The following is a 55,642-nucleotide window of genomic DNA, read 5'->3' on the forward strand; positions in this document are numbered from 1 at the left end:
GCGGTATCGGGCGTTTCGGTCGCGGCGGTCAGCTCTCCACGGTCCACACCCGCGCCGCCGCCTCCTGAGCCAGTTTGGCGATCAGGATGTCGCGCGGAATCGTCTGACCGGCAAAGTGATCGAGTGAGGGAACCACGACATGGTGCGCGTCCGCGCGCTTGAGTTCCGCCGTGAGCTCGGCGAAAGCCGTCCCGTCACCGCCGGTCGATTCATGGAACGTTGCGGCGAAGCACAGCCCTTCCTCCCGGGCGAGGCTGCTCATCGCGGCCTCGAGCTCCTTGCTGTGGCCGTCGGCCAGATCGTCACGCAAGTATCCATAGATCAACGCTTCCACCCGAACCTCCGTTGGATTGGGATCGCTGTTCTCTTATGTGGATCCACCCGTTTTACGGGGTATTTGCGCTTCGTGCAAGAGCAGATGTACTTGCAACTGCTCTTACAGGAGGGGCTGGCAAACTTCTGGCGCCAGTTCAAGCATGCACAACGCGGGCCGGCGAAAGTAGCTGGCAACACACGGACATCTGCCTGCCCTCTTCGGGCCACCGAACGTTAACTGGTGCGATACTACAGACGTGGCCGCTACCGACGATCGACCCGTCTGGGCAGTCCGAATGCGTTCCGAGCGTGACGCGAGGGGGTGGTCGCAAGCCGACGCTGTTCGCGTGATGCGTGGAAAGTCTTCGCACAACCTGCCGACCGACAGTACTCTCCTACGCAACTGGCGCCGTTGGGAATCGGGCGAATCACGCCCCGACGACTTCTACGCGCCCATCATCGCCGCCACCTTCGACACGGTGACCGCGGCGTTCTTTCCCAAGGCCAGGCCGAACCGGGACGACGAATTGCTCTCGGCGACCGGCATGGACACCCTCGAGTTCATCGGACGCCTCCGTATGTCGGATGTGTCCTCGGTGACCCTGGAGGCCATCCGCATCACCGCCGAACGCCTGTGCTGCGAATACTCCTACGCCGACCCGCACGACCTGCACACCGAGGGCACCGCCTGGCTGCGCAGGATCACCTCGTTGCTGGACGGTCGCCTGACCCTCGCGCAGCATCGCGAGATCCTCGTGCTCGCCGGATGGGTGGCGCTGCTGGTCGGCTGCGTCGACTACGACCTCGGCCGGCGCACCGCCGCGGAGGCGACCCGCCGCGCCGCCCAGTCGCTGGCACAGGAGGCGGAGAACATCGAGATCGCCGCATGGGCAGCGGAAATGACCGCATGGTTCGCGCTGACCCAGGGCAACTACCGCGGCGTCATCGAGACCGTTCTGCCGACGCTGGAAGTAAGCCAGCATCTGCGCGTCGGTGTGCAGCTCGCCGCCCAGCGCGCCAAAGCGTGGGCGCGGCTGGGCAATCCGCGCGAGGTGGAAGCGGCGCTGGACGAGGGCCGAGCTATCTTGCAGCGACTCGATCATCCGGCGAATCTGGACAACCATTTCGTCATCGACGCGAACAAGTTCGACTTCTACGCGATGGACTGCTGCCGGGTCGCGGGCGAGGATCGGCTCGCCGAAACCTACGCGCGGGAAGTGATCCGCAACGCCACCCGCCCGGACGGCAGCGTGCGCAATCCGATGCGGGTCTCCGAAGCGCATCTGACCCTGGCCGTGGTCGCGGTGCGCGACCGTGACCTGGAACTAGCGGTGACCGAGGGCATGCGCGCGTTCGCGGGCAGCAGGCGGTCGGTGCCCTCGCTGATGTGGATCGCGGGGGAAGTCGCGCGCGAGATCATCGAGCGGTTCCCCGGTGACCCGCGCACCCGCGCGTACCTGGATCAGTTGCGTTCGTTGTCCGTCGAGTGAGCCGACCTGCGCCGCGGTCGCGGCGAACGTTGACGAACCGGACGCGGCCACGCCGGACTCCGGAACGTCGTGCGGGTGGCGATCGGCCCGCTACTACCCTGTTCCCGGTGACCGACTCCGATGACGGCTGGGCCGACGCCCACTGGGACGACCGGCTGCGGCTGTTCTCCTTCGCCACCGCCGAGCGCCGCGCCGATTACCTCCGGGTGCTGCGCGCGTTCGACGGCGCGCGGGCGGCCTACGTGGTGCTGTTGCACGCCGACGACGTCGCGGAGTGGATCCAGCGCATCGGGAACACGCCGCACCCGGCCGAGCCGGTCGGCACAAACCAACCGGTCGCGAATACCGGGGTGGATTCGGCGCAGGCGCGTACCCGTCCACCCGAGGGCGAGCCGGAAACCGCTGCGCCGGACCCGTCCCCGGCGGCTGTCGGCCGGACCGCGGCGCCGCTGACCGCCGCGGAGATCGGCCCGCTGCTCGACCAGCTGCACCAGTGGGGCGTGCTGGAGCGCAGTTACGACGGAACCCGCGCCGCGACGCTGGCCGAATACCGCAATCGGCACTACGTGTACCAGTTCTCCCAGGCCGGTTTCCAGGCCTACCAGGCAGTCGCCGGGGTGCTCAGCGCCCGTCTCGACGAAGCATCGCTGTCGCGCTTGGTGCTGCCGGAGCTGCTGGCCGATCTGCACACTTTGGCCGAGGTCAACCGGGCGGGCGACGCCGAGCGCGTCTACCGCACGCTGCGCCGTCTCGACACCGCGCTGTCGGACCTGGCCGCGCGCGCCGCGCACTTCTATCTGGGACTCGGCGACCTGGTCCGCACCACGGAGATCACGCCGGAATCGTTTCTCGCGCACAAGGACGCGCTGCTGGCGCACATGCGGGAATTCAGCCTCGACCTGGCCCGGTTCACCCCCCGGCTGGCCGCGGCGATCGCCGAGATCGAGGAGACCGGCGTCGAGGACCTGATCGTCCGCGCGGCGCGCTGCGACGAGCGGGTGCTGCTGAGCGTCGAGGAACGCCGGTCGGATTGGCAGGCCAGGTGGGACGGACTGCGGACCTGGTTCGTGGCCTCCGGCGGCGGTGACCAGGCGGGGGCGACGGAAGCCGAACGGCTGCGCGAGGCCACCATGAGCGCCATCGCCGCGGTGCTGTCGTTGCTGCGGCGGGTCACCGAGACGCGCCGCGGCGGGGTCAGCCGGGAGTCGGCGCTGCGGCATCTGGCCGGCTGGTTCACCGCGGCGCCCACCGTGGACAGCGCCCACGCGCTGTTCGACGCGGTGTTCGGGCTCGGCAAACCGCGGCACCTGGCGATGGAGCACCCGGACGCCGACGTGATCCCGGCGATTCGATCCTGGTGGGACGCACCGCCGTTGGAGATCTCGCGCACGCTCGCCGAGACCGGGCGCCCGCCCTCGGCCGGGGCGCCCGCCCGTATCCACCGCAACGACGCGGGCATCCGGCGTCTGCGCGAGGCGCAGTTGGACGCGCAGCGGGCCCGCGCCGAGGCCGCCAGGTCGCTGGCCTCCGGCGACGTGCACGAACGTGTGCTCGACGACCGGGAGACCGAAGTGCTGCTGCGGCTGCTGGACGCCGCCTCGACCGCGTGGGTTCCGGTGCGGGGCCGGGTGGCGGGCACCACCGGTTCCGACAGCGGCGTCACCCTGACGGTGTCCGAGCACGACGGTCCGACCGTCGTGCGCACCACCCGCGGGCTGCTGCGATTGAACAACCGCTCGCTGAAGATCGAGCAGACGACCGGGGCACGGTCACGCCCGCACGGGGAGCGGCCCTGATGCACGCACGCACCATCGATGCGCTCACGCTGGACAATTATCAACGCGCCGCCCGGGTGATCCTGGCCAATCACCTGGTGACCCGCACCTATCCGGACCGGATCGCACTGCCGCTGATCCGCCGCTGGGCCACCGAGTTGCGCGAGGACCTGGCCGAATTGTTCGGCTACCGACTGGAAGTCACCGAGACCACCGCGCGGGTCTTCCCGGTCATCGACCGCTTGGACGCGGGCAGGCCCGCACGCACACCTGCCGAGCGAGTCTTCGACCGCCGCCGCTACGCCTACCTCGCCCTCGCGCTCGCCGCGCTGGGGCGCGCCGGGGATCAGATCACGCTGTCGGAGCTGGCCGATCAGGTCGCCGCCTACGCCAACCGGGTGGATGGACTGGAACTGGCCACCGACCGGGCCGCCGACCGCGACGCGTTCGTCGACGCGGTGGGCTGGCTGACCGTCCGCGGCGCGCTCAGCCTGGCCGACGGCGACGCGGGCGGCTGGGCCAGCGATCCGGAGGCGGGCGAGGCGCTCTACGACATCGACCGGCCGGTGGTCTTCGCGCTGTTCCGGCCGCCCCGCGCGCTGCAACATCTGCACGGTGTGCGCGGGTTGCTCACCGAAGAGCCCATGGTCGCCGGAGCTTCCGCGCACGCGACGACCACCGCCGAGATCGCGCGGCGGGTGCGCAGGGCGCTGGTCGAGCAGCCGGTGGTGTACGCCGACGATCTCGCGCCCGAGGAGCGTCCGGTGCTCGCTCAGGAGCGGGTAGTCGCGGAAGTCGAGCTGTTCACCGGGCTGCGCGCCGAACGCCGCGCGGAGGGCGTGGCGCTGATCGACACCTCGGGACGGCTGTCGGACGTCCGCTTTCCGGGGACCGGGACGCTCGCGCAGGTCGCCTTGCTGCTGGCCGGCGAGATCGCCGACCGCGTGCTCGACATCGATCACCCGGTGCCGCGCCGCCGCGCCGTCCCGGAGACGGATGCCGCGCTCGCCGGCCAGCTCGACGAAGCCATCCCCGAATCCACGCTGTTCGCGCCGCTCGCCGAGCCGGATTCGACCCGCTCCGAACCCGACCCGGCGACCGACGCCCCGGAGCAGCCGGATCCGGCTGTCGCATCCGGCTATCCCCTGATCGATCAGGCATGGCTGGACGAGACGGTGCGGGCGCTGGCCGATCGCTACGGCACGACCTTCGCCGCGCAATGGCAGGCCGACGTTGCGCGCCTCACCACCGAGGTGGTGGCGCTGCTGCAACGGCTGCGGCTGGTCCGGGTGGTCGAGGACGGACTGCTCGTGCTGCCCGCACTGGCCCGCTACCGTGGCGCGGTCGTCACCGTCCGCACCAAGCGGGCCGCGGAACTGTTCGTCACCGCGGCCGACACCTACGGGCCCGGCGGCGCCGGGACGGAAGGGAACTGACGAATGTCGCTCATTCACGGCGGAGTGCGGTTCACCCCGACCCGCGCCGGGATCGTCAACCTGTGGGACTACCGCGACCAGGAGTTCTGTTTCGCGGACGGCAGATTGGTGCTGCGCGGGCCGAACGGATCGGGCAAGACCAAGGCTCTGGAGGTGCTGTTCCCGTTCGTCCTGGACGGACGGATCGAGCCGCGCAGGCTGAACCCGTTCGCCGGCGAGGAACGCACGATGAAGTCGAACCTGCTCTACCGCAAGCAGGACTCGGCCTACTCCTATGTCTGGATGGAGTTCGCGCGCGGTCGCTGGGAGGATCCCGAGGCGGTCACCGTCGGCATCGGCATGCGCGCCACCCGATCCTCGGACAAGGTGACCCGCTGGTATTTCGTCGCCGACGGCCGGGTGGGGATCGACTTCTCCCTGATCGGCCCGGACGATCGCCCGTTCACCCGCAAGCAGTTGGCCGAGCAGATCGGCTCCGACTCGATCGTCGACCGGCCGGTGGACTATCGCAACGCGATCGACGCGCGCATGTTCGGCCTCGGAGCGCAACGCTACGACCAGCTGATCAATCTGATCCTCACGCTGCGCCGCCCGCAGCTGGCCAAGAACCTGGACCCGCGCGGCCTGTCGCAGGCGCTCACCGACGGCCTGCGCCCGCTCGACGAGCAATTGATCCTCGACGCCGCCCGCTCGTTCAGCGATATGGAGGAGGTCGGCCGCACCCTGGAGGGTCTCGTGCACGCCGACACGGCGACCAGGGCGTTCGTCGAGGTGTATCGCAAATACCTTGCGGTGCAAGCCAAGACGGACGTCGACCAGGTGCGGGCCCGGCTCGACGCGGTGACCCACGCGAGCACCGCGCTGTTCGCCGCCACAGCGCTGCGCGAGCGCAGGGAGACCGAGCGCGCCGCGGCGGAGGCGAGAGCCGAGGACGCCGACCGAGCCTACGAGCAGGCCATCGCCGATCGGGAGAACCTCCAACGTTCCAGCGCCTACGAGGGCAAACAGCAGCTCGAGGATCTCGCCGACGCGGTGCGACGGCTGGAGACCTCGGCCGGTGTGCACGCCGACAAGGCGCTCAAGTCCCGCCAGACCCTCGACCAGCGGACCCAGGAGGCCGAGCGCGCGCGCACCGCGCTGCGCACCGCCGCCGCCGCGCTCGCCCGCGGCGAGGACGACCTGCGCGCCGCCGCCGAGGAAGCGGGGATCGCGTGGACGCCGCTGCCGGAGTCGGCGCGGGCCGAGCAGCTCACCGCGGCGGTGCGCGGGCACGCCGAGGAGCGCGACGCCGACGTGCGCGCCGTGCGCAAGGCGGTGGGCGCGGTGGACACGGCCGCCGCCGAACGCACCAGGGCCGAGCGGCTGGCCGAGCGCGCGCGGGAACTGCGGGACGCCGCCGCGGCGGAGGTCGCCCACGCCGAAGCGGCGGTCGCCTTGGCCCGCTCCGAGGCGGCGGCCGCGTTGCGGGCTTGGTGGGACGAGCACCGCGCGATCTACACCCCCGTACGCACCGGACTGTTGGAAGCGCTGAATTCGGCGCTGGCCGAGGCCGGTTCGGATGCCCCCACGGTGGCCGAGGTGCTGGCCGAACGCACCGAACCCCTGCTCGAGGAGATCCGCACCCGCCGCCGAGAGGCTCGCGCGGCGGTGGCCGCGGCCACCGCGCGCATCGAGGAACTGACCGCCGAACTCGAGCGAGTCGCGGCCCGGCGGGACGACGCGCCGCCGGCCTTCGCGGGCCGCTGCGGCCGGACCGGTGACCGGCCCGGCGCGGCACTGTGGCGGCTGGTGCGCTTCGCCGAGGAGGTGCCACCCGAGACCGCGGCAGGCATCGAGGCCGCGTTGCAGGCCGCGAATCTGCTGGACGCCTGGGTCTGCCCGGAAGGCGAGCTGCCGCCGGACTACGAATCCGATCAGTTCCTGGTCCCGCTGCCCGAATCGGAACGCCCGACCGGTCGCACGCTCGCCGACGTACTGGTCGTGGAAGACGATTCGGACACGCTGGCGGTGCCACGGCAGGTCGTGGCCGGTGTGCTCGCTTCCATCGCTCTGCACGAGGGCGCGGGCGAGCCCAGCGGTGTGGTGGCGATCGGAGTGAACGGGGCGTTCCGGCAGGGCGTGCAGATCGGCCGCCACCGCAAGACCGACGCCGAGTTCATCGGCGCCACCGCGCGCGCCAGGCGCCGCGAGATCCGCTCGGCCGAGTTGACCGCGGCTGTGGCGGCCGCCGAGCAGGACCGCGCCGCCGCCGAACAGCAGGAGGCCGCCGCCGACGCCGAACTGGCCCGAATCTCCGCCGCCGCCAAGGCGCTCGCGCGCCCGACCGCGGTGACCGCCGCATTGCGCGCGGTGTCGGAGGCCGCGGGCGTGCTGCGATCGCGCGCGGAGGCCGCCACCCAGGCCGAGCGCGATCTCGACCAGGCGGTCGCGGAAGTGTCGGCCGCGGAGAAGAAACTGCGCGCGGCCGCCACCGCACACCGCACACCGCGCACCGCCAGGGAGATCGACGCGCTGGCCGCGGCCATCCGGCATTTCGAGAACACGGGCACGGGATTGCTGCGGCTGCGCGGCGACCACGAACGCGAACGGGAGCGCGAACGCGAGGCCGACGACCGCTTGACCGAGGCCGCCGACCTGGCCGAGGCGTTCGCGGAGGAGGCCGAGGCCGCGCGCACCGGATACGAGGAGCAGCTGCGCAAGCTCGAGACCCTGCGCGAGGCGCTCGGCGCGGGCGCCGCCGACATCGACCGGGAGTTGGAGCAGGCCCGGCAGCGGATCGAGGCGACCAAGGCCGAGCAGAAGGCCGCGCGCAAGGCCGCCAACCAGGCCATCGAGGCGGTCGGCGACGCCGAGGCCGCCTACCGCACCGCGCACGAGTCGCTGGCCACCGCGCTCACCGAGGTGCTGGCCGAGGTGCGAGCCCTCGCGCCGTACGCCCAGCCGGATCTGCTGACGCTGCTCGGCGCCCCCGCCGACGGACGCTGGCCGAGCAGCGACGCCGCGTGGTCGACGCCCGAGCAACTGCTGTACCGGATCGCGACGGCAGGGCCGGAGGCGACACCGGTGGTGCTGCCCGACGAAGTCGCCGCGCTGTTCGGCAACCTCAGCGCGGCCACCGCAGCGGTGCGCGCGAGCGAGGCGACCCGCAAGTCCACGCGCACAGCGGTGACGGCGGCGTTGCAGGAGTTCGACGCGGCGTTGGCCGGGTCGGGCCGCGACTACCGGCTGCAGTGGGACGCCGCCGACGGCTTGACCGTCGTCCAGGTGCACGACGAGCACGGGGTCTCCGCACTGGCCGACTTCGCCGCGCGCATCGACGCCGCGCGCCGCGATCAGGAACTGCTGCTCACCGACGCCGAGCGGCGCATCCTCGAAGACGCCCTGCTCACCGGCCTGGCCCAGCAGATCCACGAACGCACCAGCGACGCACGCGATCTCATCGCCAGGATGGGCGCGGAGATGAAGCAGCGGCGGATGTCGTCGGGCAACACCATCGGCGTGCACTGGGTGCTCGCCGACAGCCTGTCCGACGCGGCGCGGGCGATGTGCAAGCTGCTCGACCGGGATGCCTCGGCGCTGACGGCGGAGGATCTGGCGGCGATCCGTGCGCATTTCGCCGCCGAGATCAGGGCGGCACGGGCCGCGCACCCGGAGCGCTCCTACCCCGAGATCCTTGCCACGACCCTGGACTACCGCACCTGGCGGGTGTTCTCGTTCACCTTGATCTCCGCCGACGGCAGCGAGGACAAGCTCACCGTGGCCAGGCACAGCGCGCTGTCCGGCGGTGAGCAGTCGGTGTCGCTGCACCTGCCGCTGTTCGCCGCGGCGCACGTCATGCTCGATTCGGCCGATCCGCAGGCCCCGCGCCTGCTGGCGCTGGACGAGGCGTTCGCCGGTGTCGACGACAACGGCCGCAGCGAATTGCTCGGCCTGAGCGTGCAATTCGACCTCGACCTGTTCATGACCGGCTACGACCTGTGGATCACCTACCCGCATGTCCCGGCCTGCGCACACTACGACCTGGCGCACTCCGCGGCGGAGAACACCGTCAGCGCGACCCTGCTGGTGTGGGACAGCGGCGACCTGCTCGCCGAACACGACGGCACCGATCTGACCACCGCGCTCGGCTCCCCCGATCGCCGCAGGCTGCCCACCACGATCGAAGGCGCGCTGGAACTCACACCGGTGACCTAGCAGTTGTCTGGGGCGGGTAGCTCACCGGCACACTCCGGCACGTCGCGCCGGGCCGGGCCGTCATGGCGGCCTCATCGCCCCCACGGCTGGCCCAGCGGGAGCAGCGATCGGCGCGCTCGCATCCGCACCGGGCTGCCGATTGCGTTCTTACCGAACCGGCCCGGTCACCGCACGCTGGCGTCGGGCAGCATGGGCGGGCACGCTGTGCCAGGCACGGTTTGCAGTTCGAAGTGCCACCATTCGTTCTCGAACGATCGGCACAGCCCCCAGCGGTAGCCGTTCGCCTCGAGCCAGTTCGCGCCCTGCTGTGGACCGACGTCGATGGCGTCGCCGGACACGTGCGTGGACTCCTCCGGCGGCAGCACCCAGCGACGCGCGTTGTCCGGCCCGTAGGTCGCCACACCGTCCTCCCACAGCGCCTGCTGCTCGGCGGGCGTCCGGTATCCGGACGTGATGGACAGCGGCACTCCCTGCGCGTGCGCCTCGCGTTCGGCCAAGGTGTACGCCAGCGCCAGCGCGGGATCGAGCCCCTCCGTCCCGGTCGCCGAGCCGACCGACTCGCGCCGCTCGATGACGGTCGTATCGGCCCGCGCCTCCCCCGCCGAGATACCAGCCGTGATCAGCGCAGGAAGCGCCGCTACCGATAGTCCCACCGCGATCCGGCTCCGCCCAGCATTCCCAAGCACCATGCGCCGATGCTATCGCCTGCGATCACGTATGCCGGGTATGCCCCGATCCCACATGGGCGGCGGAGGTGTTCCTACGGTGTCGACGCATGACTTCACCGGTGACTCACACTGGTCGCACAAGTCGTCGCCGCACGTGTGCCCGGCTCGGCAACACGGACGCGCGGGACTGTCGAGTGAATGCGGCGATCGTGTCCTTCACGAGTCCGCGGCAGTGCGCGCCGAGGCCCTTCGGTTCGCCTTTGCTCCGATCACTCCCCCGCGTCCGGTGTCGAACGTCACCCCGTTGTCCACGCCCGAATCGGCGAACACCGATGGGCAGCGACGACAACGGGCCATGGCTTGCAGCGGGCGCGACGTCCACACGACAGCCGCTGCACCGATCGGCGCCATGTGGACAACCGCGAGCGAATTCCACAGAAAACTCCACAACTTGGGATAATGCCAATCTGATATGTCCGTTATGCCCTCAATTGCCCTTGGACAGCAAACATTTCGCTCTGCCTGGAACGAATGATGTCCACAATCTGTGCACGTGCTGTGGATCACAGCAACACACGGTCTGTCATCAATCCTGAATCAGCCGTCGATAAGCGGCTTTTGAGCGATTTGCGCCGGATCGAAGCTTGCCGACGCGATGAGATCGAATCGCCGCGAAGAGCTTTCGCGTAGCGATGCGTCCCTTTCGGTCTGTATGTCGTACCTTTCCGGGACTCGGCAAACGGACGCACTGCGCGAATCTCCCCCGCCCGCCGCACGGCGAACGATCCGAAGTCTCAGAACGCACTGCGGGCGGCCGGCGCTCGTGCCGCCAGCCGCCCGCAGGTGGGGTGGATCATCCACAGATGTCGGGAATTTCACATTCGCTCCCCAGTCATGTGAAGACCGGCCGCACCACACGGCACGGTCCTCCGATCACATCCCGGGCGGACCTCCCAGCGCGCTCGGACGCGGCCGAGGCGAGGTCATCGGTACGCCTGCTCGGCGAATCCACTCCGCCGCTTCCCTGTTCCGCGCGATTCGCTCCAGGATTTCCCCGTCGTGCGCCCGGGCGTACGCGAGCGCCACCCTGATCTTGCTCGCGTGCAGATCCGCCTTCGCGCTCAGCACGGCGATGCGGCGCTCCACCGGGCCGTCCAACTCCCGCAGGCGCGCAACGACTTCCCAGACCTCGGGACCGGCCGTCAGCGCGGCCCGCCGGTCGTGCAGCGGACCGCGGAAGACGATTCCGGGGTGGTCGAGCTGGTCGACGCCTTCCTGGATCAGGCGATCGAGCAACGCGGTACAGCTGGTTCCCTCGCGGGCAGCGCGATCGGCCAACCGGGAGGCGGCCGACTCGGTGATACACAACGCCGTCGGTACTGGTCTGGACGTGCTCATAGCTCTCCTCGACCTGCATCGGTGCCGGATCAACGATGTTCTCCGCTAAGCGTGCCCGCTGCGACGGCGCCGCCGCCCCGGTGATCGGGGTGACATCGTCATGTCCTGGCCTGCCGCGGCAGGCCAGGAGGCCGGCTCAGACGCGCTCTTTGGAGCGGGTGCGCACGCGCAGCGCGATCGGCTTCTGCGTTTCGGCAAAGAAGTCGTTGCCCTTGTCGTCGACGACGATGAACGCGGGGAAGTCCTCGACCTCGATCTTCCAGACGGCTTCCATGCCCAGTTCGGGGTACTCGAGCACCTCGACCGACTTGATGCAGTCCAGGGCCAGCCGGGCGGCGGGCCCGCCGATGGAACCGAGGTAGAAGCCGCCGTGCTCCTTGCACGCCTTGGTGACCTGCGCGGAGCGGTTGCCCTTGGCGAGCATGACGAACGAACCGCCCGCCGCCTGGAACTGGTCGACGTAGGAGTCCATCCGGCCCGCGGTGGTCGGCCCGAAGGAACCGGACGCGTAACCCTCCGGCGTCTTGGCCGGGCCCGCGTAGTAGACTGCCATGTCGCGCAGATAGTCCGGCATCGGCTCGCCCGCGTCCAGCCGCTCCTTGATCTTGGCGTGCGCGATGTCACGGGCGACGACCAGCGGACCGGTCAGCGAAAGCCTGGTCTTCACCGGGTATTTGGACAATTCGGCACGGATCTCGTCCATCGGCCGGTTCAGGTCGATGCGCACCACGTCGCCGCCGAGGATGGCGTCGGTCTGCTCGGGCAGGTACTGCGCGGGCTCGCGCTCGAGCTGCTCGAGGAACACGCCTTCGGCGGTGATCTTGGCCAGCGCCTGCCGGTCCGCCGAGCAGGACACGGCGATGGCCACCGGGCAGCTGGCGCCGTGCCGGGGCAGGCGCACGACCCGCACGTCGTGGCAGAAGTACTTGCCGCCGAACTGCGCGCCGATGCCGAAGGACTGGGTCAGCTTGAAGACCTCCTCCTCCAGTTCCAGATCGCGGAAGGCGTGCGCCGACAACGAGCCCTCGGTGGGCAGATTGTCCAGGTAGTGCGCGGAAGCGTATTTCGCCGTCTTCAAGGCGAACTCGGCGCTGGTGCCGCCGATGACGACCGCGAGGTGGTACGGCGGGCAGGCCGCGGTGCCGAGCGAGCGGATCTTCTCGTCCAAGAACTCCAGCATCCGCGTGGGATTCAAGATGGCCTTGGTCTCCTGGTACAGAAACGACTTGTTCGCCGAGCCGCCGCCCTTGGCCATGAACAGGAACTTGTAGGCGGGGTTGGCCGGATCGCCCGCGGTGGAGTACAGCTCGACCTGCGCGGGGAGGTTGGAGCCGGTGTTCTTCTCCTCCCACATGGTGATCGGCGCGAGCTGCGAGTACCGCAGATTCAGCTTGGTGTAGGCGTCGAACACGCCCCTGCTGATCCATTCCGCGTCGTCGGCGCCGGTCAGCACGCCCTCGGACTTCTTGCCCATCACGATCGCGGTGCCGGTGTCCTGGCACATCGGCAGGATGCCGCCCGCGGAGATGTTGACGTTCTTGAGCAGGTCGAGCGCGACGAAGCGGTCGTTGCCGCTGGACTCGGGATCGTCGATGATCTTGCGCAACTGGCCGAGATGCGCAGGACGCAGGAAGTGACTGATGTCGTGCATCGCCGTTTCGGTGAGCAGCCGCAGCGCCTCCGGTTCGACCTGCAGGAAGGTGCGCCCGTTGTGCTCGAACGCGCTGACGCCCTCGGTCGTGAGCAAACGGTAGGGGGTGTCGTCCGCGCCGATGGGCAGCAGGTCTGAATAACGGAACTCCGGCGCGGTCACCAGTCGCACTCCTTCGAACGGGCCCGAACACCGCGAACGGCCGGGCTGGTCACGAGCACAGCGAGCCTAGCCACCGGCGCGAACGCCCTACTGGTTAGGCAACCCTATCTCGGACAGTTGGCCAGCAAAGGTTGCACGTTCAACCCCGGTGATGCTACCTCTCGTCTGGTGAGAAAGCGCCCGGACGTCCGAGTCCGGCCGCGCGCGGACCGTTCCCGCGCCGCACCTCGCGGCGCGTGACGTTCCGGTACAAGTCGGAGTTTGGAGCGCTGTCGTGACCGATCCCCATTGGCTCGACGACGTCGAGATGCGCGCCTGGCTGGGCTTCGTGCGCACCCGCGACCTCATCGCCGCGGCGGTCGGGCGGGATTCCACCAGGGAGTCCAACCTCACCTACGTCGAATACTCGGTGCTGGCCTATCTGGCCGAGTCGCCGGACCACCGGCTGACCTTCGCCGACCTCGCGGCGAAGCTCGAGTGGTCGCAGAGCAGGCTGTCGCACCAGATCACCCGGATGGAGAAACGCGAACTGGTCGTGCGCGAACCCATCCCCGACGACGCCCGCCGCACCGCCGCCAAACTCACCCCGCGCGGCGCCGACGTGCTCACCGACGCCGCGCCCGCGCACGTGCAGAGCGTGCGCAGGCACATGATCGACATCCTCGATCGCCAGCAGCTGGCCGCCTTGGCCGACATCTACGACACCTTGCTGGCGCACCACCGGCGCGCGGCGGCCGAGCACTGAACTCAGGCGTGCGTGGCCGTGTGATCGACGGGATCGCTTGCCGCGGCGGCGTTTTCGGGCAACCCGAGCGCTCGCTCGAAGCCCGGTGGCACCACCACGTCCGAACGGTCCAGGTCGGTGACGCGCGTCTTACGCAGGCCGAGCAGCGCAGAATCTATGCCGCCGCGCAGGATGTCGAGCACGTTCTCCACACCCGCCTGCCCGTTCGCGGCCAGGCCCCACAGATAGGCGCGCCCGATCAGCACCGCGCGCGCACCCAGCGCCACGGCTTTCACCACGTCGCTGCCGCGCCGGATGCCGCCGTCGAGCAACACCTCGACCTGCGAGCCCACCGCGTCCGCCAGCACCGGCAACGCCCGGATCGCGGCCGGCGTGCCGTCGAGATTGTTGCCGCCATGGTTGGACACCGAGATCGCCGCCACGCCCGCGTCCACCGCCCGCAGCGCGTCGTCGACCCGCATCACGCCCTTGAGCAGCACCGGCCCTTCCCACTGCTCGCAGATCCAGCGCACGTCCGCCCAATCCGGCGCCGGCGTGCCCATCCATTCGCCGTAGGCGCCGAAGAAGCCGGGTGCGGGTGCGTCGCCGATGGCCATGTTGGGCGCGGTCAGATCCGGGATGCTGCCCGACCGCACATAGGTCGCCAGCCAGCGGGGACGCGCCAGGGTCTGCGGGGCGAACTTCAGCATCGTGCGCAGATCCAGCTTCTCCGGGATGACCGGGCTGCCCCAGTCCCGCCCGTGCGAGAAGGACCAGTCCAGCGTCAGGATCAGCCCGACCGCGCCCGCCCGCTTCGCCCGGTCCATTCGCCGCAGGATCTCGTCCTTGCCGCCGCACCAGTACAACTGGAAGAACGTCGCCGGGTTGGCCGCGATCACCTCTTCGATCGGCTTGCTGGCGAACGAGCTCAGGCCCATCGCGATGCCCCGCGCCGCGGCCGCGCGGGCGACGGCGACCTCGCCGTCGGGATGCACCGCCTGCACACCCGTCGGCGAGATCAGCACCGGCATCGAAAGCTGCTGTCCCAGTACCGTCGTGGACTGGTCGCGCTCTCCGATCGGACCCGCCACGTGCGGCGCGAAACCCAGTTCGGTGAAGGCCCGCTGATTGTCCTCGATGGTCTGGCCGCGCTCGGAGCCCGCGATCAGCGCGCCGTACACCGACTTCGGCAGGCGCTTCTTCGCCCGCCGCTGCGCTTCGGCGACGGTCTCGAACCACGGATTCATGTTCCGGTCCTTTCCGGGGAGTTCTCCGGCCACCACAGCCGGGTTCGGTCGAGCAGGTCGGCGCTCAGGTGATCGAGCAGGGCGGCGCCCTCGGCGGCGGTCGCGCCGGCCGGGTCGCCGAGCACGCCGTTGGCGCTGACCGCGCGCACCCCGCCGCTGCGCAACAGCGGCAGCAGTTCGGCCAGCGGACGGGTGTCCCCGGCCGCGGCGCGGTCACCGCGCACGCGCTCCGGCGCGAGGGCCAGTTGCAGCGCCGTCTCCGACCGGCCCGCGTGCGGGTCGCCGTCGAAGCGCGGCAGGTACAGGCGCACGTCGCGGGATTCGGCGCGCAGCAGATCCGTCGCCCGCCGCAGCGGTTCGATGTTGCCGCCGTGCCAGTTGACCAGCAGGATCCGTTCGAAGGTCTCGGTCGCCGAGCGGCACAGCTCGACCACCAGCAGTTCCAGCGCCGCCTGCCCGATCGACAGCGTGCCGGGAAAACCCGCGTGCTCGCCGCTGGCGCCGTACGGGATCGCCGGTGCGACGAGCACGTCCGCGCGCGCCGCGGCCAGCCGGGCGCACAACGCCGCGGCCACGTCGGTGTCGGTGGACAGCGGCAGATGCGGGCCGTGCTGCTCGGTCGCGCCGACCGCGACGGCCAGGATCGCACCCGCTTCGGCGCGCGCGCCCGCGTCGGGCCAGGTGAGATCCGTCAACATGCGGCGACATTATCGTCAGTCACTGACAAAATCAAGAGTCGCGGCGGCCGAGCACAATCGAACAATGCTGGAGAACCGGGCCACGCGCGGCCGCCCACGCGGCACGACCAAACGCGAACTCGAACTGATCGCCATGCGACTGTTCAGCGAGCAGGGCTTCGACGAGACCACCGTCGAGCAGATCGCCGCCGCGGCGGGCATCAGCGGACGCACCTTCTTCCGGTACTTCCCCACCAAGGCGGAGGTGCTGTGGGCGCAGTTCGACGACGAGGTCGCCGCGCTGCGCGCCGCGTTCGCGACCGTCCCCGACGACGTTCCGATGATGACCGCGGTGCGCCGAGTCGTGGTGGAGGCCAACAAGTATCGCGCCGAGGACGTGCCGGAATTGCGCACCCGCATGCAGCTGGTGGCGACCGTTCCCGCGCTGGCCGCCACCGCGGGCGCGCACTACGACGCCTGGGAGCGCGCCGTGAGCGCGTTCGCGGCGGGCCGGCTCGGCGAACCGGAGGACGGGCTCATCCCGCTCGCGGTCGGCCGGACCACGCTTGCGGCGGCGCGCGCCGCGTTCGACGCCTGGCTGGCCCGCGCGGACGCGGACCTCACGGTGTATTTGGAGGAGGCGCTCGCAGCGCTGGAACGCGGGTTCGCTACGGTGCCGTGAGGTATTCCCGCACTCGAACTTCAGGCGAACAACCGGCAGGTTTCGGCGGCGAGTCGGGTGGGGTATGACTAGGCTCGGAATCGGCACGCGCCGAACGCACAGATCCCGACTGAACCGTCGAAAGGGGCAGGAGTCCATGTCCGAGGTGTCCATGAGCCTTTCGGCGGATTCCCTGACCGCGGGACCGATCGACCAATTGCTTCCGCAACTCGTCGAGCATCTGCGCCAGAACCGCACCGCGCTGCGTGAGGAGTGGGCGCGCCGCATCGCCGACGCCCAGCTGCTCACCGCGATGACCCCGGAGGAGATCTTCTCCGAGGCCACCTCGATCTACGACGGCTACGTCGACGTGCTCGAGACCGGTAGCGTCGAAGCGCTGCAGGCCTACGCCCGCGACCTGTCCGAACGCATCATCCCGAGAGGCGTCGAGACCGACGAGGTCATCGGCATCGTGCTGTTGCTGCGCGACGTGCTCGCCCGCAGCCTCTTCGAGAAGTATCAGTCGGACTTCGAGCTGCTCAACAAGGTGCTCGACGCCTACGAACCGGCGGCCAACCGCATCGCCAACACCGTGACCGTGTCGTTCGTGCAGGAGCGCGAGCGCGTCATCCGCCAGCAGCAGGAAGCCATCCGCGAGCTGTCCACGCCGGTGCTGCAGGTGCGTGAGCAGCTGTTGATCCTGCCCATCATCGGCGTGCTCGACAGCCAGCGCGCCCGCCAGCTCACCGAGCAGCTGCTGCGCGCCATCCGGGCCAACCGCGCGAAGGTCGTCGTCATCGACATCACCGGTGTGCCGCAGATCGACTCCACCGTGGCCAACCACCTGGTGCAGACCGTCGACGCGTCGGGTCTGATGGGCGCGAACGTGATCATCACCGGTTTGTCCTCGGAGATCGCCCTCACCCTGGTCACCATCGGCTTGGATCTGTCGAAGATGAACGCGGTCGGCGATCTGCAGGGCGGTATCGAGGAAGCGGAACGACTGTTGGGCTACGAGGTTTCCCGCGTCACCGAACGGGTTACCGAACGCGACGGCCGCTGATCAGGCGCGCCCATGCCGGTTCCGATTCTCAAACAAGGGACGTATCTCATCGCCTCGGTGCAGTCCGCGCTGACCGATGCCGACACCGAGCGTCTGCAGGACGACCTGATGAAACAGGTCAGCAAATACCGGGCGCACGGCATCATCGTCGATGTCACCGCGATCGACGTGATGGATTCGTTCGCCGCGAGATCGTTGCGTACCATCGCGCACATGACGCAGCTGCGCGGCGCCGAAACGGTGATCGTCGGTCTGCAACCGGAAGTCGCGTTCGCCATGGTGCAGCTCGGTCTCACCTTCGAGGACATGCACACCGCCCTCGATCTGGAAGAGGGGCTCGCCTGGTTGGACCGCAAGATCCCAGCCCGTCGCCAGCGAGACGGTCGTGACAGTGGCCGCTGAGAACGTGGTGATCGCGGTCAGGGTGTCCGGGGACATCGTGACCGCACGTCAAGCCGGACGCGAACTGGCAGCGAAACTCGGATTCACCCTGACCGACCGCACGATGATCTCCACGGCGATCTCCGAGATCGCCCGCAACATCACCAGTTACGCGGGCAGCGGCGAGATCCGTCTGCTCGTCGACGACCGGGAGGGTCGTCAAGCCCTGGTGGTGCAGGCCGAGGATCAGGGGCCCGGCATCATCGATATCGCCAGGGCACTGGAGGACGGCTACTCCACCGGACGCGGGCTCGGGCTGGGTCTGCCCGGCGCCCGGCGGTTGATGGACCGGCTGACCGTGGATTCTGCGCCGGGTCGCGGCACGCTGGTGGAGATGTGGAAGTGGGTACCGAACGGTGCATGAGGACGGGTTCATCGGCCGGATCGAGTGGGCGGTGGCCGGACGCGCACTGCCCGGTCAACAGGTCTCCGGTGACCGCGGCGTCGTCCTCGACGCCGGTGGCGGCACCGTCCTGTTCGCGGTCCTCGACGGGCTCGGGCACGGCGCCGCCGCGGCGGACGCGGCCGATCGCGCCGCGCGGGTGCTGTCGGAGAACCGCGCCGAACCGCTGGACGTGCTGATGGTGCTGTGCCATCGGGCGATGGCCGACACCCGGGGGGCGGCGATCTCGCTGGCGCTGTTCGACGAAGGCGACACGGTGCGCTGGCTCGGCGTCGGCAATGTCGAATCCCAGGTGCTGACCGCGGGTCCGGCGGGCAGCCTGCGGGTGCACGCCACCGTCCTGCTGACCGCTGGCATCGTCGGTTACCGCCTTCCGGCCAACCTGCAGCCGCAGTCGGTCGCGGTCCGTCCCGGTGATCTGCTGCTGATGTCCACCGACGGCATCGTCACCGAATCGGCTTCCGCCATTGACCTTTCCAAGTCCACCGCCGACATCACCGCCGATATGCTGGCCCGGCACGCCAAGGACACCGACGACGCGCTCGTGCTCGCCGCGCGGCACCGTGGCGCGGGAGGGGCGGCCAGATGAGCGCCCTGCTGGCCGACTTCCTGGACGACTACGCCGATGCGCTACGGCGGCACATGGATTCGCCCACCCAGGCCGGTCTGGCCGAGGGATACGAGCTGGGCAGGCGCGCCCTGGTCGAAGGCATCAGCCTGCTCGACCTCACGGAGAACCACTTCCGCGTGGTCCAGGACGCGGAGGAACGGCAGCAGAAGGAGGCGGCAGCCGAGGGCGGCGAACCCGCGGCACGCCTGCCGGAGACGGCGCTGGAATTCCTGTTGCAGACGCTCGTCCCGCTGGACATCGCCACCCGAGGCTATCTCGACGGCACCCGCCGCTACGAGCAGCAGCGTTCCCGCGCCGACGATCTCGCCGGACGCGACGCGTTCCGCACCGCGCTGGTGGAGTCGCTGCAGGACGGCTTCTTCGTCGCCGACGCGCAGGGCACCATCATCGAGGTCAACACCGCTTTCGGCGCCTTGACCGGCTACGGAGCGGCGGGTGTCCCCTATCCGCTGCCGCATCCGTGGTCGAGTCCGGAGGGTCCGCGCTATCCCGATCTCGGTACCGAGGCACAGCGCTTCGTCATCCCGATCCGCCACCGCGACGGGCGCAACGTGTGGCTCGCGGTGAGCACCAGCGCCCTGATCAAGCCCGAGGGAAACGAGCGGATCTTCGTCGGAACCCTCCGCGACATCACCGCCGAACACGACGCGCAGGCGCGCGACCAGGCGGCCTCCCGGCTCGCCACCGCCGTCGGGGCGGCCACCAGCGTGGTCGAAGTGCTCGCCGTCGGTCTCGACGAGCTGCGCCGCACGGTGGGCGCGGAAACCGCGGTGGTTGCCGTGTGGCCCAGCCGCAACGCGGTGCCGGAGGTGTACGTCTCGGGCACCGGCGCCGACCGCACTTCGCACAACGGCGCCGCGTCGCTGGACGACGCCTCGCGCGCCCTGCTGGAGCGCGCCAGACGCAGGCCGCCGCGCAGCCTGCTGGCGCTTCCCGACGGAGCCGAGAGTTCCGAGGGCATCGTCGCTCCGCTCGGCGAGACCGGCGACGCGGCGGTGTGGTTGCGGTTCGCGGCGCCACGGGCGATCAGCGCCGCGGACTGGACGCTGTTCTCCTTGCTGATCGGTCACCTCAGCCTCGCCGTGCAACGGGCGCGCAACTTCGACCAGGCTCGCGCCACCTCGCTGACCCTGCAGCGCGCCATGCTCGGCCCGATCGATCTGCCGCCGCGTTTCTCGGTGCACTACGAGCCCGCGCTGCCGCCGCTGGAGATCGGCGGCGACTGGTACGACGTGGTGCCGCTGCGCGACGGCACCATCGGCGTGGTGGTCGGCGACTGCGTCGGCCGTGGGTTGTCGGCCGCGGTCGTGATGGGCCAGTTGCGGACCGCGGCCCGTGCGCTGCTGCTGCGCGGCGCGGGCCCGGCGCAGCTGCTCGCCGAACTCGACACCGTCGCCGCGCGCATCCCCGGCGCCATGTGCACCACCGTCTGCGCCGCCGTGCTCGACCCGGTGCGCGGTCTGGTGCGCTACAGCAGCGCCGGGCACATGCCGCCGATCCTGGCCGACGTCGCCAGGACCGGCCGGCTACTGGAAGGCGGGCGCTCGGTGCCGCTGGCGACCTTCGATACGCCGCGCCGACCGGAGGCCACCACGGCGCTGACACCGGGCTCGACCTTGGTGCTGTTCACCGACGGTCTGGTCGAGCAGCGCGGCGTCGACATCGACGACGGGTTCGCCAAGATCGCCGCGGTGCTCGCCGACACCTCGGGGCGGCTGCCGCGCGAAGTGGCCGACGCGGTGCTGTCGCGCCTGCGGCCGTCCGCCGGCTACGACGACGACGTCGCCATGGTGGTCTACCGCCAGCCGCCCGCGCCGCTGCGGCTGGACGTGCCCGCGCGCGCGGACGAACTCGCGGTGCTGCGCCGCACGCTCAAGGGCTGGCTGGCCGCCGCGGCGGTGCCGCACGACCTGGCCGCCGATCTGGTCGCCGCGGCCAACGAGGCGTGCAGCAACAGCATCGAGCACGCCTACCGCAACGACGACAACGGGCGGGTGCGGATGTCCGCCACCTGCGATATCGACACCGTCGTCATCGTGGTCACCGACACCGGCGACTGGAAGCCGCGGGCCTCCGATCCCGGGTATCGCGGCCGCGGTATCGACATGATGCGCGCGCTGACCGAGGAACTCGACATCGACCACTCGGAATCGGGCACGACCGTGCGGATGTCGGTGACCCTGCCCGCGATCACCTTCCCCGTCGCCAATCCGTTGCGCGGAACGAACCGCCGCGTCTGACCACTCGCCCTGCGGTGATCGCAGCGGCGGGCCGGACTCCGTAGATCCGGTACTGCATGCCCCGATAGGGATTCCCCGATTCCGCCCATTCGCTGACGATCATGCAGAACGCGCCGTCGAACCTGCTGTCGGGGTGGACATAACACCCGTACAGGCGCGGCACGATATCCGGACCACCCGGCGCCCAGAACGACCCTTTCACCGGCCGATAGGTCCAGGCTGTGCGCCAGTTGTCGGTGATTCTCGCGGCGACCTTCACGAAAGCTCCGTAGGCCCCGGCATCGAACCCCGACATCACCCAATTGCCCTGGATGCGGCGCAATCCGATCTCGCCGAGCTTCGTGCCGTCGGCCAGGATGCCGAAGCGCGGATCGCCGCCGGGATCGCGGCCCCAGCCCCAGTCCTGCCCGTTCCAGCCCCATCCTTGCCAGGCCGCCGGGTCGACGAGCGCGGCATGGCTCTCGCGTACCCGCCACAGCAGCATGTTCTTGTTCCTGGCCAGCCCGCCGGTGGAGATGACGTAGACGTAGCCGTCGCCACCGCGTTCCCAGGAGATCATCGTGCGTTTTCCGCCGTAGGCGCTGGTCGACCACCGGACGCCGGTGTCGGTCCAGCTGTCGCCGTTGTCGTCGGAATAGCGGATCTCGCACCATCGCTCGTTCGCCAAGCCTTGGGTGACCATCACCCACAGATAGATCCGGCCGCCGATCGTGAGGGCGTCGCAGGGCAGCACCGTGGAGTACTCCGGATTGTCGTGCACGTAGTCCCATAGTTGCCGGGCGTTCCGCGCCGCCGACCGGAATTCGATCGGTGCGGACATGTCGTGGGTGCCGCTGCGCAACAGCATCGGCGCACGCCAGTTGGGCCCGCCCACCGCGGGTTCGGTGCCGGAGAAGGTATCGCCGAGCAGGTATCCGATCTCACCGCTCGGCATGCGGAAGGGAATGAACAGATCCGAGCCGCCGATGTCGGCCATCGGAAGGGGGTTCAGGTTCTTGATCTTGGGCATCGCCGGATCCCGTCGATTCTGGAGCGTCGCTGATAGATCGGCTCGTGAGGATCACCGCGAGGTGTGCACGGGCTACTTCACCAGTATCGGCCGAAGATGGCTGCGACGTTGCTGAATCCGAAGGACGAGGAGATCCGAGAATGCGGAAACCGACTGCGCAGCTTGTGTTTCGGCAGCTCGATTCCGTCCCTGGCCGCAAGACACCGGCATCCGGCGCGGATTTCGCGGGTCGCTTCGGATGTGCAGGGTGTTCGCCGGTGTTGGGAACGCGTGGATCAGCCTTACCGATCGAGCGAGTCGATAGCACCGGGACGCGGCCTCCGACGACGTGCGCACGCACCGACGCCGCCGTCCGAGTCCGCGTCCGAAGCGGCATCTCGGCTCGGCGGCAGGGTAGCCCGCCCCTGGTCCGGGTTTGGGCGGCCGAGCAGCGGGTAAGCCGCGCACTGCCATACCGGACCAGCTCACCCACCGATCGGACCGAACGCATGTCCGAAAGAGACACCGCCGGCGCGCGACAGCCCGCCCGTGATGCCGCGGACGCCGGACACAGCGGCGACATCGCCCAACCCCATGGCACCGACGAAGCCGGTCCGATCATCTCCGCCGAGGCCGAAGCCGCCCGTGCGCGCAGTGCGGAATTCCCCTTGGGCCGACCGGGACGCCCCTTCGATCGGCGCTCGCCGTTCATGGTCGGGATGACCGGAGCCGCCGGCGTCGCGGTGACCTACGCCGCCATTCGCACCGTGCTCGCCGCAGGCCAGACACTGATCCTGATCGTGGTGGCGTTGTTCCTGGCCATCGGCATGGAGCCGCTGGTGTCCCGGCTGGTGCGGCCCCGGTTCCCGCGCTGGGCCGCGGTGACGACCGTCTACCTGGTCGGGCTCGGCCTGTTCGCCGGATTCCTCGCCGCGGCGATACCACCGTTGCTCACGCAGGGTGAAGCGCTCGCGCACAACGCCCCCGACTACGTCACGCATCTCGCCGACCGCTATCCCTACATCGGCAGCCTCGACCAGCGCTTCCACCTGCAAGACCGGCTGCGGCACACGCTCGAATCGGATTCATCCGGGTTGACCACCGGGGTACTGGACGCCGGGCGCGCGGTGTTCTCCATCGTCAGCAGCACGGTCATCGTCGCGGTGCTGACCGCCTACTTCATGGCGAACTTCACCCGGGTGCGCGCTTCGGTCTACCGGCTCTTCCCCCGCTCCCGGCGCCCGCGCGCGATCCTGATCGGCGACGAGATCTTCGCCAAGGTCGGCGGCTACATTCTGGGCAACCTGGTCATCTCGCTGATCACCGCCGTGCTGACCGGCATCTGGCTGCTCTTCTTCGACGTGCCCTACCCGCTGCTGCTGGCCGTGCTGGTGGCCGTCCTCGACCTGATCCCGATCGTCGGTTCGACGCTGGCCGGGGTGATCGTCGCGCTGGTCGCGTTGACCGTCTCCCTGCCGGTCGCGATCGCGACCGTCGTGTTCTTCATCGCGTTGCGCTTGGTCGAGGACTACGTGCTGGTGCCGCGCATCATCGGCCGCGCGGTGCACGTGCCCGCGCTGGTGACCGTGGTGGCGGTGCTGCTCGGTGGCGCGCTGCTGGGAATCATCGGGGCTTTGCTGGCCATTCCCGTCGCCGCGGCCGTTCTGCTGATCCTGCGCGAGACCGTGCTGCCCTCGCTCGACGAGCGGTGATGAGGACCGGTTCGTACCCCGACGCGCAGGTATCACCTTGTCCGGCGAAGCATGCGGATGACCGCGCTGTCGATAACCGCCCGCTCCGCGTCCGGGGATCCGGCCCGGCGCGCGCGGCGCAGCGCCGCGGCGACCGTCGTGCCGTTCTCGAAGGCGGTGACCACCCGCGGATCGACGTAGGACGCCTGGGCCACGGCAGGGGTGTTGCCGAGCGCGGCGGCGACCTCGTCCATGACCTCCCGCACCGCACGCCTGCGCGCCCGGTGGTTCGACGGCCGTTCGATCGCCGCGAACGTGGCCGCGGCGAGGACGGTCGCCTGCCAGGTACGCAGGTCTTTGACGCTGCACTCGCAGGCGGCCAACTCCTGGAAGCGGGCGTTGATGTCGTCGGCGCGCAGTTCGCCGTAGCGGTCGCCGTCCCGGTACACCAAGAGCCGGTCGGAGTCCGCCCTGCTGCGCAGCAGGGATCGAACGGCCTTGGCAAGCAGTGGGTCTCGCACGCTCACTCGTCGCCGGATGCCGCCCTTGGCGACGTAGTCGAAACGCATCTGCTCCCCTGACACCCGGACCTGCTCGCGCAGCAGCGTCGCGACTCCACGGGTGCCGTTCTCCTCCGCGTACTCCTCGCCCCCGACCCGGAACACCCCGCGATCCACCAGATCGATGGCCACCGCCTCCACTCGCCGCCGCGTCAGCCCGCGCAGGGTGAGGTCCTCCCCGACCTGCGCGCGGACCTGCGGCAGACGCGCGGCCAGCGCCAGGACCCGGTCGAACTTCTCCTCGTCGCGCTCCTTGCGCCACTGCTCGTGATAGAGGTACTGGCGCCGACCCGCGGCATCGATGCCGACGGCTTGGATGTGACCGTTCACGTGCGGGCAGATCCACACCTTCCGCCAAGCCGGCGGAATCGCCAACCCGCGAACGCGTTCCAGCGTCGCGTCGTCCACGGGTTCGCCGTCCACCGTGCGATACCCGAATCCGCGTCCGCGCCGGACGCGTTGCAGTCCGCCGTCGTACGGTCGGCTACGGCGCAATCGCATGCTCACATCAGATAGCTGCCCTGTCCTGGGCGGACGAAACAGTGCCAGGCGCCAGGTCCCGGCAGGACGACCTGGCGCGGCACGTGTCGGGTGCCGATCCGTCCGGCCGGAGCCTACGGGGCCGGCGGGACGAAAGGCTGATTGACCGTGGTGAAGTACTGCACCAGGGCGGCGACGGCGATCGGCGCGGTGACGAAGAGCTGACCGGCGAGTGTGCCCAGAGCGCCGACGGCCAGGATGCCGCCCAGACAGCCGACGGCGGCGGCCGGGATGAACGGGCCGAACATGCCGACGATCGTCGCGGCCGCGACGGTCGCGCCCGCGATGCCGCCGAGCACGCAGCCGACCAGGCCGCCGCCGAGACCACCCGCCACGGTGCCGATCGCGGCGCCCGTGGCGATGGTGTCCTTCAGCCGGGTGAACGCCGCGACCTCACGCTCGTACGGGGTCCGCCAGCGCGCCGAGTCCTCGAAGGGAAGGGCGACCGGGCGGTACTGCGCGTGCTCGACGTCGAACAACGGTGTCAGCGTGGCGGTCCGGTCGCCGATGTCGGCCGCGATCGGGAAAACGAAGTCGTCGACGCGGAATTCCAGCGGCGTGCCCGCGAGGACGGTGCCGTCGTCGGCCGCGACCACGAACACCCCGTTCTCGGCCCGCAACGAGCCCGAGTCGATTCGGACGACCACGCTCTCGGCCGAGGTGGTGGCGGTGTAGTTGACCACCTGCCCACCGGCTTCCCCCGGTACGGCGACGGCGTTTCCGGCCGAGCCGCAGGCAAGGGCGACGGTGAGGGTGGATATCGTGGCGATCTTGCGCAGAACCATGTCCGTCAGTCCTGCTTCACCGTGCCCAGTACGGCCCCGCTGTTCGCGTCGACCGTCACCTCGTGCTCGATGCCGTCGGGCGTCCTGAGTTCGACCTCCCACACCGCCGTCGCCCCCTCCGCGTCGAGTTCCGCGGAGACCACGGTGCCGCCGGGCAGGGCTTCGCGCGCCTTGTTCACGGCTTGCTCCCTGCTGATCGTGGGCGCCGCGGTGAGCGCCCACTCGTGGTCGGAGAGGTACGCGGCGACGGCGTGCCGGTCGGGCGAGTGCGAACCGGTGGCGGCGTACAGCGCCACGGGCCCGCCGACGAGCAGCCCGGCGACCACGGCCGCCGTGAGCAGCGCGCGCCGACCGCGGAATGCACGGCCAACAGTGGACTTCATGGTGAAACCTCCTGCCAGAGTGGTGATCTCGAAGACGAAGATCACCTTCGCAGGAGCCGGCTTAAGGCAGCCTGAAGTGACCTGAAAATCATTTCAGGAACGCGTTTCCCTGTCATCGCCGGGCCTGCGGCGTTAAGGTCGGTCACGGGTCGGGGTTTCCGGGGGTTTTCGCATTCGTCTCCGTCGGTGAGTCCCGACGCTGCCCGCGCCGGCTGTGCCCGCTGCTCAGCCGTCGCCGAGGCGCGAGGGTGGGTGCGCTCGATCCCCTCCGAAAGCACCCACCTTCCCGAACCGCCGCGCCGACCGGCCCGGTGCGCTCATTCGGCGACGAATTCCGCCTCGCGTTCCACCGCCTCGGCTCGGTATTGCGCGGTTTCTGCTGGGTGCCCGCGCCAATGCGGTGTCGAATCGGCCGTGGTGCGGCCGACCGAGCCGCCGAAGTCCTCGTAGCCGCGGGCATGGGGTGGAACAGGCATTGGTGCGGTCAAGGCGACGTCGCCCGGGTCACCATTCTTTCGCGCACCGTGCGCCCAACGGATGACCCGGCTCATCTGTTGTTGCTACCTTCGCTGTCGGCTCTGGGCCGCGCCGACCGGCGCACGCGCCTCGGCTGTGCTCCCATGCAACGCGGCGACCAAGTCGGCGACGTCCGCCGCATCCGGTGTGTACCCGGGGAAGTAACAGCACACCTCATCGATTCCCGCGCCGAAGCGGGTCCGGATCTGCGCGGCGCATTCTTCCGGCGTGCCCGCCACCCCGATCGTGCGCACCATCTCGTCGGTGACCGATGCGGGCATCTCGCCGAAACCGCCGGTCTTGGACAGCGCGTTGAGCTTCGGGTGCAGCGCCGCCCATCCCTCGACTTCGAGGACGGGACGATACGCGGGCGTGGACCCGTAGAAGGCGATCAACGAGCCCACCCCGCCCATCGCGGCGGCCAGCCTTTGCTCGGTGCGCCCCATCGCGACCATGACCTGGGCGATCACCGGGAACTCCGCCGCGCTCCGCCCGGCCCGGCGCAGGCCCTCGGCGACGGCGGGCAGCGTGCGCTCGGTGAAGTGACGCTCGCTGTTGAACGGCATCACCAGCAGTCCGTCGGCGACCTGCGCGGCCTTGCGGGTCATCACCGGTCCGAGCGCGCCCATCAGCACCGGCGGCGGCCCGAACGGGTTCGGTCCCGGATCGAAGGTGGGCGGCATCAGGGTGTGCGTGTAGTACTTGCCGCGAAAGTTCAACGGCCCCTGACCCTCCCACGCGGCAAGGATCGCCTTCACCGCCGCCACGCTCTCCGCGGTGCGCTCCGCGGGCTCGCCCCAACTGCTGCCGTAGCGCTTCTCGATATGGGCGCGGATCTGCGAGCCCAGCCCGAGCCGGAAGCGCCCCTCGCTGTAGACCCGCAGATCGTAGGCCGCGTGCGCCAGATGCATCGGGCTGCGCGGCCCGGCGATCGCCACATTCGTCATCAGTTCCATGGACGTCGCACCGGCCGCGACGACGAGCGGGAAGAACACGTCGTGCGGCCCCTCGAAGGTGAACAGGCCGTCGGCCCCCGTCTCCGCCGACGCGCGCGCCTCGGCCGCGACCTGTCGTGGCGCTCCCGTGACCTGCAAATGGACCTTCACTTCGACCTCCGTCGGTCATCGGTGCGCCACGTCCTCCGCGACACGACGACCCCATGGTATGGACAGCACTCCGTGCATGTGTCCAGTCCGCCGGAATCGCCCTCGGCAGCGATGCGCCGCAGGGTGATCGACGGCAGCACCGATGGGCGGCGGAAATCGTCACGGATGACGTCAGGCGCCCGAGCGGGATCTCTCACGCACGGTGACGACGACCACGAGGTCGCCATAGGGAGCCGCGCCCATGGCCAGCCGGTGGCTTAGGTGCGCCAAGCCGAGCCATCGTCCGTATTTGGTCAGCATGCCGGTTCGCACATGGTCCATCAGCGGCCCCGTGCGAACCAGTTCGGCCGTGCCCTGATGCTGCCGAGACCCCAGGGCCGGCTCCCCTCGCCAGTCTCCGGCCTGCACGATGACCCGGTGCTCGCGGGCCAAGTGCCGAGCCTCGCGCGAGTGCGACGAGATCCGAATGGCCAGACGCCCGCGGTCGAGCGGTAACACCAAGTGCGGGACGGTATTCCAGCGCCCCGTCGCCTCCGGCCGCGGGTAGGTCACCCGCACCGTTTTCGCATCCCACCACAGCATCCCCGGATGCCATTCGCTGGGCCGATCCGGCACGTCGAGGACGCGATGCGCCGCCTGGGGTCGGCTGTGCCGCCGCGGGGTGTAGCCGTGGAGTCTTCGACCGAGCGAGGAGCCGCCGTGCACGGGATATGCCATCGCGTGGAACCTCCGGGAAAGGGGTGGATTGCGGGATGTCGATCCGATCTGGCGTACTGCGATCGGCGCCGGGACGCTGTCGCAGATTCCGTGTACCACCAGGCTCGACCCGGTGCAACGACATCGTCGTGTCGTCGCGCGATGGAAAGCGAATCGTCACGCGCCGCGCCGGGCCGCGAAGGCGCCGCGACCGGCGGCGGCGGACCGGCGGGCACGGATCGCGTTCACGACGGCGAACAGCACTCCGATGCCGACGAGGAGGCAACCCCGCAACCACACCTCCCCGTCGATCCGGGTGAACAGGAACAGGCAGGAAATCAGACCGAGCAACGGCACGACGAGCGGCACGCGAAAATGCTCGGCCCCGTCGGGATCGCGCCGCAGGAGCAACACCGAGATGTTGACCGCCGTGAAAACGACCAGCAGCAACAACACCAACGTCTCGGCGAGAGAGGCCACCTCCCCGGTCAGCGCGAGCGCCAGCGACGCCGCCGCTGTCACCGCGATCGCCACCCACGGCGTCCTGCGGCCCGGCAGGATCCGGCCCAGCGCCCGCGGCAGCAGCCCCTCGCGCGCCATGCCATAGGCCAGCCGCGAGGACATGATGCCGGTCAGCAGCGCCCCGTTCGCGACGGCCACCAGGGCGACCACGGCGAACAGCTCGTCCGGAACGCCACCGGCCACGCGCACCACCTCCAGCAGCGGACCGCTGGAATTCGCCAGCCGGTCGGTGGGGACCACCGCACCGGCCGCGAACCCGATCAGCAGGTACACGCCACCGGCGGTGAGCAGCGCCCCGAAGAGCGCACGCGGATAGGACCGGCGCGGGTCGGCGACCTCCTCCGCCAGATTCACCGAGGTCTCGAACCCGACGAAGGAGTAGAAGGCCAGCACCGCGCCCGCGAGGGTCGCGCCGACCACGCCGTGCTCCGCGGTCCCCACCTCGGCGAGCCGGGCCGGTTCGGCGTCGCCCCGGACGACCACCCACGCACCAAGCCCGATCACCAGGACCAGCCCGCCGAGTTCGACCAGGGTCGCGGCCACGTTGGCGCCGAGCGACTCCTTGATGCCGTACACGTTGAGCAACGCCAACGCGCCGAGGAACACCACCACGACCAGCGCGGTCGGCAGCGTCACCAGGGCGCGCAGGTAGTCCGGGGCGAACGCCCTGCTCAGCGCGGCCACCGACACGACGCCGGCCGCCAGCATGCAGAAGCCCACGAGCGATCCAGCGGCCGGCCCGAGCGCGCGGCCCGCGTAGTGCGCCGACCCGCCCGCTCTGGGGTACTTCGTCGCCAGCTCGGCGTAGGAGCCCGCGGTGAGGCAGGCCAGGGTCAGCGCCACCAGCAGCGGCAACCAGATCGCACCGCCGGATTCCCGCGCGATGTTCCCGACCAGCACGTAGACGCCCGCGCCCAGGATGTCACCGAGGATGAAGAAGTACAGCAGGGGCGTGCTGACCGCCCGTCGCAAAGTATCCGCCACAGGGCGGCGGATACCCGCGTCATCGAGGCTGAAGCCCGCGCCGGACACGACCGCGTCACACCCTTGCGAACTCGTCGCCGAGCGAGAGTTCCCGCGGCTGCGACCGCCTCCCTCGCGCGTCGCGCCAGTCTTCGTGAGGCGGTTCACGCCAGGTGGGGGCGCATACCGGCGACACGGCGGGGAATGCAGAACCGAGTGATAGACAACGCTCCATCCGGGGCCGCGCCCACGGTCCCGGTCTCCAAAAGAACGGGAAGTTTCCAGTTCTGGTTCGCCGATCAACGCTGGGAATGGTCGGACGAGGTCGCGGCTTTGCACGGGTACGCGCCGGGCGATGTGACGCCGACTACGGAATTGCTCCTGGCACACAAACATCCGGACGACCGGGCCGAGGTCGCCGACACCTTGGCGATGGCGGTGCGGACCGGCCTGCCGTTCAGCGGCCGCCACCGCATCGTCGATGCCGCGGGCGTCATGCACCATGTGCTGGTCGTCGGCGATCAGATGCGCGACGCCACCGGCGCGGTGGTCGGCACGACGGGGTACTACATCGACGTCACCGACACCGTCGACGAGCAGCGCCAGGAGATCATCGACGCCACGCTGCCGGAAATGGTCGCCGCCCGCGAAGTGATCGAGCAGGCGAAGGGCGCCTTGATGCTGGTGTACGGGATTTCGGCCGATCAGGCGTTCCGAGTGCTCATCTGGCGGTCGCAGGAGACGAACCGGAAACTGCGCGTGCTGGCCGAGGAGCTGGTGGCCGCGCTGCTCGATTTCGGCGGTGCGGATGTGCAGACCCGCACCCGCTTCGACCACTTGCTGCTCACCGCGCACGAGCGCCCCGCCTCGGGCCCCCGATGACCCGAACGCGTCCGATCCGGACGGCTCGGCCGGATCTCGCCGGAAACGAGGCGGCGTATATCGACTGGTTCCTCACCGCGGGAACCTCGAGGCGCGGTGCGCCGGGTGCGGGCACTGCGTCCCACTGGACGCGCCGAAAGAACCGGTGTCGTTGCTCGGCGACTTTCTCGCCGACGACCGCACGGCCGCGTTCCAGCCGGAGTGACGGAAATGGGCACACGAACCAACCGAGCCCCGGACCGGTCTGCATCGGTTCGGGGCTCGCTCGGGGGTATTCGCGCCTATTCACCGATCGCTCGGTAGTTTGACCAGACAAATGTACCGGCTCACCCGCGGTATCACCAAACCCGGGTTCTCATATGAGGTTCTTCTGCTTGCGGATTCGCCGGCGCAGATCGGACATCAGCGCATGCGACCCGCCGTGCCGGACGAAGCGCGGAATGAACCGGTTGACGAAGGAAACGAAAACGAACAGGTTCTCGAAACGCCGCTGGTCGGCGGCGGTCCACTCCACCCGGAGCTGTTCTCGGAAAATCGGCGCCAAGAATCCGATGGTGAGGAATCGCAGCAGGTTCCGGAAAGGCAGCCGCAGATACCAGTGGATCATCCGCAGATTCAGCAGGCTCTCGAGGTAACCGCGGACGTAGTCGTCCAGCACGACCTGCTCGCACGCGGTGTTCCAATACTCGTCGAATTCCGCGCGGGTGGCGGGCCACATATCCTCGGTGACCTGCAAGGTGGTGCCGAGGGTCGAGGACGAGGCGTAGAAGGCTTCGGCCTGCTCGTCGTTCATTCTCCCGTGCAGCAGCTGGTAGGTGTCCTCGAAGCCGATGTAAAGGCAAGCGGCGACCCACAGTTGGAGGTTGCGGTCGAAGGCGTTGTACTTCACGGCGGCTCCTGGCGCCGAATGCACCTGCCGATGGGCCACATTCACCGCTTCGCGATATGCCGCGCGCTCTTCGTCGGTGCCGAGGATGGCGACCGCGAGATATTGCGTCGTCGTGCGCGCCCGTTTCCACGGGTGCTTCATCAGCGATCCGGATTCCACCTTGCTTTCGGCCACGCCGTAGCCGACGCCGGGCCGGGCCATCTGCATGACGACGTTCGCCGCGGCGCCGGCGAAGGACCAGAAATCCAGCGCGTCGGTGAGTTTGATCGGCCGCTTGGTGTACGGCCGATGCGTGACGCTGATACCGATGCGGGTGCGATCCTTCGTCAGCGGCCCACTGTGATCGCGCTCGGAGTGAGGAGCGACTGCGGTCATCGGGATGTCCTTCCATCTGCGTTCACACGTCGCGTGACCAGGCGAGACGGCCGCGCCGACGTCGACACGACGCCGCCGGACACCAGCCAGGCTCGGCGCGTTCCCCTGTCGGCCGTTGCTCCGCGAGAACATCGGCGCGCATCGGACTCTCCGTGTCCGATGCCCTGGAGCGGCCGATCTCCAGTATGTTACTGATCATTCTAGACTCAAATCTAGGAGCGACGCAATGTAAAAGGACTTTACGTGTATGTTTAGCGTCTTATGCACTGATATGTGTCTCCCGATTCCTTACGGACGTCGATCATCGTGCCGGAGCGTTATTTCCGCACACCGGGTGGCTGTATCGCCGTATCGAACAGGGTGACCTGCATCAGTCGCGCCACGGCGTCCTCCGGACAGCCGCGGCTGCCGTCCCCCAGCGCCCTGCCGAGGTCGACGACCAGACCGAAGGCGGCGTGCACGAGAATGCGCGCTTGCGCTTCGGACAGCTCGGGACGGACGGCGACCAGCAATCTGCCCCATTCCGCCACCGACAGACGCTGGATGTTGCGCAACACGACCCGGTCCTCGGCCGGGACATGCGAGAACTCCGTGTAGTAGACGAACGTCAGCTCCCGCTCGGCGAAGGAGCCCGCGACGTAGAGCGTGATCAATTCGGTCAGCGCCTCGAAGGGAGTGGCCGAGGACGCGATGGCTGGGCCGATGGCGTCGGCCACCCGGTCGGCGGCGCGCCGGAAAGCGGCGGTCAACAGGTCGCTCTTGCTGCGGTAGTAGCGGTAGACCGCGGACGCGGCGGTCAGGTCCGCCGCGGCGGCGATGTCCTCGACGCTGACGTTCGGATATCCGCGCTCATGGAACAGTTGCACGGCTTTCACCAGCAACAATTGATGCTTGAAAGGCGTCGGCGGGTCCGTCGGCCGCGGCTCGGTGGAGACCTCGGCGAAGGCGGGCAGCGCGGCATGCACTGCCGTCCAGCAAGCGGAGGCCAGCAGGGCCGAGAGGGATTTCGTGGGAAGGGCGGCGTGGTGATCACCGATGCTGCTGACGATGCTGAGTATCGCCACCGCGCGGACGAATTCGTCACGCTTGCTCAGCCCCGGGCGCACCGCACCGATCAGCCGGCGCAGCGCGGCGATCGAGGTCGCGAACTGATCGGTGAGGGTCTTGCCGTCCTCGTCGTCCAGATAGCGGCCTTCCCAGCGCGCCAGGGTCACCGTGGGACGATTGGTGACGGCCTGGGCGATCAGGGCATCGATGACGTATCGCAATCGAGCCTCGGCACTCCAGCTCTCGGCCTGCGCGGGAAGTATCACCGCGTCCACGGTCACCTGGCCCAAGCGCAACAGCTCCGCGCGGAACAGCGAATACTTGCTGGGATAGTGGCGATACAGCGCCGCGGAGCTGATCCCGACCTTCGCCGCGATCTCCTCCATGCTCACGCCGTGATAGCCGAGGGCGCCGAACGCGGCCGCGGACGTGGCCGCGATCTGCGCCCGCCGGTTGCGCGGGCGCCGGCGCACCACCCGTTCCGGACCGGGCTCGGCCGATCCGGATCTGGCGCTCTTCACGACACCCGCGTCAGGGTTGGGTGGGTAACGCCAACGGCGAGTTGACCTTGTTCACCAGCCACCGGTCCCCCACCTTCTCCAAGCGCATCACCATCGACAACTGACCCGGCGCAGGCTTGCCCTTGGTGCCCAGACTGGTGATGGTCTGGCCGATGACCACGATCGCTTCGGCGGAGTGCTCGTCACCGGCGCGAATCGCGCACTGCACATCGCGGGTGGCCGAGGTGACCTGGCCTTCGCCGAGTACCGTACGCAGTTCCGTGCTGGTGGATTCGAACTGCTTCTTCCAGTCACCGGTGGCGCCGTCGCTGACCGCGGCGAAGTAGGGGTCGAGATTCTTCGAGTCGTAGTTGGCCAGGATGGGCGCGTAGCGGCAGGCCGCTGCGCGGGCGTCCTCCTGCGCGGCCAGCAGATTCTCGCTGTTGCGGCTCTGGACGTACCAGTAACCGGCCGAGGCCACCGACACACCCACGAGGACGGCCGCCGCCGAGCGCACCACGATCGGACCGGGACGCCGGATGGGCAGACGGCGCAACCTGCGCCACCGGCCACCGGAGTCCGCCGCGCCCCGCTCGGCGGGATCCGTGCCGCCGTCCGCGGCCTGCGTCGTGGCACCGACGCCGGCTTTTTCCGGCGCGACGACCTTCTCGTCCAGTTGCGCTGCGGGCGACTCGGTTTCGGCGACGTGGTCGACGTCTTCACTCTTCATCGGAATCTCCTAGTTGCCGGGCACCGGGCGGGACAGTTCGTCGCCACGGACGCCCGGGGGCATGGTGGCCCCGTTGTCCGGAACGGCGGGTCGTGGCGCGTTCGCCGAACCACGCACCTGCAAGGCCGGATCGTTGGTGACGCAGTAGTTGTAGAGCCGGACCCTGGTGTCGGTCATCTTGTCGGTGGGCACCACGGGGATGGTGTCGTATTCGCAGGTGGGGCGCGGCCAGATGTCGACAAGGGTGTAGAAGGCGTTGTCGTGGGCGGGTATGCCCAGCGCCTCCGAACCGACCCGCAACGCGGGGAACAGCGCCGCGATCGCCGGAGCGCGCAGCTTGGCCGCCTTGGTGATCGCGACGAAGTTCGTCACCAGATTCGTGATGGGGTCCTGGGTGCGCGACACGAAGCCGCCGAGGGTGCCGAGCTGGGCGGGCCCCTCGTCCAAGAGGTGGCGCACTTCCAGGTCCGCCGCGGTCAGCTGCTCGAACAGCACGCCGCCCGTGCGCGTGAGTGTCGCGAGGTCCGGCTGCGCATGCGAGGTGGTCTCGGCGATCACCTCGAGGTTCTCGATCAGCTGCCGGGTCTGCGGCAGCAGATCCGACAGCCCCGCCATCGCGCGGCTGATGCCGGACACCATGTTGCGCAACTGGTCGGGGCCACCGGCCAGCGCCTTGTCGAGTTCGTCGATGATGACGTTCAACCGGTCCGGGTTGAGCCCGCCGATGAAACCGCTGAGATTGGTCAGCACCGACTGCACGGTCACCGGGACCGTCGTCTGGGAGCGTTCCACCAGCGCCCCGTCGGTGAGGTACGGGCCGGTGTCGGAATCCGGGCGGAAGTCCAGGTACTGCTCGCCCGCCGCCGACAGCCGGCCGACGGCGACAGTGCCGCCCACCGGAATCTTCGCTGCTGCGTCGATCTCGGCCACGGCCGCGACGCCGCTGCCCGCCACCTTCACCTCGCGGACCTTGCCGACCCTGGTGCCGCGAAAGGTGACGTCGTTGCCCGCCGCCAAGCCTCCGGACGACTGCAACTCCACGGTCACCGTGTAGTCGTCGCGCAGCGGATCCAACCGCAGGACTTCGGCGCCGAGATAGGCCGCGCCGAGAACGAGCACCACGATCAATCCGAAGTTCGCGACCGCGACGCGACGGCGCACCAGCCATCGCCACAAGGGGGGATTCATCGCTCTCCTCCCTGCTGCTGAGGTTGCTGCGGCGGACTGGTGACCCGGCCGATCACCTTCTCGATCACCTGCGCCAAGCTGCCGATGAACGCGGGCACGTCGCCGATCTCGGGCAGCCTGCTGCCGCTGGGATCGGTCAGGGCGCCGACGCTGAGGTAGGACACCGTCGCCGCGACGGCGAGAGCTGGTCCGTCCAGGCTGGCCATCAGCGAGGGATAGATGGTGTGCAGCCCGTCCAGCGTTCCGCCAAGGTCGTCGCCCATCTGGGTGAACCCGGCCATCAACCGCTGGATGCTGTCGAACAGGCTCACCGCCTGCGGACCGGTCGTCTCGGTGAAATCGCCGAGCGCGGTCATCGTGGTCGAGACCTTGTCCAGCAGGTCGACGATGGACTGGTTGTTCTCGGCGAGCATTGCCAGCAGCCCGGGGAAGGTGTCCGCGGCGTCGCCCAACTCGGCCTTGCGCCTGGCCAATTCACCGGTGAGCACGTTGAGCCCGGTCAGGACGCTGTCGATGTCGCCGGTGCGCTGGTTCAGCGCGGCGATGACATTGGTCAGTTCGCTGAGCAGGTGCGCCAGCTGCGGTGCGCGGCCTGCGAACATCGAGTCCATCTCGGAGGTGATCCTGGCGGCCTGATTGATGCCGCCGCCGTTGATGAGCATCGAGACCGACATCATCAGCTGCTCGACGGACGCGGCGGCCGACGTGTGATCGGTGCCGATGACGTCGCCTGCGCGCAGGTTCTCGCCGCCGGAGGTGGTCGCGGGCAAGGTCATCGCCACGAAGATGTCGCCGAGCGGGGTCGCCTGGCGCAGCTCCGCGGTGGTGCCCCTCGGCAACTGGATGTCCTCCCTGATCAGCATTTCCACCTCCGCGATGAAGTTGGTCGTGCTGATCGCGGTGACGACGCCGATATCGGTTCCGCCGATCTTCACGTGCGCGTGATCGGGCAGATTGAGCGCGTCGCGGAAGGCCGCGCGAATGGTGTATCCGGGGGCGCCGATGCCGGGTTTGGGCATCGGCAGGTTCGCCACCGTCACGCCGCAGCCGGTGGCGGTGGCCATCGCCGCGACCAGCGCGGCCGCCACCGCGGTGCGTCGAAGCGGGTTCGTTCCGATCATTTCGAAATCCCCAGTAGTGCCGCGGTGAGGCCGAAGTCGGGTCCGAAGTCCTGGACCTTCCCGGTGCGGCAGCCATCGAGACGCATTTGGATGCGCTCACAGAACTGCGACACCACCTCGTTGTCGAGCAGGACCTTGTCGGTCAGCGCGTGCAGGCGCAGCGCTTGGTGTTCCCGGCTGACCGCGTTGGACAGGTTCTCGAACAGCAACGGCCCGACGTCGACGATCTCGGTGAGGCCGCGGGCGTTGGCCCGCATCTGTTCGGTGATGGTCGTGAACCGCTCCAGCGCACCCGCGAGCTGATCGGAGTTCTCACCCACCAGCGTGGAGGTGTTGGTGACGAACTGGTCCAGTTGCCGCAGCACCGCCTGCAGGCCGGGCGCCTGGTCACCCATCAGCTGCACCAGTTCGGTGAGGCGGCCGCTGAAATCACGCACGGTCTGGTCGTTCTGGGCGATGATCTGCGTGATCTCGTTGAGTTTGATGATCGTGTTCGAGATCTGGTCCTTGTTGGCGAAGGTGACCTCGAACGCCGAGGACAGCGCGTCCAAGGTCGCGCGCAGTCTGTCGCCGTTGCCGTCCAGGAGCGGGAACAGGACGCGGCTTGCCATCGGCCCGTCGCGGTCGTCGCCTTTGAGCGCGGCTCCGAGCTGGTCGAAGTTCTGCAGGATGCGGTCGAGTTCGACCGGTGTCCGCGTCCTGGCCAGCGGGATGTGCGTCCCGTCGGTGAGCAGCGGCCCGTCTCCGCTGTAGGCGGGCGCGAGTTCGACGTGGCGGTTGGTGATCAGCTGCGGCGACACCAGGGCGGCGATGGCGTCGGCCGGAACCTCGGTGCCCTTCTCCAAGCTCATGGTGACCTGGACGTAGCTGCCCTTGGCCGTCACGGTGTCGACCCGGCCGACCGGCACGCCCAGCACCGCGACCTCGTTGCCCGCGTACAGTCCGGCGACGTTCTCGAAATCGGCGCTGATGCGGATGCGCTCGCCGAGATACTCCCTCGGCAGCGAGGTCAGGCTGTCCGGTACGAGCCCGCAGCTCGCGGTCAGCAGCGCGGCCACGATCAGCACGCCGAGCTGTGCGAATCGTCGTGTTCTCATCAATTGCACCCCTGTACGGCTCGAGCGAAGCACAGCCAGTTGTCCGGGAAGAACCACGGCGCCCAGACGTCGCCGTAGGGTCCGTTGCCGACGGCGTTGTTGAACTGCCGCAAGGCGATCGGCATGTTCTCGTAGAGCCGGTCCAGATTCTCGCGGTTCTTGACCAATCCCTCCGACATGGTGTTCAGGTCGTGGATCAGCGGCGCGAGCTGACCGTTGTTCTCCAGACCCATTTCCTGCAGCAACCGCGACAGAGCCGCGACGTTGTCGAGCAACTGTTTCAGCAACTGCTGGCGTTTCTGGACGGCGTTGCCGATCGCCTCGCCGCGGGTCAGCAACAACAGCACGCTGTTCTGGTTGTCGGAGACGAGCTGGGACACCTGATCCATGCTCTTGAGCAGCGCGTCCACTTCGTCGCGGCGGTCGGTGACGACCTTGGCGAGCGCGCCGATGCTGTCGAGCGCCTGCACCGCCAGCTGCGGGGAATCCCCCATCTGCTGATCGACCAGGTCCAGCGCCTGACGGAGTTTCTGCGGATCGAGACGTTCGATGCGTTCGAAGGAGTTCTTGTACTTCGGGTCCTGGATGACCTTGCTCAGGTTGTACGGCACCGACGTGTTCTCGATGCGGATGCGGTTGCCCGGCAGGCCCTTTCCGTCTCCGGGCACCAGATCCACGTGCAGTCGGCCGAGGATCGTCGACATCTTGATGGCCGCACGCGCGTCGGGGCCCAGACGCAGATCGCGGCGCACCTTCAGATCCACCACGACCTTCGCGCCTTCGAGCCGCACCGCGCGCACCGCGCCCACTTCGATGCCGGACACGTCCACTGTCGCGCCGGGACGCAAACCCGCGGCTTGGGCGAATTCGGCGTGGATCGTCTTGTCGCCCAGCCGGGCCTGGGTCAGGACACTCGATCCGATCAGCAGAGCGGCCACCGTCGCGGCGGCGATGAGGCCGAGCCGCAGATACCTGTTGCGCAGGAAGCCCGGCCACGGAACGCGCTTGATCATCGGCACACCTCCGAATGCGAGTTGCCGCCCACCTGCGAGAACAGGCCCGGCGGCAACACCACGCCCCACAGGGACACGTCGAGGCCGCACAGGTAGGCGTTTCCGTAGGCGCCGTTGCTGGTGAAGCGCGCGACGCCGTTGAGCACGGCGGGCAGTTCGACTGCCGCCCGGTCCAGGGACGCGCCGTTGAGCAGCAGCAACGCGACACCGGTGGTGGCGTCGTTCTGCGCCTTCGCCAAGCCCGGCTTGACCTGCATGATGAGCTGGGTCAGCGAGTCGGTCGTGTGCGCGACGGTGTCCACCGAATGCTTGAGGCTCTCGCCTTGGGAGTAGAGCGCCTCGACCAGAGCCCTCGCCTGGGTGAGCAGGGTCTCCAGTTCGCCGCTGCGATTGGCCAGGCCGCTGATCACCGAGCTGAGATTGGTCAGGACCTCCCCGAGGATCTTGTCCCGCTGCCCGAAAGTGCCGGCCAGATCGGCCGCCTGGGTGATGAGGCTGCTGAGCGACACCTGATTGCCCTGCAGGGCCTGGATCAACGTCTCGGACAGGGAATTGACCTGATCGGGTTGCAGCACGCTGAACAGCGGCTCGAACCCGGACAACAGCGCGGACACGTCGAACGACGGCTCGGTGCGCTCCAGCGGGATCCGCGCGCCCGCCGCGACGACGGCGCCCGCTTCCTTGCCCGGCGCCAGGGCGATATACCGCTGTCCGATGAGGTTCTGGTACCGCACCAGCGCCTTCGTCGTGGTGGTGAGATGCTGGCGCGCATCGATGCGGAATTCGACCTCGGCGCGGTAGCCGTCGGTGAAATCGATCTTGTCCACGCGGCCGACCCGCACGCCCGCCATGCGCACGTCGTCGCCGACGCGCAGACCGAGCACATCGGAGAAGACCGCCGAATAGCGCTCGGTGTCCCCCGAGACCGACCGCTGCAACGTGGACCAGATGGTCACGGTGAGCGCGATCGCCACCACCGCGAACAGGCTGAATCCCGCCAGCGCCTTGCCTGACCTCATCAGCGGGGCCCTCCTCGGCCTGCCTCGTGCACGGTGATCGATCCGCCCGCGAGCACCGGGCTCAGCAGCAGATACTGCGCCACGGTCGGGCGCGCTCCGACGATCGCCGCGACGGCGTCGGGTCCGCGCAACGCGATCGGCTGCGCCGTGGCGCCCGGACTCTCGGGTGCCGGCTCGGCGGGCGCCGCGGGGGCGGGCGCCGGCGAAAGACCCGGGATGGACGGCAGACCGGGGATGAACGGGAGACCCGGTATCGCCGGGAGGCCCGGCAGCACCAGCCCCATGGCGCCCAGCGGCGCGGGCGCGACCGGCACGGGTGCGGGTCCCGCGGCGTCGAGCCACTTCGGCATCAGCTGCGGCGGGTAGTTCTGCTCCGGCGCCACCTCCGGCACCGTGGCCCCGCCGCAGCGGGGGCCGTACTGGTCGCCGTAGTGCGGGCAGTCCTTCGCGGTGTACTGCTGGAACGGCGTGAACGAGACATCCATCTTCCACACCATCTGTTTGGAAGGGCCGAAGTGGAACGTGGTCGCCAGCCGTTGCAGCGCCACGTTGAGGTTCGCGGCGGTGTACGGAATGGCCTCGGGATCCTTGGCCAAGCCGCCGAACAGATCGTCCAGGCCGGAGACCAGGAACTTGCCCGCGTCGGGGTTGCGGGCGAACAGCGCGTTGACCGAGTCGACCGTCGCGTTGCCGGTGGCCAGCAGGTCGATGAGCTTCGACCGTCGTTCGGCCAGCGTTCGCGCGGTGGTCACCGACTCCGAGAGCACCCCGACCAGCTCGGGAGCCGACTGGCTCAACGCGATGGATGCCCGTCCGAGATCGCCGAGCAGCGCGTCGATGCCCGGCGTCGCCCGTATCTCGGTCAACCAGTTGTCCAGGCGCTCCACCGTCGAGCCGGGCACGCGCGCCGAGGGATCCAGCGCCGCCGCGAGCGTGGCCAGCACCCGGCCCAGTTTCTCGGGCTGGATCTTCTCGAGCACGTTGCGCAGCACGTTCAACGTCGTCTGCAACGCCACCGTCTCGCTGCTGGTGTCCTCCTGGATGGTGGCACCGGCGCGCAACGTCCTCGTTTCCGGGCCGTTGTCGACGAATTCGATCGCCGTGACGCCGAACAGGTTGTTCGGGATGACCCGGGCGGTCACGTTCACCGGGATCGTCTCGGCGACACCGGGTTTGAGATCCACCCGCGCCTGCTGGCTGGCGCCTCTCGCCACCACGTCCACCGCGGCGACCCGGCCGACGACCATGCCGCGGAATTTGACGTCGGCCCGGCCGGGCAAGCCGTCGCCGGTGCTGGTGAGCACCACGGTCACCGGGACTTTGTCCTCGAAGTAGCCGGTGTAGCGCAGCGCGAGCAGATACAGCAGGACCGCGACCGTCGTCAGCACCGCCAACCCGGCGAGGGTCAACTGCTTCGCGGTCGGTCCGCGACCACTGGGGTCGAGAATCATCGTCGGCCTTACCCCGAGATCCGGAATCCGGGATCGATGCCCCAGATCGTCAACGTGAGAAAGAGATTGGCGAACACCATCACGACGATCACCATCTTGATGGCGCGCCCGGCCGCCACCCCGACGCCTTCCGGGCCACCGGTGGCGACGTAGCCGTAGTAGCACTGGATGAACGTCGACAGCAGCACGAACACCACTACCTTGAGCAGTGAGAAGAAGACGTCCGGGCCGATCAGGAACTGGAAGAAGTAGTGATCGTAGGTGCCTGCCGCCGTGCCGCCCAGGAAGAGCACCGTGATCTTGGTGGCCAGGTACGCGGTGGCCAGACCGATGCTGTAGAGCGGGATGATGGTCAGGGTCGAGGCGATCATGCGGGTGCTGATCAGATACGGCAGCGGGCGGATGGCGATGGATTCCAGCGCGTCGATCTCCTCGGAGATCCGCATGGAGCCCAGCTGCGCGGTGAATCGGCAGCCCGCCTGGATGGCGAACGCCAAGGTCGCCAGGATCGGCGCGAGTTCGCGGGTGGTGGCGAAGCCGGAGATCGCTCCGGTGAGCGGGGACATCGTCAGCAGATTCAGAGCCGTGAACGACTCCATGCCGACGATGATGCCGCCGAACGCGCACAGGATGACGACCACGCCGATCGTGCCGCCGCCCACGATGAGCGAGCCGTTGCCCCAGCCGACGTCGGCCGTCAGCCGCGCGACCTCACGGCGATAGTGCTTCAGCACGAACGGGATGGCGATGAGCGCTTGGAAGAACGTGATGGCCTGGTGGCCCACCCGCTGATTGGCGTGCACGGGCGCCAGCGCGGCTTTCCCGACGGTGTGCAGCGGCCGCAGCGCCGGAGGTGTGTAACTGCTCGCCATGCTCACACCACTTTCGCCGGGAACAGCGTGTTGTACAGCTGAGTGAGGATGATGTTGGTGGCGAACAACATCAGCGCCGAGCTGACCACGGCCGAGTTCACCGCGTTCGCGACGCCGCCCGGGCCGCCGTGCGCGTGCAGGCCGATGTCGCAGGCGATGACCGCGGTGAGCACCCCGAAGATCGCGGCCTTGACCAGGGCGATGATCAGATCGTCGGCCACCGCGAAGGACGCGAACGAGCTGATGAACGAGCCCGGCGTCCCGGATTGGGCGTACACGTTGAACATGTAGGCGGTCGCGAATCCGACGAACACCACGAATCCGCACAGCAGGACGCTCACCAGCACTGCGGCCGCGAGCCGTGGCGCGACCAGGCGGCGCACCGGGTCGACGCCCATCACCATCATCGCGTCGATCTCCTCGCGGATGGTTCGCGAGCCCAGATCGGCACAGATCGCCGAACCCACCGCACCGGCGACCATCAAGGCCGACACCAGCGGCGCGCCCTGGCGGATGATGCCCAATCCCGCGACCGCGCCGATGAACGTCGTGGCGCCGACTTGATTCACGAGCGCGCCGACCTGGATGGAGACCACGACGGCGATCGGGATGGCGACGAACACGGTCGGCGCCGCCGACACGTTGGCCATGAAGGCGCACTGTTTGATGAATTCCCGGTACGGGAACCGCCCCCGCACCAGCGAAACGAACAGCTGGACAACGGCTTCCCTGCCCAGAGTGACCTGCCTGCCCAGGGTCTCCAGCGACCGCTGGGGGTGGCGCCGCCACAAGCCCGAGGCGCTGTCGATCATCTTCCCGAGCTCGCCCGGAGGTCGCTTATCGGCTGGCGTTCGCAGCGAGGCAGTCACCGGTCGCCGTTCCTTTCCGATTTCTCGTCCACCGCGCCCGGCGGCCGCCCCTTCGATGGCGCGGAGCGTGTGAAGTGTTGCACACCTCACAGCGGGCAGACAAGTTACAAGTGATTGACTATTCCACCGAAATCGGTATCCCGAATCAGTGCGCGCAGACGGCGACACAGCCTGGGATACCGCTTTGAACTGCACAGATATGGCACACAAGCACGCATATCATTCCACCGAACGTCGCACCCCGGTGGTAAGTAATCAGCTATTCTTCGCCCCCGTCGAGCGGCGACCCGCAGGCGGGGCCGCTAGGAGAGGGCTTCCAGCCAACGCTGCAACAACACCGCGAGCGCGACGAGCGCCGCGCACCCGGCCAGGAAGGAACTGAGCACGGCCACCCACAGCCCGAAGCGGAGCACGGGATTGACCTTCATCCGCCCACCGAGGATCTTGACCACGATCACGAGAACGTCGATGAGCCACACCAAAGCCATCATCAGGTCATACACACATTCGAGAAGGTCAGCACGGGCCAGCACACGATCGATCCCAGAAACGACATCAGCAGATCGATGCCGTGCATATCGCGCAGATGACCGGTGTGCGTGAGCGTCCAGATCACCCCGGCCAGACCATAGGGAACGCCGATGATGATGAGAGTGCCGAGGAACTCCGAGACCTTCATCTCGTAGCCGAGTATTCGGTCCAGCTTCTTGAGCATGCGTCGATGCATCCTTTCGCTTCGATCCACGTCGCCGCGTGCGAACCGGGACACCACTGGAGGGGAGGTGTCCGACCGCACGGACCTGCGCGACAGGACCCGCGCCGTATGTTAGTCGATATTCTCGCGCATACGGAAGGGTTACCGAGAGATTCGAACAGAATTTTCCCGAATGAGCAGGTTATTGGTCTGTTCGATCGCAGATCAGCACCCATCATGTTGATGCAAATTCTCGATTTTTCGGGAGTAGTGAGTCGCGATGCCATGCTCGACGACAGGTGTCGCGGCGCTGGGTTCGTCCCGCACCGCGAACCCTCCCTCCCACCCCCGCGAGCCGAACCGAGGGCAGGACTCCGCCTGCCGGGCTTGACCTTTCCCCAGGGGCAAGGTTGGACGGTGATCGCATGAACGACAACGCACTGCACATCGTCGAAGCCGCGATCCGCGAGCAGGCCGCCGCCTACTGCGCGTCCAACGGGGTGCCCGGACTCGTCGCCGGCGTCCACCACGCCGGCGCTCAGATCATCGTCGCCCACGGCGTCGCGAACACCGCCACGGGCGCGCCGATGCGTGCGGACACCGGGTTCCTTTTCGGCTCGGTGACGAAGGTGCTGACCACCATGCTGGTCCTCCAGCAGGTCGAGCGGGAACTGCTTGATCTCGACGCTCCGGTGACGCGGTACCTGCCGCGGTTCGCCTTGGCCGCGCCGGGTGCGGCGGACAAGATCCTGGTCCGCACGGCCCCTCCGCAGCGCTGTGTGCCGATCCGGCCGGGCCTTTTCGCGCCCGCCGGATACCCGCTCGAGACGTTCGACGGATACCTGCGGCTGCTGCTGGTCTCCTACCACGACATCCGGGACGGCCGAGCGCGTTTCCGCAACGCGGGTGGCCGCCTGTCCCTGCGGAACTGAACCGTCCGCAGAGCCGTCCGCAGTAGGCTGACGCCGTCGAAGCGCCCGAACGGACTCGGTGCGGCGAGGTCTGCCGCAGCAGTCGGGCGCGGAAGAGCGAGGTGGACAGGATGCGGGTCGGTCGGTGGCGGCGGGTGGTCGCGTCCGTCGTGTGCGGAGTCGGGTTGCTGGCGGGATCGTCGGCCGGCGCAGCGGCGGACCCAGCCGGTGACACCGGTGTCGTGTGGCTGTGCAGGCCGGATCGAGCGGACGATCCGTGCCGGGGCGACGCGGCGACCACGGTGCGGCAGGCGGGGCAACCCGACGCGCGCGATGACCCGGCGCCTTCGGTGGACTCCGGGGTGGACTGCTTCTACGTGTACCCGACCGTGTCCGCGGAGCCGACACCCAACTCCGACACCGCGGTGACCCCGGAGGTACGGGCGGTCGCCGAGCAGCAGGCGGCCCGGTTCTCCCAGGTCTGTCAGGTTTTCGCGCCGGTGTACCGGCAGCGCACCCTCGCCGCGCTGGCGCGGGAGCGGTCCTACTCCCCCGACGAGCGCGCCGCGATGGCGCGCATCGCGTACGAGGATGTTCTGCGGGCGTGGCGGCAGTTCCTCGCGGAGCGCGAAAAGACCAGGCCCATCGTGCTTCTCGGGCATTCGCAGGGGGCGCGCATGCTGCGCCAGTTGCTCCGGGAGGAGATCGAACCCCAGCAGGCGGTGCGCGACCGGATCCTGTCGGCGATCCTGCTGGGCGGCAATGTGGTGGTACCGAAGAACGGTGACGTCGGCGGCGACTTCCGGTACCTGCCGCTGTGCCGCGGCGAGCAGCAGACCCGGTGCGTCCTGGCCTGGCAGACCTTCGGCGCGACGCCGCCCCCGGACAGCCGATTCGGCCGCAACCCCACGACGCCGGAGCCGCTGCCGCGTCCGTACGGCCCGGACTACGAGATCGCCTGCACCAACCCGGCATCGTTGCGCGACAACGATGCCCGCATCGCGTCCACCGTGCTCAGAACCAGCCCCGTACCCAGCCCACTCGGCGCCGAACTCGCGCTTCGCCACGGACCGTCCGCCGTCGCCGCGCCGACGCCGTGGCTGGTCCCCGCCGAGCGGTACCGGCTCCAGTGCGTGCGCGACGGCGAAGCGACAGCGTTGCTGGCGACACCGGAGCCGGGCAGCCCCGAGCTGTACGCCGTCCCGGACGCGACCTGGGGCCTGCATCTCACCGACGTGGAGATCGCACTCGGCGATCTGGTCCGCATCGTCGCGGCCCAGATCAGCGCGGCGCACCGCTGACCGCCGGAGTCGGCGAAGCCGCCGGTCAGGGCTTCCCGCGCGCGGGTGTCTGCCCGGCGACGCCGTGGCGCAGCGGAGTGTTGTCCTCAGGGGACCGGGCGGGGTCTGCCGACGAGCCGCCCTTCTCGCCGGTGACCGGTGGCGCGTTGCTCGGATCACCGCCCGACGGCTGCGCACCCGCCTCGAGTTGGGCGATGCGCGCCGAGAGGATCTCGACGACCCGGGGCCGATGCGCGGTGGCACGCTCGTGTTCGAGCAGTCGCCGCACCTGGTCGAGTTCGAGCGAGCGGACCCGGTGTTCGATCGATCCGGTGGTCAGCTGGTCGTAGTCGGTCAGCGGTAGCGCGTTGCCGGTGCTCATCATGGCCTCCTTCCAGCCACGGTTGTCTCCCCGAAGCCGCTCTACCCGAGGCTGCGCGCCCGAAACCGCGCGGCTCGGCCCTCGGCGCTCGGCTATGCGGGGCCGGTCGTGGTGATCGGTTTCCTGCCTGCGCCGGTGTGCAGGTAGAGGTCGCGCAGCAGGCAGACCTCCGACAGGTGGTGGATCAGCTCGCGGTGGATGTGCAGCACCAGATCGGCCATGGGAGCGTCGGGAAAGGGTTCCTTCGGGCCGAGCGGGACCCGGAGCCCTTCGTCGCCGAGACCACGCACTCCCGTCAGCCAGAGGTCGAGCTGGGCTTCGAGCTGGTCGAGCGCGGTGGCCGCGTCGCCCGCGTATTCCCATGTCTCGTACGAGGCCGCGGGCGCGCCGAAGTGGGCCGCGTTGCGCACGGCGAGCACGCCGACGATGACATGACCGAGCCGCCAGGCGATGGTGGTGAACGGCGCGGGGACCGGGTGAGGGAAGGCATAGTCGATCGTGAAATCCCCCGCGCCGGCCTGCACGGGCGCCGTCGAACTGCCGCGCGGCCGCACGCTCCAAGCGTCCGGTACCGGCGACCAGAAGTACTCCTCGTCGGTGAGGCCGTCGAGCCGGTCGCGGAGTTGCTGGTTCCAGTGCACTTCCCACTGCTCGCGCAACGTGCGGTTCCAATCGAGAGCGTCTGCGTCCATGCCGCAACCCTGACACCCCTAGCGGACAGAATCGGTCCGCTGTTTCTGGCAGGCTGAGCGGCATGGAGGCCGCGAACGGTGCCGAGCGGGGCACGACCGAGCGCGTGCTCACGCTGCTCGGGCTACTGCAGCAACGCCAGGTCTGGACCGGGCCCGAGCTGGCCGAGCGGCTGGGCGTCACGCCGCGCACGGTACGGCGCGATGTCGAGCGGCTGCGCGCGCTGGGCTATCCGGTGCACGCCTGCCACGGAGTCGGCGGCGGCTACCGGCTCGGCCGGGGGCAGGAACTGCCGCCGCTGCTGCTCGACGACGAGGAGGCGATCGTCACCGCGGTCTCGCTGCTGGGCGGCGCGGGCGCCACGGTCGCGGGCGCGGGTGACGCCGCGCTGCGGGCGCTGGCCAAGCTCGACCGGGTGCTGCCCACCCGGTTGCGGCACGAAGTGCACGCGCTCTCCGGCTCGGTGGAGTCCTTCGGCGGCGGCCACGCACCGGTCGAACCCGACGTGCTGATGACCCTGGCCAGAGCCTGCCGCGACGAGGTCGAAGCCGGTTTCGACTACCCCGCAGGGGACCGGGTGCGCCGGCGGCGGGTCGAGCCCTACCGTTTGGTCGCCTCCGACCGGCGCTGGTACCTGCTGGCCTTCGACCTCGATCGCGCGGACTGGCGCAGTTTCCGCGTCGACCGGATGACCGATGTGGCCGCGCGGACCTGGCGCTTCCGCCCGCGCGCGACGCCGGAGGCCGCGGCCTACGTGCAAGAAGGCGTGGCGAGCCGGGTCTACGCGCTACAGGCCCGCTTCCTGGTGCACGCCTGCGCCGACACCGTCCGCGCGCAGATACCGGCGTCGGCGGCAGTCGTGCTACCGCGTGGCAGCGAGTGCTGCGAGGTCCGCAGCGGAGCCGACGACAGCCTCGACCTCGTGCTCGTGCACATGCTGTTGCTGGGGCACGACTTCGAGATACTCGACCCGCCCGAACTCGCCCGACGCAGCCGCGCGCTGGCCGAGAAGCTGCTGTCGGCCGGCGCGAGGGCCGCACCGACGCCCGGCCTCGGGGATCGCTGAGCCCGTCTCGGCTGCTCGGATATCCACGGCTCGGACACTGGCAGCTGTCCGCGCGCGCGTGCTACTGCCGAGCGAACGCGGCGCCGGAGCCTGTCGATGTCCCGGCTCGCACGGACGACGCCGACCGCGGACGGTAGGCCAGACAGGCTGCCGATGCTCCGTCCACGGCGAGGAACACCACCGTGCGGGCGGTGTCGAGCAGGCCGGTTCGCCGTGCGTGGAGGTAGGCGTGCACCGGCCCGGCGGTGTAGGGATCTCCGATGCCTGCGTCGAAGCCGACGACCGACCGCGCCGGGATGGCGAGCGAGCCCGCCAGCCGGGCGCGGAAGTCGGCGGCCTGGTCGGGAGCCAGCAGCAGCGCGTGTCCTGCGGCGAAGTGCTCGCGGCCGAGCCCTTCGCCGTCCAGGCAGGCGCGCACCACCGTGGCCGCCGAGTCCACCCGGTCCTCCGCGCCGGCACGGACGCACATGGCGACGCGGCCGTCGGCGCCGACGTCGTTCAGCGGCACGAAGGCGATCGGGCCCACCGGGCTGGTGGTGTCACGCGTGTGCAGCCGCCCGAATCCGCCCGCGGTGGGCGAGGTTCCGAGCAACAGCGCGGCTCCGCTGGCGCTGTAGGGGAAATCCGCGACGTGGCGCTCGGTCGAGGGATGGGCGTCGCCCGCCACGAGCAACGCGTACCGCACCGTGCCGGTGGCCAGGAACGTGTCGGCGGTCGCGATGGCGTGCAGCAGGCCGCAGGCGCCGTGCATCAGGTCGAAGGACAGCACCGGGACGCGCCCGGCCGCGTAGGTAAGGCCCAGACCGATCCGCTTCTGGATGAGGGCCGACACCGCGGGCTCGGAGATGTTGCTGTCCCGGAAGACGCCCGCGTTGACCAGCATCCCGATCTCGTGCAGGCCGACATCCGAGCGCTGCACGCAGGCCAGCGCCGCGCGGGTGGCCAGGTCGAGGTAGCTGCCGGTGTCGAGGTCGCGGTTCGTCGCGGCCGAGACGATCGTCGTCGCCATGCTCACGCCGCCAAGCGGGAGATCGTCGCGGCGAGATATCCGGAGACGATGCCGGATGCCGCGGGGATCATGAGGATTTTGGATCCCCGCGGGATCTTCTTGCGCGCGAGATGTTCGTGCAAGACCAGGAAGTGGGAGGTCGAAGCGGTGTTGCCGTAGTCGTGCAGCACGTTGAGGGCCTGCGGCATCGGCGTGCCGAAATGTCGTTCGGTCAGATCCGAGATGTACTCGATGGCGGGCGCGCTGAATTGATGATGAATCCAGTAGTCGTATTTCTCGCTTTCCCAGGTGCGTCCGGTCTCGGCGAGGAAGTCGGCCATGCGGTCGATGCCCTGGCGGTAACGGGCTTCGTTCTGCATGGCGCGGTTGTCGGTGTACATCGCGATTCCGCCGGTGCGGTCGCTGGGCATGCCGATGCAGTGCTCGGCGCCGTCGGCGGCGGTCATCAGCTCGACATAGTGCAGTTCGTCGTCATCGTCGCCACGGTCGTCGAGCACCACCGCGACCGCCGCGTCCCCGACCGTCAGCGCCGCGAATTGCGGGTCGTAGGGTTTGCTGATCTCGCGCAGCGCCGTCTCGGCGATCGGCGTGATCTGCTCCCCGCTGACCACCAGCCCGTTGCGCACCGCACCGGCTTTGATCATGCGATCGAGCACCAGCACGCCGGTGATCATCCCGGCGCACGCGTTCGACACATCGAAGTGCCTGGCCGCGTTCGCGCCGATGGCGTTGCCGAGCATGAGCGCGAAGGACGGTGCGTAACAGAAGATTCCCGCGCCGCGGGTACGCGTGATGGAGGCCGAGATGACGACGTCCAGTTCGTCGGCCCGGTAGCCGGAATGCCACAGGCAGTCCTCGATCGCGTGCAACGCCAGCTCGAACGACGATTCGTACCGGTCCGGATCCGAGTCGTAGACACGCCGGTTCTTGATCCCGGTGATGCGCTCCAGATCCAGCGATCGCGGCACGGCCAGCTGGGCGATCAGGTCTTCGGTGGAGCGGACGGTCGCCGGCGTGTACGCGCCGATCGACTCGAAACGAGTACGAAGCATGCTCCCCTGCTTTCCGCTTCAGTCGGCATCGATGGTCGTGGTGCTTCGCGACAACGTGTCGCTGGTCGTGGGTGCCCCTACCCGGTGAGTCCGACCAGGGCCGCGCTGACTTCACACAGCTGTTGCCCGAGCGCGTCGTCCTGCGCCAGACGCGACGGAGCCTTGACGCGGCTGTTCTGGAAGTAGCAGCCGCTGACGGCGGCGACTTCCAGATCGGTGGCCAGGTAGCTCAGCGCTCGTCCGCCCTCGGCGGCGGAGATCATGAACAATCGTTTGGCGAGCGCCACGAAGGGCTGCCCGAACCAGGGCATCGCGTCCCAGATCCCGGTCGCCACCGCACCGGGGTGGAAGGCGTTCACCGTGACGCCGGTTCCCTCCAGGCGCCGCGCCAGCGCCCGGGTGTAGAGGACGTTCGCCAGCTTGGAGCGGCTGTATGCCTTCTCCCCCGAATATCCCTGCCGGAAACCCAGATCCGCGAAATCCATGGTGGCGCCGTATTGCAGGACCGACGAGGTGAACACGATGCGCGACGGGGCGCTGCGCACCATCAGCTCCGTCAGCAGTTCGGTGAGCAGGAAGCCACCGAGATGGTTGACCGCGAACGTGGCCTCGATGCCGTCCACGGTCTCGGTCCGGGTCTTGTGGTAGCCGCCCGCGTTGTTGGCCAGCACGTCCAGCCGGTCGTATCCGGACAGAACCTGCTTCGCCAGCTGCCGCACCGAAGCCTGCGACGCGAAATCGCACTCCAGCGTGTCGACTCCCGCCGCCCCAGCGCCCTGGACCAGCTGCGCGGCGGCAGCGAGCTTCTCCGGATTCCGCCCGACCAAGACGAGCCGATTCCCCCGCGCCGCCAGCTGCTGAGCCGACTCCAGCCCGATACCCGATGTCGCCCCCGTGATCAGGATTGTCCGCACAGCCGACACCATGCCACAGAAGTTTCCTCGAAGATTGCTGACACGAGCCATCCGGACCGAGATTTACTTCGGCGATCCGCTGATCATCGCTGACTCGGAGCGGACACCGGTGCGCGAGATTCGCCACTTGGGGTCTCGGCGGTATCCACGGCAGGTGTCACAGCCGTTCGACGAGGCGGGCGCGGAATTCCCGCAGCGTCAGTGGGTGGTCATTCTCCTTCTGTCGTCGGTACGGTCCGGCCGGTCGTTTCGGCCGGAAGTCGGCGATCGCCTCGTCGGCCCGTGCACGCCATCGAAGCCCCAGCGATGTCGCTGTCGGCACCGTCCCATCGCGCCCCTGCACCGCGGTACAGCGGTCGAGTTCGGCGAACGCGCCCCTCACCTCGGCCGCGATCTCCGGATCGGCGCTGCCCTGCTCGATGGCCGCCATCAGCAGCAGGTCCGAGGCGCCGATCTCTGACGACGTGCGGGTCTGAGACCACGTCCCTCCGATGGTCTTCGCGGCAGGGCGGGCGGCGAGACGGGTATGGTTAGCTCTATGAACACTCAAAGGTTGCGAATCTGCCGCGATTTGTGTGTTGTGATGTTGTGACCAATACTTCCGGAGACGCGTATCCCCTCGCGGACACGATGACCACCACGGTCGCGGCCCGCGACGGCGCGACGGTGCTGACGGTGGCCGGCGAGGTCGATCTGGCGACGGCGCCTGCGCTGGAGAACGCGATCGATGCCATCCTCAGCGGCAAGCCCGCGGCCCTCATCATCGACCTGACCGAGGTCAGCTTCCTCGCCTCGGCGGGTATGGCCACGCTCGTGGCCGCCCACCAGCGCGCGGGCTCGACCACCGCGATCGCCGTCGTCGCCGAGGGGCCCGCCACCAGCAGACAGCTGAAGATGACCAGCCTGGACCAGGTGTTCGCGCTGCATTCGACCCTGGACGCCGCGCTGGCGTCGCTGCGGCAGAGCTGACTCGCACCGCTGCCGCCGTCGCACCCGTCGACGGCGGCAGCGCCCTTTTCAGACCAGTTCGCGCAGCTGTTCGATGAGCTTGACGCGCTCGGCGGCGGTGGCCGCCATCGGGACCACGTTCAGAACCGTGACGCCCGCTTCCTTGAACGCGGCGACCCGCTCCTTGACGTATCCGGCCGGGCCGACCAGCGAGATGTCCCGGACCAGCTGGTCGGGAACCGCCTTGGTCGCGGCCTCCTTCTCCCCCGCCAGGTACAGCTCCTGGATGCGGTCGGCCTCGGCTCCGTAGCCGTACTTGGTGGCCAGGGTGTGGTAGAAGTTCTTGCCCTTGGCGCCCATGCCGCCGATGTAGAGCGCCAGATGCGGCTTCACGAACTCCAGCAGCGGCTCGACGTTGTCCCCGATGGCCAGGGCCGGGCCCGCGTACACGTCCAGCTCGCCCAAGGCCGGGTCGCGCTTGGCCAGACCCGCGGTGAGCGAGTCGGCCCACACATCCTTCGCCTTCTCCGGCAGGAAGAAGATCGGCTGCCAGCCCTCGGCGATCTCGGCGGCCAGTTCCACGTTCTTCGGCCCGAGCGCGGCCAACAGCACCGGGATGCGTTCGCGCACCGGGTGGTTGATCAGCTTGAGCGGCTTGCCCAGGCCGGTGCCCTGTCCCGCGGGCAGCGGGATCTGGTAGTACTTGCCCTGGTATTCCAGGCGCTCACGGCGCCACACCTTCCGGCAGATCTCCACCAGTTCCCTGGTGCGGCCGATCGGCGCGTCGTAGGGCACGCCGTGGAAGCCCTCGATCACCTGCGGACCCGACGCGCCGAGGCCGAGCACGTAGCGTCCGTCGGAGACGAAGTCCAGGCCCGCCGCGGTCATGGCGGTCAGGCTCGGGGTGCGCGTGTAGAGCTGCAGGATGCCGGAGGCCAGCTGCAGGCGCGTGGTCTTGGCGGCCAGGTAGCCGAGCGCGCTCACCGCGTCGAACGAGTACGCCTCGGGCACGAACACGATGTCCAGGCCCGCCCGCTCGAGGTCGGCGACTTCGGCCGCCGCCTCTTTGAAGCCCCCCGAGTAGTTGATGCTCAATCCGATCCGCATGGCACTCAACATAACGGCGGGTACGTCCCGGCCGCGCACCGGCCACGGGGGAAGGCCCGGCAAGGCGTGGTCACCACCGAGCGACCGGCGCCACGGGGTAGCGTCTACCTCGTAGACCATCCTCGCCGTAAACGAAAGGCAACACCCTCGTGTCGCAGACCAGCTCGTCGTCCACGGAAACTGCGTCGTCCTTCGGCGGGGCCGCCCTGGCGCAGTACCTGAGCGATCTGGCCGCCAAGATTCCCGCGCCGGGCGGCGGCGCGGTGGCCGCGCTGCACGCCGCCCAGGCCGCCGCGCTTCTCGCGATGGTCGCGCGCTACACCACGCGCGCCAAGGACGCCGAGAACCGGCCGGTGGTCGACCGGATCATCGAGGCCGCCGACGCTGCCCGCGAGCGCGCGCTCGCGCTGGCCGACGCCGACGCCGCCGCGTTCACCGCCGTCGGCGCCGCCTACAAGCTGCCCAAGGACACCGCGGAGGAGCTCGCCGCCCGCACCGCGGCGATCAACGCCGCGCTGATCGAGGCCGCCCGGGTGCCCGCCGCCGTCGTCGACGAGGCGGACGAGGTGCTGTCGCTGGCGGCGGAGCTGTTGCCGATCGGGAACCCGAACGTCGTCACCGACATCGGCGCGGCCGCCGACGCCTGCCGCGCCGCCGCGACCTCCTCGCAGCTCAATATCGAGATCAACGTGGCATCGCTGCCCGCCGCCGAGGGCGACCGTTTCGCCGCGGTCCTGGTGCGGATCGACGAGCTCACCGCCCGGGCGGATGCCCTGCACGCCGACGTCCTGCACGCCGTGCGCAGCTGACGTCCGCACCGGAATTGTCCCGGGCCCGCGCCGTCAGGCAGGCGGGTCCCAAGCGACCAGCACGATCTTTCCGCGCACCCGCCCCGACTCGCTGAGTTCGTGCGCCTTCGCGGCGTCCGCCAGCGGCAGCACCTGGTCGATGGTCGCGCGCAGATGACCGCGCTCGACCATCGTGGTGATCTCGCGCAGCGACACCCCGGACGGTTCGACATAGAACCGCTCGTAACGCGGGTCGCCCTCCGCGTCCGAGCCCTGGGTGTCGATCAACCTGCCGTCGGGCCGGAGCACCGGCAGCGAGCGGGCGCCGTACGCACCGCCGACCAGGTCGAGCACGATGTCCACCTCGCGCACGGCGGCGGCGAAATCCACCGCGGTGTAGTCGATCACCTCGTCCGCGCCGAGTCCGCGTAGGTACTCGTGGTTGGCCGCGCGCGCGGTGCCGATCACGTACGCGCCGCGGTGGCGGGCTATCTGTACCGCCAGGTGCCCGACGCCGCCCGCCGCCGCGTGCACCAGCAGGCGCTGTCCGGCGCCGAGCGCGGCCAGCGCCTGCCACGCGGTCAGCGCCGCCGTCGGCAGTGCGGCGGCCTGCACCAGGTCGACGTTCCCCGGCTTCGGCGCCAACGTATGCGCCTGCGCCACCACGTATTCCGCGTTCGCGCCGCCGAACACCATGCCGTACACCGGATCACCGATCGCGAACCGGTCCACGCCGGATCCGAGTTCGGCTACGACACCCGACACGTCGAGTCCCAGCGTCAGCGGTGGATCACCGAGCTTCCCGACCAATCCGGCGCGCACTTTCCAGTCGGCGGCGTTCACGCTGGTCGCGGCGACCCGCACCAGTACCTCCCCCGGTCCGGGCCGCGGCCGGTCCACCTCGACCACTTGGAGCACTTCCGGGCCACCGAACGCGTATTGCGTGATTGCGAGCATGCACCGATTCTGGCGACCGATGGTACCTTTCGGAAAGAAGGCACCTTTTCGATACCGAGGTACCCAATGGATACTGTCTGCGACCGGCCCGCGGCCGGCAACCTGGTCGACAACTACCTCCACCACTGCCCCGCGCGGGAAGTGCTGACCGTGCTCGCCGACAAGTGGGTGATGCTGGTGCTCGGCGTGCTGCGTGGCCACGACGGGCCGATCCGCTTCAACGAATTGCGCCGCCGCTTGGAGGGCATCACCCAGAAGATGCTCACCCGAACGCTGCGCGACCTGGAGCGCGAGGGCCTGGTGCGCCGCGCGGTCTACCCCACGGTGCCGCCCCGGGTGGAGTACTCGCTCACCGAGATGGGCGCGAGCATCGGTGCGATCACCCACGCCATGGGCGTGTGGGCCGTCGAGCACCAGGACCGGATCCTCGCCGCCCGAGCGGATTTCGACGCGCGAGCGGCGGCCGTGCCGGAGCCGGTGACATCCGGCGGATCACGCTGACCGGCGCCGGCTCGGAAAAGCACCCGTTTCGACCCGGCTCGGCCGGGTAAGCGGCCAATGGTGGGCGTGCCCCCGATCACAACCGGACCGCGGACCAGTTCCATCCGTGGCCGAGTTGATCATGGGGGCCTAGACTGATCCTTGCCTACCACACCAGCTCGAAGGGGTGGACGCCATGAGGAGCGCCATTCGATACCTGTTCCTCGCGACCGTGATCGTGGCGCTGGCCGCGTTCGGGTCGGGCGCGGCGGCAGCGACGATGATCGGAAAGCCGTCGACGCCCGCGGTGGCGGCGATCGGACCATCGAACGGCCAGGTGGTGGGCGTGGCCCATCCGGTGACCATTCGTTTCGCCGCACCCGTC

56 protein-coding genes (2 of these 56 running past the window's edge) are annotated in these 55,642 nt (G+C 69.2%); 21 read left to right on the forward strand and 35 right to left on the reverse strand.

Annotation, left to right across the window (positions count from 1 at the left end):
* On the forward strand, positions 1-127 hold the final stretch of the coding sequence (locus tag ACH49X_RS01290; RefSeq protein ID WP_357207236.1) for an AMP-binding protein. The gene continues 2,465 nt to the left of window position 1, outside the view; the window shows 127 of its 2,592 coding nt (coding positions 2,466-2,592); its start codon lies beyond the left edge, outside the window; its stop codon occupies positions 125-127.
* Here the strand turns inward: ACH49X_RS01290 and ACH49X_RS01295 are convergent.
* A complete protein-coding gene (locus ACH49X_RS01295; RefSeq protein ID WP_083887588.1) occupies positions 29-334 on the reverse strand; it encodes a hypothetical protein in 306 nt (101 codons plus the stop codon). The genes ACH49X_RS01290 and ACH49X_RS01295 overlap by 99 nt on opposite strands.
* 331 nt (positions 335-665) lie before the next feature.
* On the opposite strand from ACH49X_RS01295, the gene ACH49X_RS01300 reads away from it, so the two are divergent.
* From ACH49X_RS01300 to ACH49X_RS01315, 4 genes are all read left to right on the forward strand, one after another.
* The gene (locus tag ACH49X_RS01300) at positions 666-1,805 is read left to right on the forward strand and encodes an XRE family transcriptional regulator (protein WP_357207234.1); all 1,140 of its coding nucleotides are present in this window, start codon (positions 666-668) and stop codon (positions 1,803-1,805) included.
* Between the two features lie 155 nt (positions 1,806-1,960).
* Entirely contained in the window at positions 1,961-3,601 is a 1,641-nt protein-coding gene (locus tag ACH49X_RS01305; RefSeq protein WP_397069139.1) for a TIGR02677 family protein, read from the forward strand.
* On the forward strand, positions 3,601-5,016 hold the full coding sequence (locus tag ACH49X_RS01310) for a TIGR02678 family protein (RefSeq protein WP_357105740.1): 1,416 nt from the start codon (positions 3,601-3,603) through the stop codon (positions 5,014-5,016). The genes ACH49X_RS01305 and ACH49X_RS01310 overlap by 1 nt, the downstream gene beginning before the upstream one ends.
* A gap of 3 nt (positions 5,017-5,019) precedes the next feature.
* Complete coding sequence (locus ACH49X_RS01315; RefSeq protein WP_195080072.1) at positions 5,020-9,210, forward strand: TIGR02680 family protein; 4,191 nt, start codon at positions 5,020-5,022, stop codon at positions 9,208-9,210.
* A 164-nt stretch (positions 9,211-9,374) separates the two neighbouring features.
* Here the strand turns inward: ACH49X_RS01315 and ACH49X_RS01320 are convergent, their stop codons facing one another.
* The 3 genes from ACH49X_RS01320 to ACH49X_RS01330 all read right to left on the reverse strand — a co-directional run bounded on the left by ACH49X_RS01320 (position 9,375) and on the right by ACH49X_RS01330 (position 13,089).
* Positions 9,375-9,899 carry a M15 family metallopeptidase gene (locus ACH49X_RS01320; RefSeq protein WP_195080073.1) on the reverse strand — a complete coding sequence of 175 codons (525 nt, stop codon included), beginning with the start codon at positions 9,897-9,899 and terminating at the stop codon, positions 9,375-9,377.
* 912 nt (positions 9,900-10,811) lie between these two features.
* The gene (locus ACH49X_RS01325; RefSeq protein ID WP_323123995.1) at positions 10,812-11,276 is read right to left on the reverse strand and encodes a hypothetical protein; all 465 of its coding nucleotides are present in this window, start codon (positions 11,274-11,276) and stop codon (positions 10,812-10,814) included.
* Between the two features lie 136 nt (positions 11,277-11,412).
* Entirely contained in the window at positions 11,413-13,089 is a 1,677-nt protein-coding gene (locus tag ACH49X_RS01330) for a fumarate hydratase (protein ID WP_195080074.1), read from the reverse strand.
* A 274-nt stretch (positions 13,090-13,363) separates the two neighbouring features.
* On the opposite strand from ACH49X_RS01330, the gene ACH49X_RS01335 reads away from it, so the two are divergent.
* Entirely contained in the window at positions 13,364-13,834 is a 471-nt protein-coding gene (locus tag ACH49X_RS01335; RefSeq protein WP_195080075.1) for a MarR family winged helix-turn-helix transcriptional regulator, read from the forward strand.
* Positions 13,835-13,836: 2 nt separating this feature from the next.
* Here ACH49X_RS01335 and mftD read toward each other — a convergent pair whose 3' ends face one another.
* Together mftD and mftE are read right to left on the reverse strand one after the other, a co-directional pair.
* Positions 13,837-15,060, reverse strand: a complete 1,224-nt coding sequence (gene mftD, locus ACH49X_RS01340; RefSeq protein WP_195080076.1) for a pre-mycofactocin synthase MftD — start codon at positions 15,058-15,060, stop codon at positions 13,837-13,839.
* The gene (gene mftE, locus ACH49X_RS01345) at positions 15,057-15,758 is read right to left on the reverse strand and encodes a mycofactocin biosynthesis peptidyl-dipeptidase MftE (protein WP_195080077.1); all 702 of its coding nucleotides are present in this window, start codon (positions 15,756-15,758) and stop codon (positions 15,057-15,059) included. The genes mftD and mftE overlap by 4 nt, the downstream gene beginning before the upstream one ends.
* Before the next feature lie 64 nt (positions 15,759-15,822).
* On the opposite strand from mftE, the gene mftR reads away from it, so the two are divergent.
* The 6 genes from mftR to ACH49X_RS01375 all read left to right on the forward strand — a co-directional run bounded on the left by mftR (position 15,823) and on the right by ACH49X_RS01375 (position 21,176).
* Positions 15,823-16,419, forward strand: coding sequence for a mycofactocin system transcriptional regulator (mftR, locus tag ACH49X_RS01350; protein WP_195080078.1), 597 nt, complete (start codon positions 15,823-15,825; stop codon positions 16,417-16,419).
* Positions 16,420-16,555: 136 nt separating this feature from the next.
* Positions 16,556-17,461 carry an STAS domain-containing protein gene (locus tag ACH49X_RS01355; protein ID WP_039798458.1) on the forward strand — a complete coding sequence of 302 codons (906 nt, stop codon included), beginning with the start codon at positions 16,556-16,558 and terminating at the stop codon, positions 17,459-17,461.
* A gap of 12 nt (positions 17,462-17,473) precedes the next feature.
* A complete protein-coding gene (locus ACH49X_RS01360; protein ID WP_039798459.1) occupies positions 17,474-17,863 on the forward strand; it encodes an STAS domain-containing protein in 390 nt (129 codons plus the stop codon).
* Positions 17,853-18,266, forward strand: coding sequence for an ATP-binding protein (locus ACH49X_RS01365; RefSeq protein ID WP_051020806.1), 414 nt, complete (start codon positions 17,853-17,855; stop codon positions 18,264-18,266). The genes ACH49X_RS01360 and ACH49X_RS01365 overlap by 11 nt, the downstream gene beginning before the upstream one ends.
* Entirely contained in the window at positions 18,259-18,894 is a 636-nt protein-coding gene (locus ACH49X_RS01370) for a SpoIIE family protein phosphatase (protein ID WP_195080079.1), read from the forward strand. Before ACH49X_RS01365 ends, ACH49X_RS01370 begins: the two co-directional genes overlap by 8 nt.
* The gene (locus ACH49X_RS01375; RefSeq protein ID WP_357207230.1) at positions 18,891-21,176 is read left to right on the forward strand and encodes a SpoIIE family protein phosphatase; all 2,286 of its coding nucleotides are present in this window, start codon (positions 18,891-18,893) and stop codon (positions 21,174-21,176) included. Before ACH49X_RS01370 ends, ACH49X_RS01375 begins: the two co-directional genes overlap by 4 nt.
* Here the strand turns inward: ACH49X_RS01375 and ACH49X_RS01380 are convergent.
* Complete coding sequence (locus ACH49X_RS01380) at positions 21,127-22,185, reverse strand: DUF4185 domain-containing protein (protein WP_195080081.1); 1,059 nt, start codon at positions 22,183-22,185, stop codon at positions 21,127-21,129. The genes ACH49X_RS01375 and ACH49X_RS01380 overlap by 50 nt on opposite strands.
* Before the next feature lie 488 nt (positions 22,186-22,673).
* Here ACH49X_RS01380 and ACH49X_RS01385 point away from each other — a divergent pair, with 488 nt between their 5' ends.
* Positions 22,674-23,876, forward strand: coding sequence for an AI-2E family transporter (locus tag ACH49X_RS01385; RefSeq protein WP_195080082.1), 1,203 nt, complete (start codon positions 22,674-22,676; stop codon positions 23,874-23,876).
* Positions 23,877-23,908: 32 nt separating this feature from the next.
* On the opposite strand, the gene ACH49X_RS01390 is transcribed toward ACH49X_RS01385, so the two are convergent.
* The 7 genes from ACH49X_RS01390 to ACH49X_RS01420 all read right to left on the reverse strand — a co-directional run bounded on the left by ACH49X_RS01390 (position 23,909) and on the right by ACH49X_RS01420 (position 29,947).
* On the reverse strand, positions 23,909-24,916 hold the full coding sequence (locus tag ACH49X_RS01390; protein WP_357207228.1) for a DNA topoisomerase IB: 1,008 nt from the start codon (positions 24,914-24,916) through the stop codon (positions 23,909-23,911).
* Between the two features lie 113 nt (positions 24,917-25,029).
* The gene (locus ACH49X_RS01395; protein WP_357207227.1) at positions 25,030-25,740 is read right to left on the reverse strand and encodes a hypothetical protein; all 711 of its coding nucleotides are present in this window, start codon (positions 25,738-25,740) and stop codon (positions 25,030-25,032) included.
* A gap of 5 nt (positions 25,741-25,745) precedes the next feature.
* Positions 25,746-26,123: a PepSY domain-containing protein gene (locus ACH49X_RS01400; RefSeq protein ID WP_195080085.1), complete on the reverse strand. Its 378-nt coding sequence runs from the start codon at positions 26,121-26,123 to the stop codon at positions 25,746-25,748.
* 317 nt (positions 26,124-26,440) lie between these two features.
* The gene (locus ACH49X_RS01405) at positions 26,441-26,599 is read right to left on the reverse strand and encodes a hypothetical protein (RefSeq protein WP_195080086.1); all 159 of its coding nucleotides are present in this window, start codon (positions 26,597-26,599) and stop codon (positions 26,441-26,443) included.
* An 84-nt stretch (positions 26,600-26,683) separates the two neighbouring features.
* Positions 26,684-27,745, reverse strand: a complete 1,062-nt coding sequence (locus ACH49X_RS01410; protein WP_357207225.1) for a TIGR03617 family F420-dependent LLM class oxidoreductase — start codon at positions 27,743-27,745, stop codon at positions 26,684-26,686.
* 171 nt (positions 27,746-27,916) lie between these two features.
* Positions 27,917-28,462 carry a hypothetical protein gene (locus ACH49X_RS01415; RefSeq protein WP_195080088.1) on the reverse strand — a complete coding sequence of 182 codons (546 nt, stop codon included), beginning with the start codon at positions 28,460-28,462 and terminating at the stop codon, positions 27,917-27,919.
* Between the two features lie 156 nt (positions 28,463-28,618).
* On the reverse strand, positions 28,619-29,947 hold the full coding sequence (locus ACH49X_RS01420) for an APC family permease (protein ID WP_357207223.1): 1,329 nt from the start codon (positions 29,945-29,947) through the stop codon (positions 28,619-28,621).
* A gap of 195 nt (positions 29,948-30,142) precedes the next feature.
* Here ACH49X_RS01420 and ACH49X_RS01425 point away from each other — a divergent pair, with 195 nt between their 5' ends.
* Complete coding sequence (locus ACH49X_RS01425) at positions 30,143-30,808, forward strand: PAS and ANTAR domain-containing protein (RefSeq protein ID WP_323123994.1); 666 nt, start codon at positions 30,143-30,145, stop codon at positions 30,806-30,808.
* Between the two features lie 355 nt (positions 30,809-31,163).
* On the opposite strand, the gene ACH49X_RS01430 is transcribed toward ACH49X_RS01425, so the two are convergent.
* The 13 genes from ACH49X_RS01430 to ACH49X_RS01490 form a co-directional block, all read right to left on the reverse strand.
* Positions 31,164-32,072, reverse strand: coding sequence for an oxygenase MpaB family protein (locus ACH49X_RS01430; protein ID WP_195080091.1), 909 nt, complete (start codon positions 32,070-32,072; stop codon positions 31,164-31,166).
* A gap of 317 nt (positions 32,073-32,389) precedes the next feature.
* A complete protein-coding gene (locus tag ACH49X_RS01435; RefSeq protein WP_195080092.1) occupies positions 32,390-33,640 on the reverse strand; it encodes a TetR/AcrR family transcriptional regulator in 1,251 nt (416 codons plus the stop codon).
* Positions 33,641-33,650: 10 nt separating this feature from the next.
* Positions 33,651-34,349 carry a hypothetical protein gene (locus tag ACH49X_RS01440; RefSeq protein WP_195080093.1) on the reverse strand — a complete coding sequence of 233 codons (699 nt, stop codon included), beginning with the start codon at positions 34,347-34,349 and terminating at the stop codon, positions 33,651-33,653.
* A 9-nt stretch (positions 34,350-34,358) separates the two neighbouring features.
* A complete protein-coding gene (locus ACH49X_RS01445; protein WP_357105710.1) occupies positions 34,359-35,537 on the reverse strand; it encodes an MCE family protein in 1,179 nt (392 codons plus the stop codon).
* The gene (locus ACH49X_RS01450) at positions 35,534-36,658 is read right to left on the reverse strand and encodes an MCE family protein (RefSeq protein WP_357207220.1); all 1,125 of its coding nucleotides are present in this window, start codon (positions 36,656-36,658) and stop codon (positions 35,534-35,536) included. The genes ACH49X_RS01445 and ACH49X_RS01450 overlap by 4 nt, the downstream gene beginning before the upstream one ends.
* On the reverse strand, positions 36,655-37,755 hold the full coding sequence (locus ACH49X_RS01455) for an MCE family protein (protein ID WP_195080096.1): 1,101 nt from the start codon (positions 37,753-37,755) through the stop codon (positions 36,655-36,657). Before ACH49X_RS01455 ends, ACH49X_RS01450 begins: the two co-directional genes overlap by 4 nt.
* The gene (locus tag ACH49X_RS01460; protein WP_195080097.1) at positions 37,755-38,768 is read right to left on the reverse strand and encodes an MlaD family protein; all 1,014 of its coding nucleotides are present in this window, start codon (positions 38,766-38,768) and stop codon (positions 37,755-37,757) included. Before ACH49X_RS01460 ends, ACH49X_RS01455 begins: the two co-directional genes overlap by 1 nt.
* Positions 38,765-39,787 carry an MlaD family protein gene (locus tag ACH49X_RS01465; protein WP_195080098.1) on the reverse strand — a complete coding sequence of 341 codons (1,023 nt, stop codon included), beginning with the start codon at positions 39,785-39,787 and terminating at the stop codon, positions 38,765-38,767. The genes ACH49X_RS01460 and ACH49X_RS01465 overlap by 4 nt, the downstream gene beginning before the upstream one ends.
* On the reverse strand, positions 39,787-41,238 hold the full coding sequence (locus ACH49X_RS01470; protein ID WP_195080099.1) for an MlaD family protein: 1,452 nt from the start codon (positions 41,236-41,238) through the stop codon (positions 39,787-39,789). The genes ACH49X_RS01465 and ACH49X_RS01470 overlap by 1 nt, the downstream gene beginning before the upstream one ends.
* An 8-nt stretch (positions 41,239-41,246) precedes the next feature.
* The gene (locus ACH49X_RS01475) at positions 41,247-42,110 is read right to left on the reverse strand and encodes an ABC transporter permease (RefSeq protein ID WP_195080100.1); all 864 of its coding nucleotides are present in this window, start codon (positions 42,108-42,110) and stop codon (positions 41,247-41,249) included.
* Between the two features lie 2 nt (positions 42,111-42,112).
* Entirely contained in the window at positions 42,113-42,922 is an 810-nt protein-coding gene (locus ACH49X_RS01480) for an ABC transporter permease (protein ID WP_195080304.1), read from the reverse strand.
* Positions 42,923-43,281: 359 nt separating this feature from the next.
* On the reverse strand, positions 43,282-43,467 hold the full coding sequence (locus ACH49X_RS01485; protein WP_397068577.1) for a hypothetical protein: 186 nt from the start codon (positions 43,465-43,467) through the stop codon (positions 43,282-43,284).
* 2 nt (positions 43,468-43,469) lie between these two features.
* Complete coding sequence (locus ACH49X_RS01490; protein ID WP_195080102.1) at positions 43,470-43,694, reverse strand: hypothetical protein; 225 nt, start codon at positions 43,692-43,694, stop codon at positions 43,470-43,472.
* A 404-nt stretch (positions 43,695-44,098) separates the two neighbouring features.
* Here ACH49X_RS01490 and ACH49X_RS01495 point away from each other — a divergent pair, with 404 nt between their 5' ends.
* Together ACH49X_RS01495 and ACH49X_RS01500 are read left to right on the forward strand one after the other, a co-directional pair.
* Positions 44,099-44,605, forward strand: a complete 507-nt coding sequence (locus ACH49X_RS01495) for a serine hydrolase (protein WP_195080103.1) — start codon at positions 44,099-44,101, stop codon at positions 44,603-44,605.
* A gap of 110 nt (positions 44,606-44,715) precedes the next feature.
* Positions 44,716-45,885 carry a DUF3089 domain-containing protein gene (locus ACH49X_RS01500; RefSeq protein ID WP_195080104.1) on the forward strand — a complete coding sequence of 390 codons (1,170 nt, stop codon included), beginning with the start codon at positions 44,716-44,718 and terminating at the stop codon, positions 45,883-45,885.
* Between the two features lie 25 nt (positions 45,886-45,910).
* Here ACH49X_RS01500 and ACH49X_RS01505 read toward each other — a convergent pair whose 3' ends face one another.
* Together ACH49X_RS01505 and ACH49X_RS01510 are read right to left on the reverse strand one after the other, a co-directional pair.
* On the reverse strand, positions 45,911-46,246 hold the full coding sequence (locus ACH49X_RS01505; protein ID WP_195080105.1) for a hypothetical protein: 336 nt from the start codon (positions 46,244-46,246) through the stop codon (positions 45,911-45,913).
* A 92-nt stretch (positions 46,247-46,338) separates the two neighbouring features.
* Positions 46,339-46,938 (reverse strand): DinB family protein, encoded by a 600-nt coding sequence (locus ACH49X_RS01510; protein WP_195080106.1) that lies wholly within the window; start codon positions 46,936-46,938, stop codon positions 46,339-46,341.
* A 62-nt stretch (positions 46,939-47,000) separates the two neighbouring features.
* Here ACH49X_RS01510 and ACH49X_RS01515 point away from each other — a divergent pair, with 62 nt between their 5' ends.
* Complete coding sequence (locus ACH49X_RS01515) at positions 47,001-48,002, forward strand: YafY family protein (protein ID WP_195080107.1); 1,002 nt, start codon at positions 47,001-47,003, stop codon at positions 48,000-48,002.
* A gap of 61 nt (positions 48,003-48,063) precedes the next feature.
* Here ACH49X_RS01515 and ACH49X_RS01520 read toward each other — a convergent pair whose 3' ends face one another.
* The 4 genes from ACH49X_RS01520 to ACH49X_RS01535 all read right to left on the reverse strand — a co-directional run bounded on the left by ACH49X_RS01520 (position 48,064) and on the right by ACH49X_RS01535 (position 51,407).
* Positions 48,064-49,017: a hypothetical protein gene (locus tag ACH49X_RS01520; protein ID WP_357207218.1), complete on the reverse strand. Its 954-nt coding sequence runs from the start codon at positions 49,015-49,017 to the stop codon at positions 48,064-48,066.
* Positions 49,014-50,063 carry a 3-oxoacyl-ACP synthase III family protein gene (locus ACH49X_RS01525; RefSeq protein ID WP_195080109.1) on the reverse strand — a complete coding sequence of 350 codons (1,050 nt, stop codon included), beginning with the start codon at positions 50,061-50,063 and terminating at the stop codon, positions 49,014-49,016. Before ACH49X_RS01525 ends, ACH49X_RS01520 begins: the two co-directional genes overlap by 4 nt.
* A gap of 77 nt (positions 50,064-50,140) precedes the next feature.
* Complete coding sequence (locus ACH49X_RS01530) at positions 50,141-50,977, reverse strand: SDR family oxidoreductase (protein ID WP_357207216.1); 837 nt, start codon at positions 50,975-50,977, stop codon at positions 50,141-50,143.
* Positions 50,978-51,134: 157 nt separating this feature from the next.
* On the reverse strand, positions 51,135-51,407 hold the full coding sequence (locus ACH49X_RS01535; protein WP_195080111.1) for a hypothetical protein: 273 nt from the start codon (positions 51,405-51,407) through the stop codon (positions 51,135-51,137).
* A gap of 200 nt (positions 51,408-51,607) precedes the next feature.
* Here ACH49X_RS01535 and ACH49X_RS01540 point away from each other — a divergent pair, with 200 nt between their 5' ends.
* Positions 51,608-51,946: an STAS domain-containing protein gene (locus ACH49X_RS01540; protein ID WP_195043116.1), complete on the forward strand. Its 339-nt coding sequence runs from the start codon at positions 51,608-51,610 to the stop codon at positions 51,944-51,946.
* A gap of 48 nt (positions 51,947-51,994) precedes the next feature.
* Here the strand turns inward: ACH49X_RS01540 and ACH49X_RS01545 are convergent, their stop codons facing one another.
* The gene (locus ACH49X_RS01545; protein WP_195080112.1) at positions 51,995-53,032 is read right to left on the reverse strand and encodes an LLM class F420-dependent oxidoreductase; all 1,038 of its coding nucleotides are present in this window, start codon (positions 53,030-53,032) and stop codon (positions 51,995-51,997) included.
* A 149-nt stretch (positions 53,033-53,181) separates the two neighbouring features.
* Here ACH49X_RS01545 and ACH49X_RS01550 point away from each other — a divergent pair, with 149 nt between their 5' ends.
* Entirely contained in the window at positions 53,182-53,841 is a 660-nt protein-coding gene (locus ACH49X_RS01550; protein ID WP_357105686.1) for a cyclodeaminase/cyclohydrolase family protein, read from the forward strand.
* A gap of 33 nt (positions 53,842-53,874) precedes the next feature.
* Here ACH49X_RS01550 and ACH49X_RS01555 read toward each other — a convergent pair whose 3' ends face one another.
* Positions 53,875-54,777: an NADP-dependent oxidoreductase gene (locus tag ACH49X_RS01555; protein WP_195080114.1), complete on the reverse strand. Its 903-nt coding sequence runs from the start codon at positions 54,775-54,777 to the stop codon at positions 53,875-53,877.
* 66 nt (positions 54,778-54,843) lie between these two features.
* Here ACH49X_RS01555 and ACH49X_RS01560 point away from each other — a divergent pair, with 66 nt between their 5' ends.
* Together ACH49X_RS01560 and ACH49X_RS01565 are read left to right on the forward strand one after the other, a co-directional pair.
* Positions 54,844-55,278, forward strand: coding sequence for a helix-turn-helix domain-containing protein (locus ACH49X_RS01560; RefSeq protein WP_357105683.1), 435 nt, complete (start codon positions 54,844-54,846; stop codon positions 55,276-55,278).
* Between the two features lie 175 nt (positions 55,279-55,453).
* Positions 55,454-55,642, forward strand: partial view of a L,D-transpeptidase family protein gene (locus ACH49X_RS01565; protein ID WP_195080116.1) — the beginning only. The gene runs 564 nt beyond the window's last position; only the first 189 of its 753 coding nucleotides appear in the window; the start codon lies at positions 55,454-55,456; its stop codon lies beyond the right edge, outside the window.

This window comes from Nocardia sp. NPDC019323 (assembly GCF_044389845.1).
Lineage (GTDB): Bacteria > Actinomycetota > Actinomycetes > Mycobacteriales > Mycobacteriaceae > Nocardia > Nocardia implantans.

Excerpts from the sequence above, each read along its gene's own strand:
- ACH49X_RS01300 (WP_357207234.1), top strand. The coding sequence starts at position 666 with ATGCGTGGAAAGTCTTCGCACAACCTGCCGACCGACAGTACTCTCCTA.
- ACH49X_RS01310 (WP_357105740.1), top strand. The coding sequence starts at position 3,601 with ATGCACGCACGCACCATCGATGCGCTCACGCTGGACAATTATCAACGC.
- ACH49X_RS01315 (WP_195080072.1), top strand. The coding sequence starts at position 5,020 with ATGTCGCTCATTCACGGCGGAGTGCGGTTCACCCCGACCCGCGCCGGG.
- ACH49X_RS01320 (WP_195080073.1), bottom strand. The coding sequence starts at position 9,899 with ATGGTGCTTGGGAATGCTGGGCGGAGCCGGATCGCGGTGGGACTATCG.
- ACH49X_RS01325 (WP_323123995.1), bottom strand. The coding sequence starts at position 11,276 with ATGAGCACGTCCAGACCAGTACCGACGGCGTTGTGTATCACCGAGTCG.
- mftD (WP_195080076.1), bottom strand. The coding sequence starts at position 15,060 with ATGAATCCGTGGTTCGAGACCGTCGCCGAAGCGCAGCGGCGGGCGAAG.
- mftE (WP_195080077.1), bottom strand. The coding sequence starts at position 15,758 with ATGTTGACGGATCTCACCTGGCCCGACGCGGGCGCGCGCGCCGAAGCG.
- mftR (WP_195080078.1), top strand. The coding sequence starts at position 15,823 with ATGCTGGAGAACCGGGCCACGCGCGGCCGCCCACGCGGCACGACCAAA.
- ACH49X_RS01355 (WP_039798458.1), top strand. The coding sequence starts at position 16,556 with ATGTCCGAGGTGTCCATGAGCCTTTCGGCGGATTCCCTGACCGCGGGA.
- ACH49X_RS01360 (WP_039798459.1), top strand. The coding sequence starts at position 17,474 with ATGCCGGTTCCGATTCTCAAACAAGGGACGTATCTCATCGCCTCGGTG.
- ACH49X_RS01375 (WP_357207230.1), top strand. The coding sequence starts at position 18,891 with ATGAGCGCCCTGCTGGCCGACTTCCTGGACGACTACGCCGATGCGCTA.
- ACH49X_RS01380 (WP_195080081.1), bottom strand. The coding sequence starts at position 22,185 with ATGCCCAAGATCAAGAACCTGAACCCCCTTCCGATGGCCGACATCGGC.
- ACH49X_RS01385 (WP_195080082.1), top strand. The coding sequence starts at position 22,674 with ATGTCCGAAAGAGACACCGCCGGCGCGCGACAGCCCGCCCGTGATGCC.
- ACH49X_RS01390 (WP_357207228.1), bottom strand. The coding sequence starts at position 24,916 with ATGCGATTGCGCCGTAGCCGACCGTACGACGGCGGACTGCAACGCGTC.
- ACH49X_RS01395 (WP_357207227.1), bottom strand. The coding sequence starts at position 25,740 with ATGGTTCTGCGCAAGATCGCCACGATATCCACCCTCACCGTCGCCCTT.
- ACH49X_RS01400 (WP_195080085.1), bottom strand. The coding sequence starts at position 26,123 with ATGAAGTCCACTGTTGGCCGTGCATTCCGCGGTCGGCGCGCGCTGCTC.
- ACH49X_RS01405 (WP_195080086.1), bottom strand. The coding sequence starts at position 26,599 with ATGCCTGTTCCACCCCATGCCCGCGGCTACGAGGACTTCGGCGGCTCG.
- ACH49X_RS01415 (WP_195080088.1), bottom strand. The coding sequence starts at position 28,462 with ATGGCATATCCCGTGCACGGCGGCTCCTCGCTCGGTCGAAGACTCCAC.
- ACH49X_RS01430 (WP_195080091.1), bottom strand. The coding sequence starts at position 32,072 with ATGACCGCAGTCGCTCCTCACTCCGAGCGCGATCACAGTGGGCCGCTG.
- ACH49X_RS01440 (WP_195080093.1), bottom strand. The coding sequence starts at position 34,349 with ATGAAGAGTGAAGACGTCGACCACGTCGCCGAAACCGAGTCGCCCGCA.
- ACH49X_RS01445 (WP_357105710.1), bottom strand. The coding sequence starts at position 35,537 with ATGAATCCCCCCTTGTGGCGATGGCTGGTGCGCCGTCGCGTCGCGGTC.
- ACH49X_RS01450 (WP_357207220.1), bottom strand. The coding sequence starts at position 36,658 with ATGATCGGAACGAACCCGCTTCGACGCACCGCGGTGGCGGCCGCGCTG.
- ACH49X_RS01455 (WP_195080096.1), bottom strand. The coding sequence starts at position 37,755 with ATGAGAACACGACGATTCGCACAGCTCGGCGTGCTGATCGTGGCCGCG.
- ACH49X_RS01460 (WP_195080097.1), bottom strand. The coding sequence starts at position 38,768 with ATGATCAAGCGCGTTCCGTGGCCGGGCTTCCTGCGCAACAGGTATCTG.
- ACH49X_RS01465 (WP_195080098.1), bottom strand. The coding sequence starts at position 39,787 with ATGAGGTCAGGCAAGGCGCTGGCGGGATTCAGCCTGTTCGCGGTGGTG.
- ACH49X_RS01470 (WP_195080099.1), bottom strand. The coding sequence starts at position 41,238 with ATGATTCTCGACCCCAGTGGTCGCGGACCGACCGCGAAGCAGTTGACC.
- ACH49X_RS01475 (WP_195080100.1), bottom strand. The coding sequence starts at position 42,110 with ATGGCGAGCAGTTACACACCTCCGGCGCTGCGGCCGCTGCACACCGTC.
- ACH49X_RS01480 (WP_195080304.1), bottom strand. The coding sequence starts at position 42,922 with ATGATCGACAGCGCCTCGGGCTTGTGGCGGCGCCACCCCCAGCGGTCG.
- ACH49X_RS01485 (WP_397068577.1), bottom strand. The coding sequence starts at position 43,467 with ATGGCTTTGGTGTGGCTCATCGACGTTCTCGTGATCGTGGTCAAGATC.
- ACH49X_RS01490 (WP_195080102.1), bottom strand. The coding sequence starts at position 43,694 with ATGCTCAAGAAGCTGGACCGAATACTCGGCTACGAGATGAAGGTCTCG.
- ACH49X_RS01495 (WP_195080103.1), top strand. The coding sequence starts at position 44,099 with ATGAACGACAACGCACTGCACATCGTCGAAGCCGCGATCCGCGAGCAG.
- ACH49X_RS01500 (WP_195080104.1), top strand. The coding sequence starts at position 44,716 with ATGCGGGTCGGTCGGTGGCGGCGGGTGGTCGCGTCCGTCGTGTGCGGA.
- ACH49X_RS01505 (WP_195080105.1), bottom strand. The coding sequence starts at position 46,246 with ATGAGCACCGGCAACGCGCTACCGCTGACCGACTACGACCAGCTGACC.
- ACH49X_RS01510 (WP_195080106.1), bottom strand. The coding sequence starts at position 46,938 with ATGGACGCAGACGCTCTCGATTGGAACCGCACGTTGCGCGAGCAGTGG.
- ACH49X_RS01515 (WP_195080107.1), top strand. The coding sequence starts at position 47,001 with ATGGAGGCCGCGAACGGTGCCGAGCGGGGCACGACCGAGCGCGTGCTC.
- ACH49X_RS01525 (WP_195080109.1), bottom strand. The coding sequence starts at position 50,063 with ATGCTTCGTACTCGTTTCGAGTCGATCGGCGCGTACACGCCGGCGACC.
- ACH49X_RS01535 (WP_195080111.1), bottom strand. The coding sequence starts at position 51,407 with ATGGCGGCCATCGAGCAGGGCAGCGCCGATCCGGAGATCGCGGCCGAG.
- ACH49X_RS01540 (WP_195043116.1), top strand. The coding sequence starts at position 51,608 with ATGACCACCACGGTCGCGGCCCGCGACGGCGCGACGGTGCTGACGGTG.
- ACH49X_RS01545 (WP_195080112.1), bottom strand. The coding sequence starts at position 53,032 with ATGCGGATCGGATTGAGCATCAACTACTCGGGGGGCTTCAAAGAGGCG.
- ACH49X_RS01555 (WP_195080114.1), bottom strand. The coding sequence starts at position 54,777 with ATGCTCGCAATCACGCAATACGCGTTCGGTGGCCCGGAAGTGCTCCAA.
- ACH49X_RS01560 (WP_357105683.1), top strand. The coding sequence starts at position 54,844 with ATGGATACTGTCTGCGACCGGCCCGCGGCCGGCAACCTGGTCGACAAC.